This window comes from Bacillus sp. T33-2 (assembly GCF_002860205.1).
GTDB lineage: Bacteria > Bacillota > Bacilli > Bacillales > Cytobacillaceae > T33-2.
Window position 1 is genome coordinate 1 of the sequence record NZ_PGVB01000032.1, and the last position, 49,382, is coordinate 49,382.

The following is a 49,382-nucleotide window of genomic DNA, read 5'->3' on the forward strand; positions in this document are numbered from 1 at the left end:
TGCATAATTGATCATCTCCTTATTGGAAAGTATAACCAATTACACAAAACTTTTTACATTCTCATTTTCTATATCTGAAAAACCAAACAGCACCTCCTACTGCTAAACCAAGACCAGGAACAAGAATGCCTAACCATAATAGTAATCTGCTATCATCTGATTCCTGTGATTCGCTAGCCACCGCTTGTTCACTAGTCTTTGTTCCCTTCTTTTCTTTTTTGTCTAAGAAATTGTCGGAGGTTTCTTTATTCTCAATTTTCTCAGTTACAGCTTCCTCTTTGTTCTCTTCCTTTATTCCAGCTGATTCTTCAGCTGCAGTTTGGTTTTCCTCAGTTGTCTTGACTTCTGCTGTATTTGCCGCAGCATCATTTGTAGTTTTATTTGTTGCCGCTACGGACTGGCTTTGTTCTGTAGCTGGTTTAGCTTGTTTTGGTACAGGTGCAGGCGCAGATTGCTTCGGAACCGGAGCAACTTGCTTCGGTGCAGGCTGTGGTGCCGGAGCTGGTGTAGGTGCTGGAGCAGGTTGAGATGGTGCTGGCTGAGCCGGTGCTGGAGCCGTTTGTGCTGGCGCAGGCGCTGGCGGTGGTGTAGGTGCCGGAGCTGGCGTGCTATGTTTAACCGTATTTACAGTTAATTCAGCTTGAACATACTCACCCCTAGGAATACCCATTGTAAACTTTTGTCCACTATATGAGACTGCTCCAGATACCATTCCCAGTATGATGAAATTTCCTGCTTCCTCGGCATAAAACCCTCTGACATAACCATTACAAGGACCACTTGCTTGCGCAGGGTTCGACTGGGGATTTGCAAGGGAATCGATAGTCATCGTGCATTGTCCCATCTCCTGAGCCTGAATACCTTCACCACCCGAAAACAACATCCCAAAACCCATAACCACATATGATAATCTCTTAAAAAACTTTTTCATTGTTTCTTCCTCCTTGCAAAAACTTCTCCTCCCTAATTAATTCGGAAAATAATTGTAAATATTTAGTTTTTACCAATGTAATACTTAAAATTACCACATGCATTTCTAGGTCGAACGAATTACACGCTATGCTACAATCGTGTCTGAGGTGGTAATTTTGTTTGTTTCTCCAATGTTATTGCAACAATCGCAAGAACCATTCGATGACGATTCATATATAACAGAGCTCAAAGCTGACGGGTTCCGCTGCCTTTGGACAAAGTTTAATAATAAAGTACGAATATACACACGGCACAATAATGAGATAACATCTTTGTTCCCAGAACTGCATGATCTCCCGGTACCAGAGGGAACCGTGCTGGATGGCGAAGTCATCGTGACCGACAATGACGGGAAACCGGATTTCGAAGCTGTGATGGAACGGTTTAAGTCCAGGAAATCTCTTCATAAGATTACATTCTTTGTGTTCGATATTATCTGGTATAAAAATGAGCGAGTAACTCACCTGCCATTGATTGATCGGAAGGAAATCCTGACTAAAGTGATTCCGGAAGACACGGCATTGCTGGCCAAAGTTCAGTTTATGGAAGGCAATGGCATCGTTTATTTCGATTTAATAAAGCAGCATGATCTTGAAGGCATCGTACTGAAGCGAGCTGCATCCAAATACCAGGTCAATAAACGGTCACAGGATTGGCTTAAGGTCATCAATTACAAATACACCGACGCTTTTATTACCGGCATGAGAAAAGATGGCTTTGGGCTGTTATTGGGCGTTGAAGAGAATGGTAGGATTAAGCCGGCAGGCATTATGGAATTCATGGTCCCGGTCGCATGAAAGCAGTTTTATGGACAGTACCAAGACTTAATCCTCAAGGAAGACAAGAAGTTTATCTACCTGGATCCGAAGCTTAAATGTCGGGTGAAATTCAGGAATTACACAAAGGCAGGCTTAATGCGCACTCCTTCGTTTGTTAAATATGTATCATAATCGTCTATCCTAATGGATAGGCTTTTTTTACATTTGTCGTAAAGTGTCGAAACATTTTTTCAAAAAAATAAAGGATTAACAAAAATAGTCAAGAATTATTTCGTTATTATTATGATTACGTATATATTCAGAAACAATTAGAAAACACTGGAGTGACGGGTATGAAAGATAGCTTTTATTCAGATTTTGAACAACTCATTACATACTTAAATGAAAGTTCTAACCTGAATCTACTTGAACAAATAATCAATAGTTATTTAGGTGCTAATCAGGAATTATCAATTTCTAAATTTGTTAATTTTCAACTAGAATTAAGTCAAGTTGTTGGGCAACATATAGGGGTAATTTTTCACTATTTCAAAAATAACAACCAGATTGAATACACAGGACGATATAAAGAAGTATTTAGAAGGCTGGAAAACATAAAGAAACGGTTCGTTGTACATTTGACTTCTATGGAGGGAGCAATGACTACCCCCCATAGGTTAAAAGGAACCCTATTTTCAATAAACGATTTTTATCCACACGATTTATCGATCACCATGATGAAATTTGATAACTCGTATTTCACTTTGTTCCTCGACATAAATGCCGGCATGAACTTGGCTGCCCAATTGTTTGAAAACTTAACTAATAAGTTAGGTCAAGGCACCAACAATATCGATGCAAATCAATTTGATGAATTGGTTCGTAAGTTTGAAAAATTCTCCGTACTGATAAATGAAATATCTCAACAGAAAGAAAGTAAAAACAATTGAGTAAAATACTAAATGTAATACTTGTAGGTTTTACGTTTGTTTTATTTCTAATTGTGTTCCCACTGTTCTTATTTTACTCTTCGTTTCATGTATCTATTGCTCTTAATAATCCAGGTGCAATAGTTACTGATAATAACCATAGTGCAGTGTCGACAGATGGACAACAGATAAATAAAAATAACGCTACAGAAAAAAATATTTTGGATAAATTTTTAGAATCTCGAGTATCAGGTATTTTATTCGGTTCGCTGATCTCAACAACTGTAACGTTAATTTTATACTATTTAAACAGGAGAAACGCCAAGAGACAATTGATTTTTGACATAGCTTTGAAAAACTTATTGCCTGCGGTATATATGCCTATCCTTGGAGAATTAAGATTACATAAAGTCAAAAACAAAGATTTCAACTTTCATCACATTGAGCATGTCATTATAGAAAATGGAGCACTAATTAATTTTGCACCCAAAGATATTCGTAAAATACTAGACGAGCTCTTTATACTTTGTAAATCAATCAACTCCCCTGATGTTTACAAAAACAAAGAGACTGAGCTAAAACTAAAGATTGAAATTTTGGAAACTGAAATAATGAAAAGATTTGGGGCGTTAATTGGATGAGCGATCAAAAATCAAACATGGAGAAAATAGCAGACATTGTTCGAGCAATCAATGGGTATTCTCCGGAGGAGATAAGCAATGAGTTAGCCAATATTCAAACCAGGGTAGAAAATGTTATAATTTATAATAGGATAGACAAAGATGAACAAATAGCTAAAAAAGATCCGAATTCGTATAAAATAAAAGTTGTTGAGACCTTGCATGCAAAGGCAACAATTGAATATACTGAACTATATTCTGCTGAAGGGTCTGAGTATCAAACAAAAGCGTCATTATTTGGTCGATTATACGCTATGGACCAACAATTACGTGAATTAGAAAGAGGGATAAAAAAAGATGAGGATTAGACTAGAATTTCTTTTTAACATGAATCGTCTTTTTATTGATCAAGATTTGCCTAATCTTAATCATTATTTTGATGATATTGTGTACTCATCTAATGACCTTCTTGTTTATAAAGAAAGCGATTTAGTGATAATGATAAGCAAAGAAGGTGCAGTATCCATTGAAACTGAAATTTGTGATCCAATTGATTTAAACAACAAAATCAATCGCACCTTTAACGAGTATAAAAAATTAACGTTCATAAACGATAGGTTTAAATTAGATAACGATTTTGTGATTATTGTTCCAAAAGAAAGTACAAAAGAGCTTGTTGATGAGTTGGGAAGATTGCATTTCGATGTAAATATTACACAATCCAGGAATAATGATTTGCTTTCTGTTGAAAGAAGCATTATTAACTGAATCAGAAATCGACCCATTCAAATGTGAATGGGTTATTTTAATGCCTTAATGTTAACAAAACGTTCACAAGGATATTCCGAAATATAAAGTATTATTAAAAAGGAAAAGAAAAAAAAGGTCGTGAAATGATGAATGTCCCGTTTGGTTATGACTATACACACGAAGAAAAAGGTTTAGCTTTCAGAGTTTTCTATGTCGATCACCGATTAGGAAAGGTTAAAGTGTCGGTTAGGCATGGGAAGCGATTGATCATTGAGTACGGTAATACGGCTGACGAGGCAATTGAAAAGGCTAAACACACCATCAAGTATCCACAACTTAGATAAAGCCCCTCTCTAATGAGAAGGGCTTATTTTAAATTATATTCGGTATCCAACCTGAAAATATACCACATCGCTGGCGAAGTCCTTGTCACCGTCACTCGGGTATTTTACAACCCCTTGTATTTGATATCTACCAGAGTTTGCAAGGTCTTCCCGAGTAAGTAAAGTTTCACAAATTCCATTTGCAGGATCTACAATTCGAACGGCCTGTTTTACAAAACGTCTAGCGCCATTTTTTATAACAGCATCTACTATCGCACCGTTTAGGGGGACAATTGCCCCTTTATCACGAATAAGCAATTCGAGCACAGTTCCGTTATCACCAGCCTTAATCTCCGACATTTCACCGCCTCCTATACATCGAGATTTATTTTTTGACGCTGAGTAATGGCGAGGTTAATAGCGTCGCGTTGTTTAATCTCAAGTTCCTGCCGCTGTGATTGCGTAATGTTAAGCACGATTTGAATGACCTCGCGATACTCCGTCCATTCGTTCATCAGTTGCTGAAGCGTATCATAATCGGCTGATTGTGCGCTCGATATCGCCTGCTTCAGCGCATGCTTGACGGATGCCGTTCTCATGATAATTTGTTTCGTTGATACCGCGCTTGCTTCCGGTTTATAAAGTACCGTCCGCACGTCCGCGTTGATTGCCACGATTTCCTTATAGATGCGTTGAGTCAGTGGATATTCCGCCGAGGACTGTCGGTGAACCTGCACGCGCATGGCGAAGTGTTCAATACGTACGACACTTTCGTTGAAAATTTCGAGCAGGGTGTCGTATGGGATGCCGACGGATTTGTATAGGACTTGCTTTGCGTCAAAAGCCGCTTGTCGCGCTGCAGATGTTTTCTGCAATGTGCTGTAAGCCAATGACGTAGTATTATATAATCGCTGCTGTATGTCGAGCTGTACCTGCTGAATTGAATAAATCCGCTGAGTTGCGTCTGCTTGTGTGTTTCTCTGCGCGGTGATAGTCTGCCGCGTTGACCCTTGAACCGTTGTTTGCATATTGATTGCCTGTTTCGTACCGGCTTGCACCATCCTTGCCGCATAAACGGTTTGCTTTGTTGAGTAATTGGCGTTTACTGGCGTTCCGGTTGGCGTTGAATCCAGTCCGATGTTTGTTCCTTCTGCATAGTTTTGGGTAACCTCTGCATCCGTCAAAGGTCTGTCGTAAATTCGAGCCAAATAAAACTTGCCTTGAAACCCAGACCCCATTGTCAAATTCGGAGACAAAGCCATGGCGCTTGCTGTTAAGGCTGTCGCTTTGACGTTGTTAATATAGGCGTTCCACGCTGTTCCGTCATAGGTAACAACAATGTGCGTCAATGTATTCAAGGTAACGGTTGAGCCAGCTATTACATTTGCTCCTGTCCTTCTTACCCCTAAGCGACTAGACGACGATAATTCAACCGTGTTACTTGTATCAAAACCAATTAGTTTATCCCCTGTTTGGTGTACTTCAACGATCACCCAAATTTCAAAGGTTAATTGCGTTGATGGCAAAAGATAAAAACCGCCTGTAATTGTATCGTCTACACCATCGGTTGAAACCCTCTCGCTATCAACTATTGCACCATTTAGCGTAAGATTGTACAACCCTTGTTTTGCCGGGGCTATATTCTGCCAGGTTGTCCCGCTCAGTCCTTGCTTTGCGTTCCAGTATCCCTGCAACCCATTAGTGACGATTGCCATAAATCATCACCCCGTTTTGTATTCTTCATCAATCACGCACGGTGTTTTATGTTCCTCATCATGGTTACAATTATGGCGGTCAAGTTTGCCTTTGTGTTTGTCACAATGCCTCTTCATATCCGACCATAATTTTGTTTCATCGGATTCGCTGTTCACCCATGCTTCAAAATTAAACACCGATTCGCCTGTTGTTTCATCTATGCTTTCGGAAGTATCTAGTCTCCATAAAGTGTATTTATTTATGTCTTGCACGATTGCGTCTCTATCCTCTTGAGTTTTCGCCTTTATATTTCCTCGGATTGATTTTTTCATAATTACACCGCGAATTCCGTTCCAGTAACCGTTAGCTTAATGTCAGTCTTGTTTTGCGAATCAGCGACCGCCGGGGTCGTTACACGTACCCAAAATGGGTGTCCAGTTGTATCAGCGATATTACCCATATTCAATGCCGCACCAGAATCTCCGTATGCACCCGCCGAACCTGCATTGTCAGGAGCTAATTGCATCCACGCACTTTCATCCCCGCCGGTTGAATCTGTCGGGTCAACACTTACTGATTCATAGCGTTTCGCTTCGTCATCATTAAATAAAAAGACCCTCTGTTCAACTGAGCTTCCTGCAATGGGATGCTGTGTGTTAATAGGGTTCGATCCATCTGTTGAAACAATGTCTGTTAGTGCTGCATTTTTCGCTATTCGTAACATGTTCCCCACTCCTTATTTTATAAAAAAGAAACCCTCCACGAATGGGAGGGCTGCTTCATATTATCTCCATTCAGCAGCTTCTTCGCGGGTTAGTAGCTTATTATAGTGTCCTTTGCTGTCCAAAAATCCTTTTGTGTTTTTGAAATTCTGCATGCCCGTATCAAATGGACCGATCAGAAAGATTATTGAGCCGTCAGCGCCACGCTTAACATCGAAGCTGTCTCCTATTTTCATTAAGTAATCATGAACATCAAGTAAAGAAGGGCCGCCATATCCTCCTGTGTAAATGTATCTGATCACTTTTGTGGGCTGTGACTGTTGGTTTTGTTGCGGAGGAGCCACGTATTTTTTCTTTAGGCCATACTGATACACTAGCGCTGCAACTATGGCCAGCGCTATTTTTCTTTGTCCAACTGCAGAACGTATAAACTCTGTATTTTGCCTATGGGTCATAAACCCGAGCTCCGCTAAAACAGCTGTCATTTTCGTAAAGTAAACCATATCCCAATTCTCAAATTTAACGCCCCTGTTTTTAAATCCTGTGACAGCAACTAAGTTATTTTGCATTTTTTGAGCTAATGCCAGGGCCTCTTTTGGCTTACTGTCTGCTATCCACATTTCAACCCCACTAGCATCGTTCCAGCCTGTCCCATAAGCATTTAGATGATAATCTATATGGACATCAGCCCCCCAAGCATTAATGGCATTATAGCGCTCTTTTAATGGAATGTCTCTCTGACCAGTTGGATCATCAAACCGCCGCTGCTCAACTCCCTCATATTTAGCCAGTTCATCCATAACCATTAGCATAATAGGCACTGTCTGCTCCCATTCCTTTACACCATCTGGAGACTGTTTGCCTCTGGTTGTCCTAGCATGGCCAGCTGCGTGTGAAAATTTCATGAAATATCCTCTCCTTATTATTGTGGCTCCGTATAACGTTTGGCTCGAGCGCTATCTTCAAGTCCTTCAGTGGTTGGATCCTGAACGACACCGAGAGTAGCCAGCACACCAAAAATAGCATTGATAAGGGTCAGTACCCAGCCTTTGACTTCTTCTGTCAGTTGCCAATCCGTAAGTCCAGCAGCATGCGCACCAACTAAAAGAACCTCGGCCAAAACAAAAAGCTGTGACACAAATGCCGCAACCCACAGTTTGTTTGAAAATCGTACTTTCCAGTTGATCATTTACATTAGCCTCCAAACATTTTAATGATTTTGTCCCACTGAGAAATGACCAAGGACAGAATTCCCACAATCCCGGACCCACCTAATAAACCGATGAAAATATCTTTTCGGGTAGTGATTTTCAGCGTTTTTATCCCATACATTTGTTCAAGAAGTTTTGCATTAGTCTGATTCTGAGCAGTCAACATATCCTTGGTAGTGCTAAATTCTTTCAAAACAACGTTTTGGATTTCAACCTGCCCGCGCTCCATACTGTCAATCTTCTCAATAACTTTTCCGTAATTTTGTTCTAGTTGCGTGATCCTTAGTTCATGGTCTTCTATACGATGTGGCATGTCCATTTCCTCCAATCACGATCCCCCCTAAACTCCATATAAAAAGAGAACACTTAAGCCTGATAAGGTTCTCCTGTGATTTCTTCGTATTGTTCTGCTGTGATTTTTCCCTTTAGGACGAATTGCTTGATTCTCTCCGGGTCGTGATAAATATTCCAGTCATTATTAGCAAGTTTGAACCAATCCATTTATAACACTCCGTTCATCATTAGTGTGAAAATAAGGTCGGCTTGTTCTTTTTGAACGACACCTAATGCGCTTAACACTTCCGGCGGAGGCGCTATTTCTTCGAAAATATCCTCAAACTTAGAACCGACCACACTCTTTAGGCGGAATTGTTTTCCTTGTGATTGCTTCGTCCTTATCTCCTCGTAAGTCCCGTCGGTTAATTCAGCGTCTTGCGGACTTATCTCGTGTAAATCTATGTGGAGAAATTCGAAATCCCCGGCACCTTTGTCACGCAAATAGTACATCAAAATCCCTCCTTATATTCCGATAGCAAACCATACCACCGTTGCATTACCAGCAGACTCTGGTTTAACATAGGCAGTAAACGCGTGTTTTAAGGCGTTGCCGTTGTTCGCTTGACCATATGCGCCAGCAGAGGCGTACATGTCCGTAAATACATTAAAGCATTGCGCCGGGAATGTGACAGGAAAGTTAATCTGCCGACTTACCCATGAGTTTGCGGTTAATCCGGTTAAGTCTAAAAAGCCCCACTGTAGAATTAATCCGTTCGGCAATTTCGTCCATCCGCTTGATTTTAAATCGCCCGGATAAGCAGATTCCCACGTATATTTCCTTTCGTCAGTTTCCGTTCCTTGTACGATTGTTGGGACATTGGCATTCACTCTTATTTGCGCTAGAGCTATTTCCCAACGTGCCGAGTTTTGTGCAAGTGCAGGTGCGATAGGTGACGCAGCCGGAACACCTTGTAAAACTGCCAATTGAATATTGTTATTTGTCCAATCAAGGCGAAGGATTACTCTATCAATCCGAGGGTTAACGGAATCTGCAGCAGCAATCGGTAACACTACATATTCAGTTGATTCGTAGTAATGACCCTTTATCCAAGCGACACCCGGACTTACTTTTACCTGCATACCCGTTGCGTCTGCAAATACGTGCAGATCGTTTAATTCATTCTTAATTATGCCAGTGTTAAGCCAATGTTGCGCCATTTTTGACCATTGTTGTTCAGTTATGCTTGCTCCTGCACCACTATCAAACGGGAAAGATATTTGTGGCATTCGATCACCTTCTTTCAAGTTCTTTCAAGATTACTAATGCGTTTGGACAATTTACGCATCTTATCAAAAATGCCTAAGATGGAATTACTGACGGTATCAGGAGTGCCGATAACAGGACTGACGGTTTCGCCATTTGGTGTAATGCTTATCTTGACTCCCCTTACCACGTCTTGTATCACGGTCAATTTCTCCTGAATTTTCCTTACGCGCTCAACATCCACGGGAACGGTTTGATAAGCAGAAATAAAATAGTGGAGTGTTTCAACAGTCACCATTTCTCCAGGCTGTGTGAACACGACAGATACTTTATCCCCTAAGTTGTAATCATGGACGAACGCAAGTTGTGGCGTGTCTAGTGGGGTAAAGCTCAGGCTTCTCTTTTCTGCATTAGTGGCCAGTTCTTCAACCATGGACTGCTCAAGTTCCGGAATTTCCGTGGTATTCCTCTGGTCGATGAACTTTTCAAACCTACCATATTCCGCAATGCTGGCAGAATCACCACGTTCTAAAAGGATTCTCTCTGTGCCTTCTCCGCCGCCGCCGACAATTGTATAATTCACATCAGGAGCTTCTGTACCATATTCAAAGCTTGCAAGATTTCCAAGCAAAGGACTAAAAAAAGCAGACCTTGTTTTGTCTGCTGGTTGGTACACTTGAAATTGTAATTGTTTGCCTACTTGAACCACTCTGAAACCCAAGTCCCCTCCGGCTAATGCCAGACTTTGAAACAGCTCCAACAGAGTGTGGAAGCGTCCCCTGCCGGTTACCGATTTCCCCAATGCTTTATTAGGCTCCAGGGTAAGTGATCGCCTTTCCGGAAGTGCATTCGGTCCTATATTTACATCCACATATTGCTTCATGATTGTTTCAGCTGGGCCTGTTCTCACATCATAATCTTTAAGGGTAAAATTACCACTCGGTTCTGGATAAGCCAAATTCAAAAGATGAATCATGTCATCAGTTCCACTTACCGTAAGAGTGTCCTGTTTACTGTTCCATTTACGATATGGTTTTCGGACAGGGCCTGAAAAAATGGTCTGACCGTTCCTAGTGACTATGATCCCCGTGCGCTGTTTGATGAGCTCCCTCGCTGCACCCGTGTCTGTTGGAAGGTCCATAATCCATGCTCCTATTGCATTGAAACGAGGGATTAATTCAAGGTTGTTATAATCATTTATCTCTGCCACTCGATTCAAGTTCTGGTCACGAACGTAAATCTTATACATCTTATGGCCCCCAGTACCTGTTACGATAAGTCAGTTGTATATTTGTATCTGTCGTTGCGTTAGACATCTCAATCCGGATGCTGTTAGGACCCTCGCACAAAGCCCACAGGGATGAATCATCGCTCAATGTGTGAAACAGATTGGTGCCGTCCCCTTTTCTCACCGTTTTAACAAACGGTTTAGTGTCAATTATTATGGTTTCTCCGGTGCCAAGACGCGCCCCGATGGTTGCATCCAAACTCATTACTTCTCCGGTCGTCATGTTCCGTAAAATAATATTTTCTCCGGGACCTGTTATAATCCATTCCGGCCAAGTTTCCACATCACCTGCATTATCAATTGTTATATCAGCAAAAACTGTGGAAGATGCGAGTCTTAAGGGGAATATCGGGAAAAAAGCTGCTGGATTTTCATCGATTTTAATAGTTTGTACGATTGAGCTAGTGTCGTACCAGAAAGGGTCAAACGCTCGAAAAACAAGCAATAATTTTTGCCAGTATGTCCCTTTATTCCCACGTCCTTCAGTACCTTCTAAACCCTTGGAGTAACGGCAAAAAATCTCCCGTTGGGAACCGTCAGGAGCTATGGACCGAATTCGACCATCACCTTTTAATGGATTAAACCGCCTTAAAAAAAATCGGACTGTCTCCCTTAACTTTTGCGGCGATTCGCATTCAAGTAGTAAAGGCAGATCAAAATCTTTCGGTTGAATTTTAATATTCCTTAACCTGCTGCCTGCTTGAAATGGTACTTCATCCTCTACAAAAGAAACGGGTGGCATGTACCACCCTTGCTTTCCCTCTAGAATTTTAATGGAATCTCTATTTAGTGGATATTCAGCATTGTTTGCATCTATCCATGAAACTTTATCCCCCATAAAGCACCTCCATTCGGCGCCACTCCCTTATCATTGCGTTTGATGCTTCATTCGGGTCTACGGCGCCATGGAAATGGAAGGTTTGATTTACATCACCCCGACCTGCTGGTTTTGCTGCTGCAGCCGAATTTCCTCCAGTGTACATTAATTCCCTACCGCTTTCTCCAACAAGAGCTAATCCACCCGGTACGTATGTCGAACCACTTCCGAATGCCGGAATGTTCCACTTTCGTAAAATCGCTTGTGATTGGTGAGATCCTTGAAGGACAGCTTCTGTGTCTGCATTAGGAATTACTTTAGCACCTTTGGGTAAATTCATTATGCTTGGCTGATTTACAAGGGCTAATCCAGGCATTCCAGGAAAATACGTTAATTCCCGTCCCCGTTCGGCTAAAGCAGCTAGTCCAGCTGGTGTATCACGCGAACCAACGAAGAAACCTGGTATCCCGATATCTCCTAACCAATTCCCGAAACTAGATGCTGCTTTTTTAACAGTGACCCATACGCTTTTGTTAGCATCTTTCTCGGCATCCTTATGGATGGCATTCGCTTTTCCATAATCCGTAACATCAATTTCTTTTCTGACATCCAGACTTGCCTCATCAGTGATAATCTTTGCTTCATGATAACCGTCTCCAGAAAACTGGATATCTTTCACTTCAGAAGCAGAAAGGATCCGCGACATATCCCGCGATTTTTGGGTACCTTCTTCGATTTTTTGGTTAACTGACCCTTGCTCACCTTGAATGTTTTGAATTTCACCTTTTGTATCCCTGTATAGTCCGAGTGCGTGGCCTAGATTGTCAAGTTCTTCTTGTTGTTGTTGATTCAGACCGCCCTGCTCTTGTTTGATTCGGTTCAACTCAGTGATCCTGCTTTGGGTTTTGGCTATTGCCTGGTCCAGTTGCGCAATTCCTTCGGCACCCGTTGCATTGATGCCGGCATTCGCTAATTGGACATTGATCAACTCATTGAATAATTCCTGAGTCTTGACGATCTGCTCATTGCTTTTATCCAATGATTTCTGTTTTTCCTGAACTTCGCCGGCTATTCCTGAGACAATACTATTCTGACCGGCAAGTTCCACTCCCAACTGATCGATTCTCGACTGCGTTTTTTGTGCAAGTACATCTTCACCCGCGGCGAGCTGGTCCTGTTTTAATTTAGACAGCTCCCGGATATTAAACTCGATTCCTGCAGCCTCGATTTTTGCACTGTTTAATTCTCGTATTTTTCCGTTAAGGGCCTCAGTTGCCTCTATTTGAGCTTGAATATGATCATTTAACTGAGCATCGGCTTTAGTCTTTTGGACTTCCAATTCCAAAGCGATGTTATCCCTTAATGCTTGATTGGCACGGTGAAGGTCGTCTGTGTTTTCAAGAATAGCATTACCTTGCTCTGAAAACGCCCGGCCCGCTTCCGGAACCTTTTCAATCAACTTATCGTTTAGGCTGAGCATTTCTAAAAATTCATCGTTTGTCAGGCCTGACTTTTCTCTCAAGTAATCGGCTTGTTTTGTCAAGTTGGCTATTTCTTCAGCCGAAGTGGCTGTTTTTAAATCATCCTGAAGATCCTTGAAAAGAAGTAATTCCGCATTAGATAGCTGGTTTTTCTCTCTGAGGGCTTCGTATTTTCCGGTCAAATCTTCAAGAGATTTCTGCTGATCGATTAACGATTTAGCGTGTTCTAGATTTACTTCTTTAGATTCGTCCGTTTGTTTAGATAAACCCGCAATCGCTGCGGCTGCTAAACCTGCACCGATCACAAGGCCGACTGGACCTGTTAACGCGGCAACTAATCCACCGGATCCTGCAAGCACCGCTGTTAGAGCTCCAAAGCCGGAAATTGCGGTGCCAGCAACTGCAAGGGTTATACCCAACGCAGCTGTCACACCAGTCAGGCCAGCTGCGACTAAGGCGGCATTTGCAATATTTTGCTGCATCTCTGGCGAGAGTTTATTGAACCCATTGGTCATATCCTGGACTTTTGCTACAACCTTATCAATCATAGGCAGCAAGTTATTACCAAATGAAATGGCGGCCGTCTCGACTGACCCTTTTAAAAGCTCTATTCGCCCCTTTACGTTGTCCAGTTTGGTAGCGGCCACATCAGCAGATTTGATTTTAGTCATAGCATCAGCCATAGTGGTGATGCCGTTTGCGCCCTCTTTATAGAGAATATTTGCGGCACGGATTGCGTCCGTACCAAACATCGTCTTCAAGGCCATTTGACGCTGTTCGTCGGATAGTTTTGCCAACTTAGTTTTGAGTAACTCCGAGATATCCGCCAATGACTTTATGGAGCCATTTGCATCGTAGAATTGACTTGTCCCTTTTTCGGTCAGCAAGCCCAATTCTTTCATCTGGGCCGTGGCTTCTTTTGTGGAAGGCGATAAATTCAGGAGCATGGTCTTTAACGATGTACCCGCATCGGACCCTTTTACAGTTGTTTTTACAGGCTCTTTATCCTGTATCTCCAAGTTTCCTTGGAGTATCGGACTATATCTTCACCCTCGACTAAACGTTAGGGCGGAACGCACTCGTGGGTCTCCATCATCCGGTCTGGATGGTATGACCTAGTCTCTACACCTTCCTCGCATTCCTGCAAGGCTTGGCTCGGGATTGGCATATTTGCATAAAATTAAACTTTTTTATGCAAACTTAGCTTTCCCCGAATTCACGTCCTATTTTATGCTGCAAGTTTCCTTACAACCGGGCTAAAAGTTAACCCATTCTGGGCAAAGGAAGCAAGTGCGGTGGTTGTATCTTTAAAAGATAATCCTACACCGCTGGCGACGGCCGAGACCATCGAAAGGCCAAACTTCATTTCTGAAACGGAAGTTGCTGAAGCATTGGCAGCCCCGGCCAGGAGATCCGCGGCCTGCATAACCGAAAGGTTGTCTTTTTTAAATGCGTTGAGCGCAGTAGAAGCAACTTCCGCGGCATCAGCCAACTCCAATTCGCCGGCAACTGCCAATGAGAGAGCTCCATCAAGACCGCCATTAATGATATCCGTGACGGTCACACCGGCTTTTATCAGTTCCTCGATGCCTTGGGCGGCTTCTAAACTCGAAAACTTAGTCTCCGCGCCCATCTTTTTAGCCAAATCTGTTAATGATGCTCCAAATTCATTCACTTCATCCGGTGACATCACCGATTTAACAGAGGACATCTGCGACTCAAAATCCATGGCTTTTTTTGCAGTAAGACCAAGGCCAGCACCTACTGCAAGGAACGCCATCCCAAAAGATTGAGTGATTTCTGATCCGGCAGATTGCATTTTCCCGCCGACATCTTGCATTCTTTCGCCTGTATCAACAACATTTTGCCTCAATCGTCTCCACGCGTTGGATTGTTCCTGAATTTCTTCAGTAGTATCCTGCAAGCGCCTCTCGGTTTGCCGTAGTTCTGATGTGGCCTGGTTCAAACGGATCGCTAATTCCTGTGTAGCTTGAGCATCAGCACCCACAGCATTAGCTGACTCACGATGTAAACGAGTAAATTCATCTACTCTCTGCTGCTGTAACCGTATAGTGTCATTCAAGTGATCAGCACGCTGCTGAAGTTGGTCAGTCGTATTTCCGAAATCACGAATACCAGCAGTGGCGGCATCAAAAGTAGAATCCAAGAGTCTGATTTGTCGGTTAATAGAATCGACGTTTGCGTTGACTTCCCTTTCCAACTGGTTAAAGGCGTTACCTTGCTGCTGTATTTGCTGGTTAGTCTGCCTAATCTGGGATTCGGTATTTCTCATTGCCGCAGTGGCCTGATTAAGCCTTATAGCGAGTTCCTGCGTTTCCTGGGCATCGTCACCTTTTTCCCGAGCAGCCTCCTGATGCAACCTGGTTAACTCATCAACCTGACGTCTCTGCAATTGCATGGTCTGAGTCAAATGGTCTGCTCTCTGCTGCAGCTGAGCAGTGGTGCTGCCAAAATTCTCAACGCCTGCCGTGGCCGCACGGAAAGAAGTATCCAACACCCTGATTTGCCTGGAAATGTTGTCAACACTGGCGTTAACCTGTGTCCTCAGCTGATTGAATGCATTGCCTTGTTCTTGAATCTCATTTGTGGTCGCCTGAAGCTGTACCTCTGTGTTTCTCATGGCCGCTGTTGCCTGGTTTAAACGGACAGCTAATTCTTGAGTCTCTTGAGCATCTGCACCTTTCTGCTGGGCAGCCTCTCGGTGTAGATGGGTCAGTTCAGCTACCCGTTGTTGGTGGAGAATCAAGGATCGGGATAGGTGATCTTCTCTTTGCTGAAGGTCCTGAACAGAATTTCCGAAGTTTCTTATTCCTGCAGTGGCCGCGGAAAAGCTTGAATCCAGCACACGCATTTGTCGGGATATAGTTGCAACGCTGGCATTGACCTCAGTACTGAGTGTAGCAAAGCTGTCAGTTTGCTGACTGATCTGGGAATTTACCCTGTTGAGCTGCTGCTCAGTACCCCTCATGGCCGCCACGGCTTTATTGTAAGCGGTGGCGAGTTTCATGGTTTCTGCAGCATCTGCGCCTTTTGTCTGCTTACTTTGTTCATACTTCTGGCGAAGTTCTTCCACCTTGCGACGGTGGGTGTCCATTGTGCGGGAAAGCACGTCAGCACGGGACCGTAAGGTTTCCAAACTGTTATCAAATTTAGCGGACCCAGCTGAAATGGCCTTAAATTCTGAATCCAATGCTCGCAAACGCTGATTTATATTTTTTAACCCCTGGGTCATGTTTGCATCTGTCAGACCAAGGGAAATTCTTAACGCTCCTACTTCTGCCAATTAGTCTCACCTCCCTATAACCACGGGACATCATCGGCATAAATGATCGTTTCTTCTTTGAAAAGGTCAAATAAAAAAAAGATGTCCGACTCATCGATTTGATTGAGCGTCCATCCTTTTTGCATCAGTGTTTTATAAGTTTTCTTTACAATCTTGAACATTTCAGGAAACGTTACTTTTTTTCGTTTCCCGCGTCACCATTTTCATCTTCATCCTGATTTTCATCCTGATCAGGCGAGAACAGGCCATCAATGGTGAGCATCACTTTATCATGGGGGATGCCTGCCCAAAATTGATCAAGGTTAAATTGGTTTCCGAATGCCATTGGAACAAGTGCGGCAAATTTATCTAGTTCTTCGACGGTTAATCGGGTTGGATCCTTAGTTTTTGCCTTCAATTCAATGAAATTTCGCCATATTAGTCCGCTAACGAATGGAGTAACGAATTTCTTTTCTTCGCCATCGATAAAAAGTGTAATTGTTTTCACTGGAATTCCTCCTTAAATTCAAAAAAAAGAGACGGAAAAACTTCCGTCTCTTACGCTATTGGTGCAGGTGTATAAACTTGGGTAAACCAATTTTGAGCAACCGTGCTGGCTGTCCCACTGTCGTGAGTAAAGCGGGCACGCCACTTGCCGTCATCCCTAGCGACAAACTTTCCACTAATCGCAGGATTTTGGAATTCAACTTGGCCGCCCTTTGTATTGTGAGTAGAGGCTGGCGGCTGGAATTTGCCCTTATAGTACCAGTAGTACCGGAAACCACCACCGTCTAGCGGCAAACGGAATCCTAGAGCGCCATATGGAGCAACGTTGTCGACAGAATCTTCAATGACTCCTTCAGCATTTTTTGTCGTGCCCATTAGCAAATCATAATCAGCATCAGACAAATCTGATGTTGTTATCTGAATATCGATATCACCGAGGGCATTCGCGACAGCAACCGCACGGTCATCCGCATACATTGTGGTGATTGTGAAATTTGGTGTAACCGTTGCGGTAATTGCTTCACTCAACTTTGCTGGTGCTTCGTATGTTCCATCAGCTTTAAACTTTGCAAAATATAAATCTCGCAAACCGATAGCATAAGCTTTTCCATCCATCTATTTTTCATCTCCTCTTATTGAACAAAATTAAAGCGGAGCACCTTGTGATAAATCTTCGTGTCCGCTTCAAAAAACTCGGTTTCCATCGTTCTGGTAAAACCGGCTTCTATTAATTTTTCTTTCACTTGCTTTGCAAGTGTGGTGTAATCGCCCTTGCTCCAGATATCCACCTGGATGGAATGGCGTGATTTAAGTTCAGAATCATCGCCGTGCAAGGCACCGTTTTGATTGAATTCAAAAAACGTAATATAAGTGGTTGCTGTCCCGGTGTACGTTTGAAAAGCCACTGGAACACTCAGCGGCTTTAAGGTATTGATGATAAGAGAGTTTAGACTCATAGCCCAAGTTCCCTCTTTACCACATCAGCCATCTTTTCTTCGACCGCATCCTTATTGTTTTCAAAGGCAGGGCCCATAAATGGTTGAGCGGTGGCTTTGCTTGTCCCAAATTCCAGAAAATGACCATAGAATGCGGTACCTTGCTGATCAGGTCCAACATGGATCACTCCATCTTTTACATCAGAAACAATAATATTGGCTTTCAACTTCCCAGTCCGGACAGGAACGGTCTCCTGGACTTTCTCTTTCATAATTTCGGCACCCTCTTGCAGGGCCTTCTCTAAAAGCTGGTTATCCACCGCTTTGCCCATCTGGTCTATTTGCCGCATTAGCTGATCCATGCCCTCGAGCTTAAAAGACATCAGACCACTTCCCTTCCGACAATCAAAAGGAGTCGATTTTCTTCGTTTTCGTTGATCATGGACACAATTTCGAAGTCTCTCTCTTTGAAAACAATCCTCATATCGCTATTCAAATCGGGTTTGTAACGGATAATAAAAGTGAGAGTGTTTTTGGCCATGGTGGTTGCCGCTTCATAAAACTCGTAATTGGAGGTTTTATCCCCCAGCGTTTCGGTGGCTGCCCACACGGTCATAACATCTTTCCAATTAGAGCTGTCATCGACGGGAAAGCCATTCTCATTAGTGGATCCTTCTTCAAGCTTCTGTATAGTGATTCTGTGCCTGAAATCAGCTAGATTAATCTTCTTCCGGCGCGCCATCTTCCCCATCCGCTTCTTTCAACAGGGATTCAATGTGTTTTTTGACGCCTTTCCGGTTTTCCCCGGCTTCCTCTAGTTTAAGAAGTTCCTCCAGCTGCTCGATTGAATGGCTGTCAGAAGTTATGGCGGCAGCAACTTCGGCAACATTTTGGTCAAGAACGCTGGCCACTGAATTTTCAACCTCATCACCAAGATAGCCACCTTTCCGAAGCTCATCAGCACGTTCCTGGCTGTCTGTTTCATAAAGCGAATCCACTTCGTATATCTCATGTGTATTTTTATCTTCAAAATGTTCTTTCACGATATATTTCATGAAAAACAGCTCCTTTTAATAGGTTTTTAGTTTTAAAATAATGGATTGATAAGCTGCATTTAGCTTGTCTATCTTGATACTTGGGTCCCGATTTTCGTAATGAAGGGCTACAAAAAGCATTACAGCCAGGTCATATCTTTCATCCGGGGTTTCTGCTATTGGGTCCATTACACCCGAGTCCCTTAAATCCTTCTTGGCAGCTTCAACTAAAAGAGCGAGGATACTATCATCCTCGCTCCCATCGATTCTCAAATAACTCTTTAATAGAGTCATGTCCATAATCAGCACCGCCCATTAGGATGAGGCAATAATTCCAACCTTACGTAGCGCTGCAAGTATCTCATTTTGTTTTGTGGCAATTTGTGCAGCAGTTGCAGTGGCCGGGTCGCCATGATTGGCAATTGCTTGCGATTGCACGCCATCTTTGGTGATTTTTCCTCCAGGTGTGAGATTTATCTCGTTAACGTACATGATAGTTCACCGCCCTAATTTTATTAAACGACTGGAGTTACTTGTGCAATACGGAACGCTGATTTTAATAGAATTTGGTGATCCAGATACGCTGTCAGCACAAAATCTTCAATACCGGTGCGTACATTTTTGTCCCTTTCATAAGTAACAGGGAGGTCGTAGTTGAAGTGTGAATACCTGAAATCACCCACAATTGGATCAACCGCAGCATCAGAAAATTCAACTGGCTTACCCAATACCTGTTCCGGTTGTGCGCTATACAGTGGTTGATTACCATTGGCTAAAGTTTCAATAATGTCGGAATAATCCGTGTAGCGCATCATGATTTTTGCGTTATCACGATAATCTTCATGTAAATCCGCAATGGCAGCCTTAATCGCTTTATATTTATTTTCTGCGTTCACAACCTTGATAGCATTCTGAGCGGAATAAAAAGACATGTGCTCTTCTCCAGCTTTCGGAGTTGTGGTGAAAGCAACTTTCTTCTCCTTTGCAGCAAGACCGCTTTCTAAAGCCCTTTCTACTGTTTCAACCAGGTTTGTATCCGTGCCACGAATGATTGTTTCAGACACAGGGGCAAACACTTTAAATTTATGACGGCCAAACTTAGCAACATCGCCAGTAGCCTTTAGTTCCTTTGCTGTTTCTGTATCTGCGATGAAGTCATCGTCATCTAATGTGAAGGAGATTTTTGGAATTTCAAGGTTCACTTCATTTGTAAAAGTTGAGATTTCGCGCAAAGGGTTTTTGACAAACGGCTCATGAAGAAGCTGATTTACCATTGTTGTGGGTAGTAACTTTTCTCCACCAGTATTGTTACGGTCACCGAGAGCAGCACGCGCATCTTCTGACATAGGACGGTTTTGCATAGTCGCACGAATCATCTCCGCTTTAGCAGCGATAATTTTGGCTTTTGGGTCCTCAACACCGTTTAAAATGCCGTTTTTTTGCTTGTTTTCGAATTCCTGGCGTTGTTTGGCTTCCAACTCGTCATGCTGTGTTTTAAGAATGTTAAAACGTTCTTGCAGATCGACCTTCTTGGCTTTTAAGTCCTGGACTTCTGAAATCGGTGTATTCGGATCGCCAGCCTTGGCAACGATATCACTTTCTGCTTTAGCAAGCTGATCCCCAACAGTTTTTAGGCTCATTTTCAATTCGTATAAAGTCATCGATTTAATCCCCCTAAGATTAAGTTTGTAGTTTCAAGATTTGATCTGGCTTCTTCAATCAGCTTTTTTCTCAATTCTTGCTCATTTTTGCTGTTTTTCGGGTCATTTTTTGGCTTTTCCGACCCGTTTTCAGCGATTTCCAGTAGATTCTTCGGTGTATTTTTAAATTTGGAGAGAATGTCCTTATTAGCGCAGGCAGCAATTTCTATGGATTCTTCGATAACATCACAAAGTCCATAATTAAAACATTCTTGAGCCGTCAACCAGGTTTCCTTGTCTAACAAGTCGATGAGCGTGTCGCGGTCAAGCTTGTCGCCAGCTTTTGACAGATACGTCGTGATCATACTTTCGCGCATTTTATCCAGATCATCTGCTATTTTTCTTAGCTCATTTGCATTCCCCCAGGTGTAAGTCCATGGATTGTGGATCATCATCATTGCATTTTGGGGCATAAAAATAGTGTCACCGCTCATGGCGATCACACTGGCAATCGATGCTCCTAAGCCATCGATATAAACATTCTTTTTTGCTTTGTGCCTTTTTAAAATGCTATAAATTGCACTTCCTTGATGGACAGAACCCCCGGGTGAATTAATGTAAAGCTTGAGCTCATCAATTTCTCCAAGAGCATCCAATTCATCTTTAAAGCTTTTTGCATTGTGGTCTTCGGGAAACTCTTCCCAGCGATACGTTACAATATCGCCGTAAATGTACAATTCCCCGACATTTGGCTCTGCCGCAGCTTTAAATTCCCATTTTATCGTCAATTTTCACCACCTCCTTTCAAGTTTTGTTGGCTACCTTCACTTGTTGAGGTGGCTTTTCGTTCTGCTGGATCCATATCAACCGGATACAGGTCACCGCTTATCCAAAGTTTTGCCGCGTTACCGCCAATAGGTGGCAAGTCCTCCCATTCTCTAACTTCATCAGGACTATAAATACTGGATCGCACGCCTTTGAAATATGCTTCCATTTGGGTAGCTGTATCAGCGCGCAGGAGAGCTTTCAGGTTGAATTTATAGTAATATCCAGCCCTTCGTTCCTCTTTCGTAAGCATTTTTCGATTAAATTCCTGTTCGTACTGCCTGACGACCGGAAGCAGCGTTCCTTTGACGAACTCCAGGGATAACTGCTCCATACTAGAAAAGCTCGCGCCCTCTGTTTCACCTAACATATAAGCCGGCATATTGTACACACTAGCAACACGGGTGCGGGTAATCCTTTCAACCTCAAAAACTTTCGTATTGATGAATTCTTGTTCCAACTGATCAATATCAACACCGGGTTCTTGGAATAGAATGCCTCCATTTTCCTTGTAAAAGGTCCTGAAATTCTCCACGACCTCTTTTTTCTTTTCCGGGCTGACATTAGCTCCGTATTTCAAAATGAAAGATGCTTTCGCCCCATCCATTTGCTCCAGACTAAACTTCCGAACTTCACCATCAAATTCGATTGTATTTTGCAAAACATCAATCGGGCTGATCCCTTTCCATCCGAAACCGTGGATGTGCTTAAAATGGAGAATATCCATGTTGTGGACGTAGTATGTTTGCTTTGTCCCCCGGATTTCATACCATAATTCCATGTTTTTATCGTCAAAAATGGGGCTTACTCGGGCTGGATCGATGATATGCAGCGATTCAACCTTAAAGTTATAACCATAAATTTTAATAGCATAGCTGTTACCCGCCGTATCCCTGAGCACTTCCAAATTCCTGATAAAGTCAAAGGCCGTCATGTTCGGATTTGGAGAGTTTGCCAGTAAATCCGATTCGTCTGTATTAACTGGCGAGAAATCCTTGTACAGCTTCAGAGGCAGACTCGCCATAGCGTTTGAAAGCCTGGAAACAGCTGAAAAAATGGTCTCGTTTGTCGCTAAAGTGTTGTTTCCTTTGCCCATGAAAATGTTTCTCGGAATAAACCATTTACTAAAGTCAAAACCGGGGCCCACATATGGATTGGTCACCGCAGCATAATATATATTTTTCACCCGTTGCCATAATCCAACTTTCAATGTATCACCCCCTAACCCAACAATTCTTTTAAGCTAATCACTTCGATATTTCCGTCACCCGGTGGTTGAGCCAACTGCTGCATGACATGTACATGGGAATTGAGCAGGGCAGCAAAACCGTCTATCTTCCGGTACCGGCTTTGTTTTGCCGGCAGCCAGTTACGATTTCGATCCTCAACCAGTTTGACGTTGTTGATGTACCAGCGTAATAATTTGTTTTTGTTAAAAATCACTTTACCATCCAGGAATAACTCTTTTAAATCCTTCAAAGGACCACTGAGCGTAAGGGCTCCCTGCCGGACAACTTCCATAGCAAAACCATAGGACTCTAATTCTTTTACCAGCCGGAATGCTTTTGCTGGGTCATAGGCAATTTTCTCGATGCTGAATCTTTTGGACTGTTCGACAAACCAGTCGTAAACATCATCATGTTTCACATAATCACCCTTGACGATCGTGAGAAGGCCGGCTTCCTCAAATTCCTTATAATTGATCCCCTCATTATCGGCTTTCACCTTTTTCTCAGGGATCCAGGAATGAGACAGCACAAATACCTCTCCCGTTTCCGGCAGAGGGAATTCAAGTGATGCGCTTGTAAAGTCCTCAGTTTCCGATAAGTCAAAGCCGCCGATACAATTTCGGCCTTCAAGTGTGGAAATGTCCAGACATTTCTCATTTCGCTTTATTACCTCGAAATCCAGGAATGATTGCTCGTCCGACTGGACAAAAATATTCAGACGTTTGGTGATGAAGTCGTTTCTTTCGGCCGGGATATGTTTCCGGGATTCCCATTCTTCAATCAGTGTTTCAAGTTTTAAAGTAACACCCAAGTTCGGATTCGCCTTAATCCAGTTTTCCGGATTTTCAATGTCGTCTCCAGGATCCAATTCGGCCATAAAATAAAAGACGCGCTCATCACTGATGACACCCTCCAGCACATCAGACGCCTTATCGTAATAATCGATTAGAGGACCATCCAGCTGGTAACCGGCTGTTGTTATATATAAAAGGAGTGGCTGCTGCCGGGCTCCTGTACTATTCTTGATAACGTTGATCAGCTTATAGTTTTTGTATTCGTGGATTTCGTCGAACACACCGAAGCTACAGTTTTTACCGTCCATCTTCTTACTGTCTGTGGCCAACGGCAAAATTTTCGACATGGTCCGGCCATAACGGATTTCATGGAGCGTTTCATCGAAGTGCCGGTTAAGCAGGGGAGAAGATTTAACCATCGCTTTGCATTCATCAAAAACTTCCCTGGCCTGCTCTTTAGAATTGGCCAGCTGGTAGACCCGTGCCCCATTTTCCCCGTCCTTCGAACCCATATACAGGGATAATCCGGAAACAAGCGTTGATTTCCCGTTTTTTCGACCAACAAAAATAAGGCCCTCCTTGAAGCGCCTTAGTCCTGTCTTTTTATGAACCCATCCGAATAATGATCCTACTATGAAGTGCTGCCATGGCTGCAGTTCCAATTTATCGAAATCGCCCTGCGATGGTTTGCAAAAGCGTTGAATATAATCAACAGGACGATAGCCTTTTTCCTCGTCGAACACCCATGGAAATTTATCCGTTCCTTGCCTCTCCAGGTCATTCAGGTGGCGCTGGCAGGCGAGATATACTTTCTTTGAAGCTATGATGATATGTGAGGTAACACCAACCGCATAATCAGTTGTTAATAACTCAGAAGTTTTCAAAAGGATCACCCGAACCACCGTCAGGGTCGGTTTCAACTACACTGGACACTTTTCTATCCGAGGCAGGGGTAAGCTTTAATTCCGCCTGAAGCTTGCGTTGCTGTTCGACTATCTTCAGGATCTTGTCGACCGATTTGTTTTCACGGAACATTTCCTGTGAACCGTTTTTAAACAGCTCGACAGACCCACGTACCCTGATATCTTCAATTGCATCCTGCTTCAACTGCTCCAATAAAACCATGTTATCGACCAGCATAATTGTTCGTTCACTCAAGTTGCTGTCGATTCTAAGCTCCTCAACGATAATTTGAAACAGCTTCTTGGCCTCGCGATTTTTTATGTTTTTTTTCGGCTTGAACATGGCACCCCCCCCTCATATAGAAAATTGGTCCGCGTCGAAAAGTGTGGGGCCCTCCTCCGGTCCAATTTTTTAAAAAAATTTAAAATTTTGGCCAGGGGGGCTTAGACCAGTTCGAGCGCTTCGAGTTTTCGCTGGTAAAACTCTTGACAGCTGTCGAACACTGTCGACGGGATTCGACGCTCTTGCAAGTTGATTCGATTGATGCAGACTTCGCGGTCCGTGTCGACGAGCAGGAACTTGGCGCCGGCCATCTCAAGGTGGAACCATTCCTCATCTGTAAGCTTGGTCCTTATGACAAACAACCTATTGAACTTGTACCGTTTAGTCCGGATGTTCTTGACAGTATCCTTTAGCATATCGTTGATGATCGGCACAGCCTTGTCAGCATTGCCTGTCCTATCGTGACCGTCCTTGAATGTCATCGCCGTTATGAATCTATCTAAATCAAACACCAGGTCAAGCGGTTCGAATATGGACTGGACGAATGTAGTCTTGCCTGATGCTGGATAACCAAGTACGGTATAGATCCCACGCTCTAGCTTTACGAATCCTTTCTCTGGGTGCTTACGGTTATGGCAAGAGTGGCACAGACTTTCCAGGTTATCAGGATCCAGTGCCATGTCCCAATCATTAAGCAGCTCAACAATGTGGTGAACCAGGTCAGCTGGTGTTACCTTCTTGTTCCTGTAGCATTCTTGGCACAGGTAATGGTCACGCCTGAGCACTACATCCCTGCACTTCTCCCAGGCTGTGCTCTTATAGAAAGCACGGGCTTCCTGGTTGCGTTTGTATTTGTCATAGTGTTGCTGGTTATTCATTTTCCTAACCATTTCATTACTGTATGTTTTATGAGTACAGCAATAAGTCTCGGATACTGATACAATTTAAATAAGTATTCCTTATGCGCTGCCTTCCACATAATGAATGGCCAGCCGTACCATTTTATTGATAAAGACATGTGAACAGCTAAACCTCTATTCGCTGGATTCATTAAGTAGTAACAAGGAAGCCAAGACATGTCACAACAACTCCTTTGTATTTTTTTTTGATATTTCATGAAGGAAAATGTAACTATCTGTCAAACTATAATAAACAGAAGGGGGTGCTATAATGTTTAGTAACTATGAAGAACTACAAAAATATCTTCTTGGCTATAAATCAGGTCAACAAGTTGAACATTTATTGTCGTCACTATCGGATTATACTGATATAGAGGGTTTTATAGTTAAGGATAGCGATATGGATAACAACCCTGCGACAATAGATTTAATAATGGTTACGACAAAGGTGTTGGTCGAAGCAACTGTGGTGATTGACAATAAACTCGCAGCAAATAATAACTTTACACTCAAAACCAGAAAGCTAAAGGACATCCTATCTAAAGAAGTAAGTTTGTCAAACCACGGTAATCTTGACAATCCGGTATTTAAAACACTTACTTATGCCTTTCAATTTAAGGATGGGTACGTATTAACTTTGAGTAATGCGACAAAGTATACAGACAAGGAATCTTTAGTTCAGCTAGCGCAATACATCCTTCATTCATAAAAATGAATAACCATATAAGGGATGCAATTATGCATCTCTTTTTTCATCTTCTCCTCACAGCGCCATACCTCCTGACATACGTGTCACGATTCAATCCCATGATCTCTTCCCAATCCTTTCGGGTAAGACCGTGTTCATTTTTCCAAGCGCTTGGAGTTTTATTGCCGGCTGCTTTCAATTGGTTAAGCTTCTGTTTTTGTTCTCTGGTTAAGTGATCAACTAATTTCATCTCCTACTCCCCCAAATAAAAAAGCACCTGATTTAATCAAGTGCCCGACATATATCTTTATTTCTTTTCTTTTCTTTTCTTTTGTGTACTTATTGCAGTATGAATGTAAACATTAACTTACTAAATGTGTGCCATAACAATGGTTTATGTATTCAACAATAAAAAAAGCACCCCTAAGGATGCTTACTTTAATAGCCTGATGGAACATATTCTTTTACGGGTAGACCTTTGCTCTTGAACCGATCAATCATTCTTGATTGTGAAGGTGACTGTAATTCATAGTCTACTGGTTCAACTTCTACAGCAATTCCGGTCTCTTTAAAATTTTTAACCGGCGAATCATCATCCTGCAATATTGTAATTATGTTTCTTACAAGGAAAAATGAAACACCGTCCTCTTCCCGCAATTGAACATATTCATTTGGTTGTGGAGCCCTATTTCCTGTTACCTCTGCAACAAACTCAGCTTCTCCGCCACCAGGAGGAACAACTACTATTTCAAATTTAAACATTGACACCACTCCTTTCAATTTTTATATTACTTCTATATAACACGAAGAAATCCCTTCCGCAAAAAAAATATGATAGCTGCCACTTTCTGCGGTTGGCAGAAAACCGTCCCGATCCACTCCTTTGGCGGCTGGGATCACCGTTTCCCGGAGGTACAGTCAAGATAGGGTATGAGCTATGGTCAGTCGATGGCATAACGATCTGCCTTAACCAGGAGTGGAGTGTTCAATATATAGAGTAAGCAATAAAAAAGGAATTGATGAGTGTCCCCCTCAATCAATTCCCGATGATATAAATTTAACAGGTAATTATTCAAAAATCATAAATAAAAGTTATGTTATTTTTAGTTTTTCATTCGTTTATTTTATCATCTGCTTTCTACTAATTTTAAGCACTCATTGTAAACGGGAACATGAATCAACACCGACAATAACTCATAACGGATGAGGTAGCCACTTTCAAAATGTTTAAAATGTACACGTCTTTAGAGCCACTTAAACAGTGCTTTTTTTCTTCCAGTACTTCACAAACAACTAATTCCCAGTTTTCTGTTAAAATTATTTTGAGGTGAATATTGTTGTTTGTATCTCCTATGCTATTGCATAAATCTGATCATCCATTCGACGATGATGATTTTATTACTGAACTGAAACTTGATGGGATCCGTTTAATCCTTTCCAAGTTTGATAATAAGATAAAACTCTACACCAGGCACAATAACGACGTAACAACCAAGTTCCCAGAACTGCTTAATATTGATATTCCAGACGGCACGGTGCTCGATGGTGAGATTATCGTTACCGATCCGGAAGGCAAGCCAGACTTCGAGGCCATGATGAACAGGTTCCAATCAAGCAAATCGGTACATAAAATCCAGTTTTGTGTGTTCGATATCATTTACTATAAGGGTAAGACAGTAACTTTGCCTCTTCTGGATAGAAAGCAGCTACTTGAATCAGTTGTGACTCCTACCAGCGAGATCGTTCTTGTCCAGTGGCTACAGGGTAACGGCGTAGCCTATTTTGACCTAGTAAAGCAGAATGACCTCGAGGGGATTGTGTTGAAGCGAGCTGCATCCAAATACCAGGTCAACAAACGCTCACAGGACTGGCTGAAGGTCATCAATTACAAGTACGCTGATGCTTTCATTACCGGCCTGCGAAAAGCCTGTTATTGGGCGTTGAGGAGAATGACCGTGTCAAGCCGGCAGGTATTATGGAGTTTATGGTCCCGGATGCTCGGAAACAATTTTACAGACAGTACCGGGACTTCATCCTTGAGGAAGACAAGAAATTTGTTTACCTGGACCCTAAAATAAAATGCCGGGTGAAATTTAGGAATTATACGAAGGATGGGAAGTTAAGGATTCCTTCCTTTGTTAAATATATCTCATGAAGTCTAGCATTTTGGTAGACTTTTTTTTATTGCTTGAAAAATATTGTACAATGGTTATAACTTATAAAACCGATTAACATGCGAATAATTAAAGGGGTGATGGCGTTATGGAGGAAAAAAGTAGGGCGCAACATATTTACGAATTATCAAAAGAATTGTTGGATGATATTGAATTAAGTAGAACATCAGCAGATAGCTTACTTTTAAAAACAACTAGATTAGCTAGGTATGTAGGCTCTGATGAGGTAAAGAAATGGCTTCAATTTGAATTAAGTGGCTACAACAATTCAAATCCAGTTTCGTTAAGGTATATGAGTAAAACAGGGAGATGGACAAATTTTAAGGAAAAGAAAGGCTACTGGGGACCCTTAGCACAGATACAGTCTATGATAGATGCCCAGAAATTAAAATTACAATCAATGTCTATACCTAATACAAGTGGTCAGTGGGCCCATGTTGCCACTAATAATACGATTAGCAGTATGAATACAGCTTCAAATGTCATTTCAACACTTAGTGGCATAACGACTCGTGTATTAGCACTCATACATCAATTTGTTTCTGATGTGTATTATGAAAAAACATTCGATAAATTATCCGAAAGTGTCTTTGAATCATATAAAAATGGTACTGATTTACTGATAGCTAAATATAGCAGTGATGTTATCCAACAAATACCTTCTGTAATGGATAGGTTATCCGAGGGAGATCCCGAAGCGACTAGCCAAGCATTAACAACATGTCGCAGGATCATCGATTCTTTTGCAAACGCAATTTTTCCACCCTCCGATGAGATGTTTGAAATTGACGGGAACCAGATATCCCTAAAAGCAGATAAAACATTAAATAGAATTAATGCATACATTCATCAGAATTGCCAAAGTGGATCTAGAAGAAAGAGATTTAGACAAAACCTCGGAAATTTGTATGATAGGGTGTCTACAGGTGTTCATTCTGAAGTAGATGTGAATGAGGCACGAGCTTTATTTCTAAATACATATCTGATCATTGGAGAGATATTAAATTTAACAAAAAATTAAAGTAAAACAACAAAAAGAGCCCTTATTTTTGGGCTCTTTCCATTTCTCTCTGTTTTCGTTTATGGGAATTGACGCGTCTCAGCAACCGTTTTGTGCAGCTGCGCCAATTCCTCTTCTGTAGGCTTTCGGTTAGGGACAACAAGCTTTATCCTTCCATGCTTTCCAGGTATCTCAACAATGCGGCTGTCTTCCACCTGCCTCCCCTCCATGTGTCCATTATATGTGCTCATGTCTTGTCCAATTCTGCTGTTTTTGTCACAGCGATGTTTAAGTTAAGCGCAAGGCGGTAAAACGCTCTCCACCGTATTTTTCCGTAATACGTATGGCTGATCGGCGGCTGGAATTTATGACAGTAGACGGCGAAATCCGTTAAGTATTCTGCATCTTGGCACATGTATCTTTCCTCTATCAGAAACTGCTCCATCTTCGGCAGCCTGGATACAGCCCGTTCTATGCGTTCGCAGTAGCTTTTCCTTTGCTGCTGAATGTCGGTGTTGAATATTGCGATATCCCCAGTCTGGTCGCTGGTCTGATTGGTGGGCCCGTGGTAACGGACTTCGGTGCTGGCCGTAATAGATGCTTCTCTTTCCTCAAACGTAAGATATTTAAAAAGCCGGTATCTTTCCAAGGCTGATTCCACAGCCTCCTGTGTTGCCTTTCTGTCCAGTTCCGGAAGCTCAAAACTCATTCTCTATAACCCCCTATAGGGTCCCCGGGATGGGCCCGGGGAATTTACTAGTTATTCGTGCTCTGTCGTTTGATTGGTTTTAGATTCAACAACCTCAAGTCTCATTATTGCCATCTTGTTTATTGAAACTCTGGTACCTTCACTTTCAAAACTAAGAAACATAGAATCTGTGTTATTAAAAGATTCCTCAAGCTTTTTTGCTTCTGACGTTTCGATATTATTTAAATTTATTTCTTGACCATTCATCATGATTAGCACAATATTAATCAAACCAATCGCTCCATTCTGTTCGAGTAGTTGCCCCTATTCCAACTCATCATCTTCGTCCAAGAAAGGATCCTCGTCATCTTCATCTTCCGGATGATCCTCGAATGGAAGATTTTCTCCCTCAACATCATCCAGGGACATCTGATCCGGGCTGACTGAAGCGGTGCCGTCTTTATCGACCTTGTACTCAACACCCGTATGTGGATCATTGAATTCTTCGATGCTCATTTGAGATTCGACAATGTGGAGAGTGACGTCCGAGCCTGCCATCTTATAAAACTTGAAGGATTGCTCTGCAGACGTGTCGCCTTTTACGATAAATTCAAGAACGGTCTTTTTGCTGTCCTTGGTTGTTTTATTAAACTCGCAAGTTAGCTTTTGATCCACACCTTCAATTTGCAGCTCGACTACTTCCCGGGTGAGCTGGCTGATCTCCGGCTTTTTCTCGTCATCACCTTTCACATAGAATTGGATCAGCTCTTTCTTGCTATCCTTTGTCTGTTTGTTGAAATGTGCTTTAACAGTTAATTGCATGATTTCTTCTCTCCCTGTAATAGTTCAATTTGTTTTTTGCATCGATCTAGTTCACTTTTTAATCTCCAGTTCTCCTGTAACAGAATGAATACATCACGTTGAAGCAGTTCGACTTGAGGAGTTTCATTAGCTGGTACCTTTGTGATATCCATCAGTAGCCACTCTCCAGTCTATGATGATTAATAGCGTTTTTGGCCATGTACGCCTGCTCGATCTGCTCCCAAGTAAACCCAAGCATTTCGCCTAAATTCAAATAAGCCCCAAATAATTGTCCATAATAATCATCGTGTCTCATCATAGCAGCATGGTAGAAAATAAGTGTGAACGTATCTGTTATGTTTTCTTCCTTTTGCACTAACTTTTCTTGTGTTATATCTTTTATCAATACTTCTAAATCCCAGTAGAATTCATCAGAAAGGACAATCCCCAAATCTATCACACAATGCAATCCGTCCACATATTCTTCAAGGAGAGGGTTTGTTTCTATAGGAGCACATTGACCATGTGGGTCCTTATCAATTAACCTTGTCCTCGGCTTCTGATCCTTACTCCAAAACTTAAACCCTCGCCATTCGTTGGCGCATTCCCCGACCTCAACCAGCAACGCCAGCACCCTTTTATTAAACCGATCCTCACCTGGCTCGGGAGGGTGCTCCTTTTCAATGTGCTCCATAAGGTCTCTTTGCATATTAAATAGTTTTGCTAAGTCCACGCTATCCCTCCTAAAACCATTTGTTGTCCGGACTATCAACATCCCTGTCACGAAAATCTGCCATGACCAGTTCCTGCCTTAAGCTGTAGTAATCCATATCGTGAATGCTCGTCCCGTGTTTATCATGAGTTATGCCTTTTTCCAGAAGCTTTGAAATGAACATTTGCTTAGTCATCTCTTTCGAGACATGTTTTAGTCTGGAGCCGATGATTGCCACTCAGGTAACCTCCACGCCTACGATAGCTAAGGCGGCTTTGCAAATGGCGAGAGGGGCAGTTTTTTCATGTACAGTTCTATATGGATTTAACCCCTGATGCCTATCGGACTGAACCCAAATATCAACATGGCAAGCATCTAACTCAGGGCAAACATTGAAGAATAGTCCCATGTCTTTCATCTTCTCCACCACTAACCAGGCATCTTTAATTTCCGTTGAAGGAAAAAACGGTTGCCATACATCGTCCCACCCCATAACCTTTTCAGCAACCAACCGATCTATTTCCTTGTTCTCCATCCCTTTCCCCTCCACTATTTAGTTGTCCGTAAGCCTTCCAGAAATTCAATCCGTTTATTGGCTATTTCAAGCTTCTGCAGCAACTCGACATTTTCTTGCAAGGTTTTGTTGAGCAACGAGCGGCGCTGGCTGAATTTAAGTTCAAGGTTTTGACTTCTGAACATAAGATTGTCTTTCTGCAACTGTTCAACCTTGCTCACAAGGCCCTTGACTGACTCAATCATTCGCTCGGTCCTCATGTGTTCACCCAGGATGCTGCATACCCGGTCAAGCAATTCTTTGTTTTCTATATTCATCACTCGGGCCTCCTTTGCAACTTGGCTTTCCAGCAGGTGCTGAAAGTATTTTGAACAAATATCTTGCGATTGTAGCTGTCCCGATCAAAAATCTTTCCGTCCCGGGAAAACTCAGTGAGGGGAAAAGTGACGACAAATCCCCTCTTCTCCAAGTCCTTGATTGCCTGTTCTGCTTCATGTTTGTGCTGCCGGTGGATGATGACCGGCTTCATGACTTTTGTTCCATGACCCGTTTGATCACCTCAGCCTGGTACTTTGGCAAGAATCTAACTGTAGTTGCATGCATCCATATTTCACGGGCAATCCGAGCCAGTATGTAGGCATCAACGATGTTGTCGCTCGAATGGGCGAATTTAAAATGCTCAAGTACAGCGATCTTTACGGCTTTTTTCTTTTCGGGGCCCTTAAGTCTTCTTTTGTTGCCGACTTCTCCAGTAAATCCGGTGACATTTACAAATTTTTTCACTGCATTTGGAGCCACTTCATGGTATGGCAATTTCCTCTTAAACAATTCATTCCGGATGCCGTGATGCAGTCCCCCGGCAAACATGGCCCTCTCGGTGTCAAAGGGAAAACCCTCGATGCAGATAATGTCTCCTGGCTTAACATGGGCAATAATGTCCTGGATGAGAGTAACCATCCTGCGCGGATCCTCGTCACCTACACCAGTGAGTTCTTTTTGTCTTAGCACCTGACCGTTTTGATCGAGTGCCACAAAGCCTGTCTTACTTGACGGGTCTATCCCTACAAACCTTGTCATTCTCCATTTTCCTCCTCTGCAGTTCCCTGGCTGCTTCATATCTGTCTTTCATCCTCGTTCCTTCATCCTTGGCAATTTGATAGAGTTGCTGTTTGGTAGCTTTTGAAATGTCCATGCGCACTCCCCACTCAAAAATTCTTTAACGGCAGCCGAGACGTTAATTCCATGAACCAGACCTTGTCATTTGTCGCGAGGGCCAAGTCAATCAGGGAAGAAATATCATGTTCATGCAAATCAATCGGGTAAGGTAATACGGCACCGATTCCTAACCATGCGCCGGTATGTCCTGTGACACATCTGCCCTCCGGGGTTTTGGTGATTTTCACAAGGCATGTCCCGTCGTCTGGATCAATCTTTTTGATTAAACCAATGCATCCTTTGTGATAACGGCTCTCTACAACTTTGACCCAATCGTATTCTTTAAGGACCTCAGATTGCATTACTGCTCACTCTCCCCGTATTTTCGTTTACCAACGATTACGTTTGTGCCTGTCGACTAATTCGATATATTTAAGTAACACATAGATGCCGATAGTGCCCAATGAGACACCGACTATTAATTCCACTATCAACAACTCCCCCAGTTAAAAAGTTCATTAAATAGTCGAAAAAACTGATAGTTTGATTGTTTTATCAAAATTAGAGTTTTTCGGACATTTTGTTGATTAATCCCCGGACTGCATTTTTGTATTTTTCCTGGTTAGTTGGATTCTGAATTTCTGATAGGGAACCGAGTAGATCACCAAAATTCTTTACCAGCTGTTCGAAACAGACCGAAAACTTGATGACAGCCTTATCTTTCTGCTGGCCAACCTTTTTACGCAACTCTTCAAGTTCGGCCTCCACTGCTTCTGGAATTCTTTCAACAATTTCTGGAACGTCAATCGGTTTCTCCTTCAACTGACGCTCCAGTTCCTTAATCTTGTTGTGAGAGTCAAAAAGCTCGTTTTCCGTTTTATCAAGATTTTTCTGAAGACGATCAATCTTTTCTTGGTTGCCGGCGGCCTTGGCTGTCTCGAGCTCTGATTTAAGACGATCAACAATTATAGTGTGATCCTTAGTCTGCGATTCTAAGTTGGTGTATTCTTTGGCCAGTTTTTCTCGGGCTGCTTTCTCCTCTTTTGCTTTTTTCTCGCTTGCCTTAAGTTTTTTTTCAAGCTCTTGTTTTTCTTTGATGGCCTGTTTTAATTCTCGGGTGGACATATTTTCAACGTCATTCTCTTTTATAAAATCTTCTCGTTCTTCTTCAGGTACACCCAGGAGGACAACGGCCTGCGTATAGCTCAATTTCCCAAGCGCTTGGGATTTTGCTTGGCTGCCAAACAGAGACAGCTGGCTATCACCATACTCTTCAAAAATCTTCATCAGATTGTTAGCCGTGCTTTGAGAATAATCAACCGATTCTTCCAGCCACTTGCCCCATTCACCGTGAGGAACCATCTCTTTTGCCTCGACCAATCGGCGCCCGATTTCGATGCTGTTGAATAGGAACATCTTGCGAGTCTGTTCTTTTATGCTATTAATCTCGGTAGCAATCAGCACAGGGGTTCTTTCTATCAAATCATTCATACGGCAACCTCCTGTCGGTTAATGGTTTTTGATGCCGGTTTCTTTTTCTTGAGCTTCTCAGCTGTGAAGGCATCGACAAATGCCCGGACTTCTGCTGTCATATCTTTATTTCTAAGCCCGCGGCATTGCGTAACAATATTGTCTTTCACATACAGTTCCAGGGTGTAAAAAGAAGTTTTTGGTTGGTCGGCCCGGCGGATAAACATAATCACGATTTCTCCTTTTGCATAGCGATCTGCATACCTTCCAACACAATGGTCAAGAGCTTTTCCTTCATCAAACATTTCAATACTTGAAATAGCAGGCCGGATAAACAGCCCCTCGAATTCGAAACAGTATTTTTGCAGGCGAGGCTGCTGATTGGCTATCTTCTGATTAATCACTTCATCCTTTTTGACTTTGACGGCCCGAGTGGTTTTGCTGTGGGCCTTGTTCAAGTCATTCGGAAGCAGGACCGTTTCCGAAGCTAAATCCATCCCAAGTTCCTTGCACTCTTCCAAATAGTCTTTCCAGGTTCCGATCGTTCCTGTTATGGAAGAATTTCGTTTTGGATCTTTCCTCATTTGGCTATTTACATACCGCACAATCCGGTCAAGCGGCAAGAAATTCTGAATATATTCAAGTTTTTCAAAATAGTAGGTGCCATTTAGTAAATGGTCGCATTTGTCCGCTGTTTCCCATGATATCGGAACACCCTGTTTTCGGAACCATTTGTAGGTATGCAGAACAACAGGCTCCATCTCGACTCCGGACTTCTTCCATTCCTTAATTTCCTTCTTTGAAAGACCGAGGATTCTCTCCATGTTCTTGCCTCGAAGATTGATCGAGCGATAAAGGTTTTTGCCTTCAACCATAGCCCTTACCAACTCAGCCATCCCCATTTTCCACAGATATTCAATGAAAGGGTACTTAGAAAATGTGGTGAAGAAGTAAATCAAATCCAAGTTTTTTTCAGAGAACATCCCCCAATCTGCATAAGAAAAAGGTGTTCCTTGTACGGCTTTTTGTATGCTTGCTATTGACTGGGAGCTGTTCCTCGTGTAAGAGTTCTTCCCGATCATCGACCAGGCTTGTTTGGCGAAGCTCCACCCCTCGTCGTACCGTATGACCCTGGTATTAAATGCCCCAGTGAAGTGGTGGTTCCGGTACATCATGAGCGGCTTTCCGATTTCAAAGACATATCGCACAACAGGAGTGTAATAAGCAACGCCTTTCATGTCCGCCCGGTAATCGAATGAGACGTTATAACCGGTGGCAGTTATTGCATCAGGTTTGCATTGCGACTTTTCATACCAGATGACATAACCTGTATCAAGCATCTTCCCTCGTGGCCGCCCGGCGTGCTTAACAAAAACAAGCGACTTGCATTTTTCACATTGCCAGTTATCATTGTGTTTCAGTGTTTGTTTAGACGTGATCACATAATCCTTTCGGCAATGCGTGCAATAACCTCTCTGAATGGTCGATGCCAACCTGCGAACAAACAAATATCGGCTGTGGAGAAGGTTATCGTCACGAACAAACGCTTTAAAATCCTCATTGATTTCATTGGAGAAATGCGCTTTGAAATCTTCATAACTTTTAATCTGCGCCATACTAACACCTCACAAAAAGTCATCCAGTGATACGTCAAAATCGGTTGCCGGGCTTGCAGCTGGCTTAGGCTCAATAATTACCGTTGCTGTTGCGCCCATCACGACAGGCTTACCATCAATTCCGAAATATTTCAGTACGATAGCGAAACCTTCGGCATCGGTGAGGACGGCCACATTGCCGACTTTTTTCTTCTGTGCAGCTGTCCGCATCGCTTCCAGGCTTTTTGCGATGGTTTTGTCCGCTACCAGGATCTTCTCGGCATGGTCCGGATTCTGTTCCAAGTGCTGTAGTAGAAATTGGCCAACGACCTGGATATAAGGATTGTTGGCATTGCCAGATATTTCATTTTTGATTTTTTCGATTGCTTGTGTTTGCATTCTCTCAACCTCCTAAACTTACATCCTGCTGTAACTTCAAAAATGCCAGCTGGCGAATCGGGCCAATCTCTTGCTGCAACGTTTTATATTGTTCCAACAAGTTCTCATACAGGTGGTTTCTTTCATTCAAAGCTTCAGACAGCCTGTTCACTTGGTTGTTTAACGTAAGGATTTCCTTTGCAGCATTTTCTTTGGCTGCTGAAACCTCGTCGAAAAGTTCCTGGCAGGACTGCAATTCTTCTCGCACAGCCACAAGTTCCTTTTCAAGGCTTTCGTAGTCAGCCTGGTCCACAGGCTGTAATTCGGCTCTTTCAGCACGCTGCTGCCAGTAAGATACTTTGTTGTTAAGCTCCTCGATGGTCTTGTCCTTTTGTTGGCATTCATCCTGAGCGGCTTTAAGCTTACCCTTAAACCCTTCTACTAGCTGTTCTAATTGCGCTGGCTTTTCCGGCGGTACAGCTTCTTTCTCCCTCAGGAGCTCCTTATTTTCTTTCGGTGCCTGCACATCTTTATTTTTTCCCTGGAGTATATCCATCTTCCATGCCTTAATCCGTTTGTATAGAGTGGCCGGGCTCATTTTCATTTCCTTTGCAATTTCTTCATTGCTTTTGCCTTCAGCTTTCAACCGTAGGAAATCGTCATAGGTAAACAATTTAATCCCTCCATGTTCTCCGTTTCGATATTTTTGTAATTCCTCCGGCGACAGATAAGAGACTTTTACGCTGTTATCCCACTTTTCAACATTGCCACCTGTCCCGAACCGTGGCGGTCCTGAATGGCGTGGGTGAATTTTAGATGGTGCCATGATCTACACCTCACGGACTAATCATTTATCACTTGGCCAGAGTGTGAGTATTCAAGCAACGTGGCTTCACAATCTTGATAAGGACAAATTTCAACTTCCTGATCCGATTCCACGACTACTGCCCGGCCACATCCTTCGCATGAGTAAACATCTACTTGCAAATTCAACTGGTTAGCCTCCTTTATTTTTCGGCAATTCCTGAAAATGCTGCTTCCAATTCATAAACAGCAGATTAAACTCATTCACTCCGATATCACGGCCCTTGGCGAAAGTTTGTTTAATTATCTTCCCCTGGGATGTCGTCTCGCCTTCGCTCCAAAGAAACTCAACCACATCGGCATCCTGTTCAATGGAACTGGACTCTTTTAAATCAGACAGCTGCGGCCTACCCCGTTTTTCTGAATCCCGAGTCATCTGGGAAAGCATCATAAAGCAGCAGTTCAGCTCCATCGCAATTTGTTTTGCCTGCCCTGTAACCCGTCCAATAGCCAATGCTCTGGTATCCCCTTTAGTTTGCGGAATGTTCATTATTTGCAGGTAATCCACTACTATCATCGCAATGTTGCCGTGCTTCCTTTTGAACTGTTTGGCAGTGGCTCTTATCTCATCAATAGTGATTCCTGAACTGTCCTGCATGTAAATAGGCAAGTACTCATACTGTTTATAGGCCGTATTCACAAGGGACCATTCTTTTTCGTTTAAGTTCTTGGTCTTGATTTTTTGAAAAGCAATCCCAGTTTCGGAAGAGATCATTCGGTCTTTCAGGGAATTCCTTTTCATTTCCTGGCTCCAGACCAGGACAACCCCCTCATGTTGTTTAGCGACACCTCGTATCCTTTGTAGGGCCAATGCTGTTTTACCGACTGAGGGGCGGCCTGCTGATATAAAGAGCCAGCCTCTCCATAAACCATGGGCCCATTTGTCAAATTCCTCAAAACCAGTTTTGATAAATTCTGCAGGTGTTTTAAGGTGTTCAAAATACTCCTTTTTGGTCTCAGTGAAATTGAGCATTTTCGAATTGTCTTGGGGCCTCATTTCTTCCACAAGGGACTCGATATAAGAGAAGTATTCCTCGTCGCTTTCGTAGTCGTCGCGGTTCATACCGGCAATAATGTCGCCCATGTTTCTAGTCCTGCGCCCAATTGCCTTAGACCTAACCATCCTGGCATAGTATCCAGCATTGGCAGCTGTCGGACAGGCTTCTACAAGTTTCATCAGGTACGAAACGCCACCAATGTTTTCAATGCGGCCGAATTTCATGAACGCGTCTGTCACTGTAACAGGGTCTATGGGTTCGCCTTTCTTATCTAGGTGCCTCATAACCTTGTAAATTTGTTGATGACGAGGTATGGAAAAATCACGTTCCTCAAGAAAGTTGATATCATCAAGTACGTTAGGCTCCAAAAACACGGCACCCAGGACAGACATTTCTGCAGCTAAATCATTTTCCCCAATCAAATGTTTCAGGATCTTTCCCCTCCTGTATCCAACGCTGGAAATCTATTTCTTTATCTCTCGGGTCAGAAGGTTTTTGTTTATTAACCTTGGACTTTTGGTTCACATAGTTTTCAAAATTCTTTTGAGCAAATAAAGTGGATGGCCTCAAATACTCATTCATTGCTGGGTCTTCAAGCCATTGCTCGCACTTCACATCAATCACATGTTTAAAGTGATGTAGGGTTCGTCCTTCGCTGATGCGACCGTTAATCAGCTTGCGGTTTGCCTCAGATTTATGAGAGAAATTCTTACCTGCTTTTTGGTTTAGGTATCCGATGATCTCCTCATAAACCGGTATATCTTTATTTCTTTTACTTTCTTTTCTTTTTATTTCTTTTGTTGTATTTTTGTCCTCATCATCTGGGTTATTGTCATCATTAACCGAGTTGTTCCTGTCATTATCGATTTTCACTAAATAATGCTCTGGAGGGATAACGATGTCCTTCCTCCTTGATACAGCCAGCAGGTATCTCTTCTGGAACCCTTCAGATGTGAGGATGCCGTATTTTTCAAACAATGTCTTATCAAAGAAATCCCACTTGATACACTCCTGGACAACATCGTTCACAAACTCCATTTCCTGATTCACTTTCATTGAAAAGATGTATTGCTCTTTCTCCGTCCAGTGGCAGCAGTACCCTTTCTTGTATATCTCCATCATTAAACGAATGAGGATGCCAAACCCTGCCATGCCGTACTTTGCAACAACGACCACCACTTTTTCGTCTTGATCGATGTCTGTATCTAGTGGGAAATACTCCAATCCTTGCTTGGTTGGTCTTGCCATACACCTCACCCGTTCTGTTGTGCTTTCCCCGTCCTGTGATATTCAGTGGTCAATAAGAGAGTGTTGCTTAATGCAGTTACAAAGAAATCAAGCTTATCCAGTTCTTTAATTTTGTTTGCCAACTGGCCTTGAAGTGCCCGTGCTAACTCCTGGGCACGTTCCTTTTCTTCACGTTCCTTGTTAAGCCTCGCAAGATAATATTTTTCAGTGGCTTTCCATTGACTTTCGGTATATATTTTTTCTTCCTGCTGTTCATCAACTGCATCAGCGGAAGAGAACACTTTAATCAATTGAATTTGCATATTCAAACCACCTCAATTCGATAATGTTTATCTGCCTTAAAACCCTTCCGGGCCAATGCCCTCATAACCGTCATCCGGGCCAGCGCAGGCATGTTATTTTTGCTTGATAAGTGGGTAAGATATATCTGCTCTCTCGTGCCGGTAACAAGCTGAGAAAGGGCCTGTGCGGTCTGCTCATTGCTAAGGTGTCCGATGTGGGACAGGACCCGTGCTTTTACGCTGGGCGGATAATCGGATGCCTCTACCATTGCCGGCTCATGGTTGCTTTCTATGATGTAAACGGTTGAGTATTCCATGGCCGTAAGCATATCTGGATCCACTTGGCCGGTGTCCAGGCAGACAGAGCATTTATTGCCCTGGTAATCGCTGATCACGTATCCTACCGGGTCGTATGCATCGTGGTGAGTTTTAAAGGACTCAATGTAAAACTCTGTCAAGTTGATGCCGGTTCCCGACTTAAATGGTCTTTGCAACTCATTGTCCACACAGTTGATTGAGCGCCATTCCCCTTCCCCGGCAAAGACCGGGATTTTGTACTTATTAGCCAACGGCACACCTTTAATATGATCAGCATGTGCATGTGTCACTAGGATGGCTGCTATGGAGTCAGGACGGATCCCGACCTCCAGCAGCCTTTTTTCTATTTTGGTCTTGGCCACGCCTGCATCTACTAGAATGGTAGATTCTCCAGACCGGAGGGCTATACAGTTACCTCCGGAACCAGATGCTAAGATATCGACTTTCATGGCTTACTCCAAGGAGTCATCATCGTCTGAATGGGCTTCCTGCAATTCGATGTGCATGTCCAGCAATTCATTCAATCCGATAACATCGGCAAGTGCAGGTTTGTCACCGATATTAGGAGCGTTTTTAGCGATGTACTCTTGCATCGCCTTCTTTGTTGTAACACCAAGCTTTTTAAACTTAGCTTTCATTTCAGCTTTTGCAGCTTCAAGTTTTTCTGCTTCTGGATCCACTGGATCAGGCTGTGGCTGGTCAATCACTTCCTGGTTAGGTGTAATGTCTTTACGCTCCCGAGGGTTATATTCAGGAACGCCATCGGCACCTTTACCTTCAGAAACTTCCTCATCGTCAAAGTTCAGGTCAAAGGCTGCTTTTAGGGCTCTTCGGACCATGTGCTTTTTGAACATGTCATTGAAGTAATTCGTCCACATTGTTTTTTGCATCCCGATTTGAGAGCGTTTAAAGTGTTCAACCTCATCGACTTCCATTGTTACCGTAAAAGGCTTTAACCCTTTCTTATAAGCAAATGCATATCCACCAATTACTTTTCCTCTTGGGAACCCGAATGAATGTTCATCAATCACCATGTAGTAACGACCATCTTCATCTTTTTCCTGATGCATTTTGAACTGATCATTTTCGTGAACCAGCTGCACGTCATATCCAAGGTAACCATCTGTTTCTTTGGCTTTTCGGACATAAAAGTCAACGCCGAATTGAATGGTTAATTGGTTTTGTCGAACTGTTGGGTAAATTTCATTTAAGATTGGATTGGCGCCAGCACTTTTTGAGATAGCCATAAATAATTTGAACTGGGACTCATTGCAATCCTTGCCGATGGTTTCTCGAATTGTTACAACATCCTGCTGAGTTAGTTCACCGAAGGCTAAACCTTGGTAAACAGCGAGTTGATTATTAGCCATTAATTATTCCCCCTAGGTTTTTCAAGCATTTTTAAATCTACAAGCTGATCGATGGCATTTTTTAAGTCCAGCGCTTCAGTGATTGAAAGCCGTACATGCGGCATGTCTCCACCACCGAATGGGAAGACCATATCAATTTGGGATGAGTCGCGTTCGAACATCCTCAACAAAATGCAATCATTCGCTTGTTTTTCCGGAAAAATTTTGTTGTTAATTAGAATTACTTTGATTGGCAACTTTACCCCTCCTTCGTCCCGTACAGGGAATCTACCAAACATTTAAGCTGGCAATATAGGTCTGAGCCCTTCTGCCAAACATGGTCTCCCTTGTATATGGGATTTTCACAGTTTGAGTTGGTGCAGATGGATATAGGTTTTTCATCTTCAGCGCAGCTGCGGCACCAATATTCCCCCAGCGATTCACCTGTTACATAATCATTGTTTTCAAATTCTTTGCGGGTAATTTGTTTATCACACATGACGCAATTTATTTGGAAGTCAGCCATGTAAGCAACTCTCCTTTCAGCCAACCGTCTGAAATGTAAACCCACAAACTTCCGACAGATACCGTTCCATATTGCTTTTTAAGATAATCTCCTGCCCGTCGATCACAACATCATCGCCGACAAGGATCTCATCACCAAAGTAATCGATGCCAAAGTGTTCCGGCTGGGCGACCATATTGGCAAAGTCAGTGCGGTTTGCTCTGGTGACTGCTGGATGTTCAAGGTCCATACGATTACCTCCGTTTCCTGCGCCGTGATTTCCGACCACCATTTTTGTACTTGTGCCAGGTCGGCCTTAAAAATGTTTTGTGATACCAGGTGTTGTATTCAGGATTGGGCGCGAATGTGCGGTAGTCGAATCCATTACCTTTAAAAAGCTGTAGCAATTCGTTGATCAAAGTTCATTCCCTCCCTAAACAGGTATTTTTCTGGTGGTGCCGGTGTATCTGTGGACAAGGTGATATTGTCCGTCGGTAACTTTGTAAACAAGCCAGTTCTCGAAATTCAGGCCAACAGCTTTCATCGCTATCTTCTGGCGTTTGGTTGGGCGGCGTCCGTGTTTCATTAACTCAACCCTTAACCTTTTTAAGTAATTCTTCGACCCCGATTTCTTTTAGTAGCTTTTCGCCAATGCTGTCTTTGAGGCTGTCGGTGATAAATTTCTTCATTTCTTGGTTAACCTTGGTTACGATTTGGTTGGACATTTCCTTTGTTTGCTTTTCAATCTGGTTCTTCACAAAGTACTCGACCCGAGTGTAATTTGCTGAATAGGAAGAAGCTTCGCCTCTGTCATTGACCTTTTCCGTTAACCAGTTGTCACATTGATTTTTAATCAATGACTTAATGCTCACGTCCTTTTTGGTGACGTCTCCCCAGCGGTCAGTTAGGGTTACCGTTCCACTTAGAAATTCATTGTAAGTAGCATCGACTAATTCACTTACTCTTTCCTGGACCTGATTTTCGGCATCGCGTTTTACAGATGAAATCACGTCATCGGAAATTCTCTTAACCACACCTGAAATTATTTGTCGCTTAATTGCCTCGTCGATGGACTCATCTTCTTCAAGCCAATCGATATCTACAGTCACATTGAGTTTCATTCCGCAGCTTCCCCCTCAATCTTCAATTCCTGCCCGGCAACCACCCGGGAAATGATTAACTGACCGTTTGGCTCTTTGAAAGATGTAATACTTTCGCTATTATCAATAAAGGTTGGCACGATCAATTCACTCTGTTGGGAAAGGACGTCCCGTAATTCTAAACCGGCCCTTATAGATTCGGAGAGTGAAAGCTTGCTGTATGGTTTGCCATCCATTTCGATTTCAAAGTCCGGCTTAATCTCGCCATCCCCTTTGTTTTGTTTAAACAGACGGACCGACAATGTGGTAAACAGGGCTTGTACTTTTTCTGCCTGCAGTTCGGCTTCCTTGGCACGATATGCCTTAATGCAATCCAGAATGAAGATGGATGAGTTTAAATCCTGCAGTATGGCTGCCTCATCTGCCTCGGCTGTTTTAACTGCTGTTTCAAGTTTTTTGTATTGGTCGTAAGTATGAATAGCCTGGCGCAACGGCTGGCCAGAGGAGTGAATCTCCCGGATTTTTTCTCTTATATCAGATACTTCGATGTAATCCAGTTCGGCAAGCCTAGCCTGGAGTTCCTTACGCTTGGTGACCAGTTCATTGTGACTGGCCTTATATTGCTCGATTCGTTTTTCTTTATCAGCTGTCACAGCTTCAACAGCGTCATCATCCAGCGGCCTTTTGCAGGTACGGCAAGTATCTTCGATTTCCTCATTTTTAAGAGCCGGCCATCGTTCTTTAGACATTTCAATCTGATTTTGGAGATTGCGGATCTGCGACTGAACAGAATTAAAATCTTGATTTTTCTCAAATGCTGAATCCAATTGCTTTTCAAGGTCACGGACCTGCATATCGATGTGGGTCAATTCAGCTTTTACAGATTCGATGTCAATCTGTTGCTCGGATAACTGCTCTAGTTGCTCTTGCAAGGTCTTCGTGCGGCTCTGAGCGGCAATATATTTTTTTTCTTTGGTGTTTTTGTTCTCTTTATGGATCTTCTCCAGGTCATCAAGCGAGTGTTTCTTAAGGTACTTTTCAAGTGTCTCGCCCTGCGCTTCAGGAAGGCTGTTTAAGACCTCTTTTCTCGCCGGGGCAGTCACGTATTGCAGCAGCATCGCACGCTGTTTTTCCCAGTGGAGAGTGAAGAAATAGGACGGATTATACAGCGACAGGAACGTGTCCTTATCAAAGAGTGACTTAACAAGTTCTTCAAATTCTTTTGCCTTGGAAGGGACCTCGTTTATGTAATACTGAGCCTTCCCTTTCTTAAGCCCCCTGCCAAGCAAAAGCTGCTTTGCATCCACGGATAACAAAAGTTGTACTATCGTTTCATCTGCTGCATAAGTTATAGGTGTAGGGTCGAGCTTGCCCCCAAGCGAGTCGGTACCGTACAATATCCATGAGATGGATTCCAGAATGCTGGATTTCCCTTTCGCGTTGTCGCCGGTGATCTTTGTTACCTCGCCAAAGTTAACTGAAAGATCCCGGTGGCTTTTATAGTTTTGTAGATTTAAAGAAATGAATTTTATTAGCACGAACAACCCTCCTTATAATTCAGCAAGTTCTTGTTCCAAATGTCGTATTTCTGCAAGTGTGACATTTACAAATGCGTTATTAATTGCAGCAACAACTTCTGTGGTATAGTTATTTTCAGCCAGCTCATTGTATTTCATTTCAAGCCGAATGGTTTTGTGCCGCGTATATAGATCCATAACTCCTCGAGCGCGTTTCACCTGTTCCACTTGATCCAAAAGCCTTTCAATCCTGTTTACAATTCCCCTGGCTTTTGTCGCACGTTCCTCCATATATTCCAACGTTTTGCGATCCACTTTCTCATCCCCTTTCCTTAATAAACCCAATGGCTTTACTAACGATTTGGAACACTGCCGGATTATCAGTTGTCTGATGAAGATGCTGCAACTGCTCAAGGACCTCTTTCTTTTCCTCGTCCTTGCCGTAAGGTTTAATGTACAGGCCACCCTCGTCATCTGCGAACATCTCCATTGGCTGATTAGGAGCCCAGCCATTCGCCCTTCTAATTTCAATAGGAACAACCACCCGACCCAGGTCATCCATCCTTCTTACAATTCCTAATGCTTTCACTTGCCTCTCCTCCACCTTTTTTATTCCATAACACCTAAGCGCCATGAGACATAAGTCAGGATCCCTATGAGTAAGAAGAATCCTATTCCAAACACCGCAACTCCCGTATGTATCACCTCCTTAAAATATTCCAAAAACTGTTCCTCAAATTTCGCCATGTGGCTAAAAGAGAGAGCCTTGGTAGGCTTTAGTGCTTTGAATGCCTTATCTTCCTCAATGATTTAACTGTTGTTGACAACCTTTTAAATTCGGAACTGATGCGGTCGCTTTCATTTCGTAGGAACAAGCCTAACTCAGAATCCAGTTTTCCAAATGGTAATGCGCAGTATTGATTAACCAGATACGTCTGAATAGCTAGTAGTTTATCCTGTTTGCTGGTTAGTTCTTCATAAGCACCGTCCAAATCCAACTCTTCAAATGACCAGGGCATTTCAATCGTTTGATGAATGATTTCCATGACTTCCCTCCTTACTATCATTCTCCTTATCTGCCAATCTCTTAGCTGCAAGGATCCGCGGCACCGATGTCTTTAGAAAAAAGGTGAGGATTTTTTTCTTTGTCTCCTCAGATGGTTGGTTCATGTCTCCAGCTCCCTTTATTTTTGATAACTTTTGCAAGCGTCATCGATAAAAAAAATATCATCAAATTCACTTTCCAACGCATCGGTTATTTTTTTTGCCACCTTACCACTGGGAAATCGTTCGCCGTTGAGAATCAAATTAAAGTAAGATGGCGATATCTCAATTGTCTCTGCCAGAGACCTTTGCGAAAAACCTTTGACTAAAAGTAGCTTTTTAAATTCCTCAGGATTTTTTAAGTTTATTTTCACTCTTTCATCACCTCCTTGATTTACCTCCCTTGCTTGATTTTGTTATCTTTGTAGTTATCTTACCAGCCTATGATAACTATTGCAAGCAAAAAATAAATAAAAAATAAAAAAAAGATAACATTAGTTAACAAATAGGTTTCTTTTTTAGGTATAATGAAGCATGAGGTGAATGGAATGTCCTTGGAAATTGAGTTTGGAAAATATATTAAAAGCTTAAGAAAAGAACAAAACCTTACAATTAGGCAACTAGAGGATAAATCCGGAGTGTCGAATGCATACCTATCGCAAATAGAAAATGGTAAGCGCGGCCTCCCATCACCAGACATCATCAAGAAGATACATGAACCATTAGGTGTTGGATATGATGAGCTTATGGAAAAGGCAGGATACATCTCTCCTGATCTTCGAGCGGAACTTATTCCAGAGACAATTAAAACGATGGAATCTGTCGAAGCTCTTAATGAGTTGATATCCAATGCTGCAGAAATATTCATTAGTTCCGTCACCTCTGATAATGGATTACTAAAATCCGATTACAAAAACTTTATCGTTCAAGAGGCAAAAACGAACTATCCTGAATGCAACGACGGAGAACTAAACGAATTGCTGAAAAATCCGGCTGTTCTAAGTAAGTGGTTCGACTACCTAACCCTTGATGAGAAGATCAGCTTCCTTAATATGTTGATCAAGGATTTCGTTGACCGGGATTTGGATCCGTCAGAAATATTCCAGAACTATTCAGCAGCCAACTCCAACAAAGTGCCGGTCATGACTGTTCCTGTACTCGGAAGCATTGCAGCTGGCCAACCCATTTTAGCAGAAGAACACATCGAAGAATGGACTGAAATCCCTAACATGTGGAATCTGAAATTTGGTGAAGCAATAGTGCTGAAAGTCAAAGGCGATTCAATGATCGGCAGCAGGATTTATGATGGCGACAAAGTGGTTGTTAAATTGCAGCAAGAGGTAGAAAACGGGGAAATTGCAGTTGTAAATGTAAACGGTAATGAAGCCACGCTAAAAAGAGTTAAGAAAACAGAAAATGGCCAGGTGATCCTTTATCCGGATAATCCACGCTATGAACCAACTTTCGTATCCCATGAAAATGCGCGGATTATCGGAAAAGTGATTCAAGTAATGTTTGAGCCAACAAAACTTTAATTCGCTATTTTTGGTTTTTTTGACTGAGGTGCATTATGTTTTTTTGATGCCTTTAATAATAGTTGCAGAATAGCTTTGGCTGTTTCTGGCTTTAATTTTTTCATGGTTGCATCCCCTTATCTTTATTATAAAGGCGGTTGACAGAGTGGCTTACCAAATCGGAAAGTGCCTACTTTCTGAAAGGTTGCGCCAAGCTGGTATGACCCAAGCACAATTAGCGGAACGACTTGGGGTTACACGACAACAAGTGTCAAAGTGGGTCAGAGGTCAACAACGGATGACGTTGGAATCTGCTAAAAACGTTTCTGTCATTCTGGATTGTTACATCGAGGATCTATTTGAATGGATACCAGCTGCAACTAGAAAGTAGCGCAAGGCGGAATAGGTTTTATACCTTTTCCACGATATGGTGTCAGCCGTTCGGTTTACAAAAGTTTAATTACTAAAGATTGTACAATATTTATTAAAATAACTGTCGAACTTTCGTTCTTATTATTTCGACAAAATCCAACAGGAGGAGAATATGAGAGCAGCCATATACATTCGTGTATCAACGGAAGAGCAAGCTAAAGAAGGGTATTCCATATCAGCCCAAAAGCAAAAGCTAAAGGCTTATTGCCTTGCCCAGGATTGGACCGTTGCCGGCTTTTATGTCGATGAGGGACTGTCGGCCAAGGACATGAATCGTCCAGAACTCCAGCGAGTGCTTAATGATATCAAAGACAGTAAGATTGATTGCGTTCTGGTTTATCGATTGGACAGGTTGACCCGTTCCGTCCTGGATCTCTATAAAATGCTTCAAACTTTTGAAAAGTATGGATGCAAATTCAAATCTGCGACAGAGGTATTCGAAACGACCACTGCCCTTGGAAGGATGTTCATCACAATTGTTGCTGCTATGGCCCAGTGGGAAAGAGAAAATACAGCTGAACGTGTACGATTTGGGATGACCGAGAAAGCCCGGCAAGGCAAATGGGCTATTTCCCTTCCTCCTTTCGGGTATGACCGTGATGGAGATAACCTGAAAATAAATGAAAAGGAAGCTTCGATTGTAAAAGAAATCTTCAACAGTTACTTAAAAGGCGTAGGAATGAACAAACTCGCTCTCAATTTAAATATGAGAGGAAGATTGACGAAAAAAGGAGCACCTTGGCAAACAAGTACCATTAAATATGTGCTTTCAAACCCAGTCTATATAGGCACCATGCGATGGAATTACAGGGTGAACACCGACCAGTATTTTGAGGTTGAAAATGCTGTACCTGCCATCATACAACCTGAAATATTCGAACAAGTAAACAAAATCATAGAAACACGGAGCACGAACCATCCAAGGGCTGCTACCAGCGAATTCATCTTCAGTGGCGTCGCCAGGTGCGCCCGGTGCGGATCTCCACTTGCCGGCACATATGGCTATTCAAAACGTGGTGATAAAATCCATCGTCCTCGTTCCTACTATTGCACATTGCAAAGGAAAGGATCCTGCGATATGCCAAATGTCTCTGAGCGATTCATAGAGACACATTTCCTGGATGTCATAAGTAAATGGGACCTGAAGCAGGTTGAATTCAAACCTGTACCGGTAGAAGATAACTCTCTGCAAGAACGGGAGACACTGGAAAAGGAATTGTCGGCAATAGCAAAACGCCGCAAGAAATGGCAATATCTTTGGGCTGAAGAAGAGATGTCGCTTGAGGATTACAGAGAACGCATGAATGAGGAAACGGAAAAAGAAAAACTGCTCAGAGAGCAGCTTAATGACTTTCCATCTGTTGAACAGCACCAAACTAATGAAACAGAATTGATGTCCATACTATATAATGCACGATTGAACTGGGAACACTTTACTGCAATCGAAAAGAAGAACTTTCTTGCGATGGTGGTCAAAAATCTTAAGATTGAAAAAGATGCAAATAGGCCTGGCAAATTGGACAGCGTGACCATAACAGAGCTGGAGTTTTATTGATTCCTTTGGCATATCTATGCATTGTTCTATAATGTTGACAAGATG

Annotated in this window: 74 protein-coding genes and 1 pseudogene; 11 read left to right on the forward strand and 64 right to left on the reverse strand. The window is 42.6% G+C overall.

What is annotated here, in order from left to right; translation table 11 throughout:
• Positions 1-61: 61 nt before the first annotated feature.
• Complete coding sequence (locus tag CVD19_RS24950) at positions 62-931, reverse strand: hypothetical protein (protein WP_101584623.1); 870 nt, start codon at positions 929-931, stop codon at positions 62-64.
• 157 nt (positions 932-1,088) lie between these two features.
• On the opposite strand from CVD19_RS24950, the gene CVD19_RS19330 reads away from it, so the two are divergent.
• The 5 genes from CVD19_RS19330 (at position 1,089) to CVD19_RS19350 (ending at position 4,047) form a co-directional block, all read left to right on the forward strand.
• Positions 1,089-1,769, forward strand: a complete 681-nt coding sequence (locus CVD19_RS19330) for an ATP-dependent DNA ligase (RefSeq protein WP_257985199.1) — start codon at positions 1,089-1,091, stop codon at positions 1,767-1,769.
• A gap of 314 nt (positions 1,770-2,083) precedes the next feature.
• Positions 2,084-2,680 carry a hypothetical protein gene (locus tag CVD19_RS19335; RefSeq protein ID WP_101584625.1) on the forward strand — a complete coding sequence of 199 codons (597 nt, stop codon included), beginning with the start codon at positions 2,084-2,086 and terminating at the stop codon, positions 2,678-2,680.
• The gene (locus CVD19_RS19340) at positions 2,677-3,300 is read left to right on the forward strand and encodes a hypothetical protein (protein ID WP_101584628.1); all 624 of its coding nucleotides are present in this window, start codon (positions 2,677-2,679) and stop codon (positions 3,298-3,300) included. Before CVD19_RS19335 ends, CVD19_RS19340 begins: the two co-directional genes overlap by 4 nt.
• The gene (locus tag CVD19_RS19345) at positions 3,297-3,647 is read left to right on the forward strand and encodes a hypothetical protein (protein WP_101584630.1); all 351 of its coding nucleotides are present in this window, start codon (positions 3,297-3,299) and stop codon (positions 3,645-3,647) included. Before CVD19_RS19340 ends, CVD19_RS19345 begins: the two co-directional genes overlap by 4 nt.
• Entirely contained in the window at positions 3,637-4,047 is a 411-nt protein-coding gene (locus CVD19_RS19350; protein WP_101584633.1) for a hypothetical protein, read from the forward strand. Before CVD19_RS19345 ends, CVD19_RS19350 begins: the two co-directional genes overlap by 11 nt.
• A gap of 359 nt (positions 4,048-4,406) precedes the next feature.
• On the opposite strand, the gene CVD19_RS19360 is transcribed toward CVD19_RS19350, so the two are convergent.
• The 28 genes from CVD19_RS19360 to CVD19_RS19495 all read right to left on the reverse strand — a co-directional run bounded on the left by CVD19_RS19360 (position 4,407) and on the right by CVD19_RS19495 (position 25,416).
• Positions 4,407-4,712 (reverse strand): hypothetical protein, encoded by a 306-nt coding sequence (locus CVD19_RS19360; RefSeq protein WP_101584639.1) that lies wholly within the window; start codon positions 4,710-4,712, stop codon positions 4,407-4,409.
• Between the two features lie 11 nt (positions 4,713-4,723).
• Positions 4,724-6,067 (reverse strand): LamG domain-containing protein, encoded by a 1,344-nt coding sequence (locus CVD19_RS19365; protein WP_101584641.1) that lies wholly within the window; start codon positions 6,065-6,067, stop codon positions 4,724-4,726.
• Between the two features lie 6 nt (positions 6,068-6,073).
• Complete coding sequence (locus CVD19_RS19370) at positions 6,074-6,379, reverse strand: hypothetical protein (protein ID WP_101584644.1); 306 nt, start codon at positions 6,377-6,379, stop codon at positions 6,074-6,076.
• Positions 6,380-6,381: 2 nt separating this feature from the next.
• Positions 6,382-6,771: a hypothetical protein gene (locus CVD19_RS19375; RefSeq protein WP_101584646.1), complete on the reverse strand. Its 390-nt coding sequence runs from the start codon at positions 6,769-6,771 to the stop codon at positions 6,382-6,384.
• 60 nt (positions 6,772-6,831) lie between these two features.
• Positions 6,832-7,674: an N-acetylmuramoyl-L-alanine amidase family protein gene (locus CVD19_RS19380; protein ID WP_101584649.1), complete on the reverse strand. Its 843-nt coding sequence runs from the start codon at positions 7,672-7,674 to the stop codon at positions 6,832-6,834.
• Positions 7,675-7,691: 17 nt separating this feature from the next.
• Complete coding sequence (locus CVD19_RS19385) at positions 7,692-7,958, reverse strand: phage holin (RefSeq protein WP_101584651.1); 267 nt, start codon at positions 7,956-7,958, stop codon at positions 7,692-7,694.
• Between the two features lie 5 nt (positions 7,959-7,963).
• Positions 7,964-8,308, reverse strand: coding sequence for a hypothetical protein (locus CVD19_RS19390; protein ID WP_101584653.1), 345 nt, complete (start codon positions 8,306-8,308; stop codon positions 7,964-7,966).
• Between the two features lie 38 nt (positions 8,309-8,346).
• Entirely contained in the window at positions 8,347-8,481 is a 135-nt protein-coding gene (locus CVD19_RS19395) for an XkdX family protein (RefSeq protein WP_101584655.1), read from the reverse strand.
• Positions 8,482-8,766 carry a hypothetical protein gene (locus tag CVD19_RS19400; RefSeq protein ID WP_101584657.1) on the reverse strand — a complete coding sequence of 95 codons (285 nt, stop codon included), beginning with the start codon at positions 8,764-8,766 and terminating at the stop codon, positions 8,482-8,484. It lies immediately after the preceding gene.
• A gap of 12 nt (positions 8,767-8,778) precedes the next feature.
• Positions 8,779-9,543 carry a gp53-like domain-containing protein gene (locus CVD19_RS19405; RefSeq protein WP_101584660.1) on the reverse strand — a complete coding sequence of 255 codons (765 nt, stop codon included), beginning with the start codon at positions 9,541-9,543 and terminating at the stop codon, positions 8,779-8,781.
• Positions 9,544-9,557: 14 nt separating this feature from the next.
• A complete protein-coding gene (locus CVD19_RS19410; protein ID WP_101584662.1) occupies positions 9,558-10,769 on the reverse strand; it encodes a siphovirus ReqiPepy6 Gp37-like family protein in 1,212 nt (403 codons plus the stop codon).
• Position 10,770: 1 nt separating this feature from the next.
• Entirely contained in the window at positions 10,771-11,646 is an 876-nt protein-coding gene (locus CVD19_RS19415; protein ID WP_101584665.1) for a phage distal tail protein, read from the reverse strand.
• Positions 11,636-14,125 carry a phage tail tape measure protein gene (locus CVD19_RS19420; protein WP_101584667.1) on the reverse strand — a complete coding sequence of 830 codons (2,490 nt, stop codon included), beginning with the start codon at positions 14,123-14,125 and terminating at the stop codon, positions 11,636-11,638. The genes CVD19_RS19415 and CVD19_RS19420 overlap by 11 nt, the downstream gene beginning before the upstream one ends.
• Before the next feature lie 209 nt (positions 14,126-14,334).
• Complete coding sequence (locus CVD19_RS25595) at positions 14,335-16,410, reverse strand: phage tail tape measure protein (RefSeq protein ID WP_257985200.1); 2,076 nt, start codon at positions 16,408-16,410, stop codon at positions 14,335-14,337.
• Positions 16,411-16,582: 172 nt separating this feature from the next.
• Positions 16,583-16,897, reverse strand: coding sequence for a phage tail assembly chaperone G (gpG, locus tag CVD19_RS19430; protein ID WP_101584670.1), 315 nt, complete (start codon positions 16,895-16,897; stop codon positions 16,583-16,585).
• Positions 16,898-16,947: 50 nt separating this feature from the next.
• Positions 16,948-17,511: a major tail protein gene (locus CVD19_RS19435; RefSeq protein ID WP_101584673.1), complete on the reverse strand. Its 564-nt coding sequence runs from the start codon at positions 17,509-17,511 to the stop codon at positions 16,948-16,950.
• Positions 17,512-17,528: 17 nt separating this feature from the next.
• Positions 17,529-17,852, reverse strand: a complete 324-nt coding sequence (gp17, locus tag CVD19_RS19440; RefSeq protein WP_101584675.1) for a tail completion protein gp17 — start codon at positions 17,850-17,852, stop codon at positions 17,529-17,531.
• Entirely contained in the window at positions 17,849-18,214 is a 366-nt protein-coding gene (locus CVD19_RS19445) for an HK97-gp10 family putative phage morphogenesis protein (protein ID WP_101584677.1), read from the reverse strand. The genes gp17 and CVD19_RS19445 overlap by 4 nt, the downstream gene beginning before the upstream one ends.
• Positions 18,214-18,573 carry a phage head closure protein gene (locus CVD19_RS19450; RefSeq protein ID WP_257985201.1) on the reverse strand — a complete coding sequence of 120 codons (360 nt, stop codon included), beginning with the start codon at positions 18,571-18,573 and terminating at the stop codon, positions 18,214-18,216. The genes CVD19_RS19445 and CVD19_RS19450 overlap by 1 nt, the downstream gene beginning before the upstream one ends.
• Positions 18,551-18,886: a hypothetical protein gene (locus CVD19_RS19455; RefSeq protein ID WP_101584680.1), complete on the reverse strand. Its 336-nt coding sequence runs from the start codon at positions 18,884-18,886 to the stop codon at positions 18,551-18,553. Before CVD19_RS19455 ends, CVD19_RS19450 begins: the two co-directional genes overlap by 23 nt.
• Positions 18,887-18,901: 15 nt before the next feature.
• Positions 18,902-19,165 carry a head-tail connector protein gene (locus CVD19_RS19460; RefSeq protein WP_101584682.1) on the reverse strand — a complete coding sequence of 88 codons (264 nt, stop codon included), beginning with the start codon at positions 19,163-19,165 and terminating at the stop codon, positions 18,902-18,904.
• Between the two features lie 15 nt (positions 19,166-19,180).
• Entirely contained in the window at positions 19,181-19,357 is a 177-nt protein-coding gene (locus CVD19_RS19465; RefSeq protein ID WP_257985202.1) for a hypothetical protein, read from the reverse strand.
• A 23-nt stretch (positions 19,358-19,380) separates the two neighbouring features.
• Positions 19,381-20,526, reverse strand: a complete 1,146-nt coding sequence (locus CVD19_RS19470) for a phage major capsid protein (RefSeq protein WP_101584687.1) — start codon at positions 20,524-20,526, stop codon at positions 19,381-19,383.
• Positions 20,523-21,293, reverse strand: coding sequence for a head maturation protease, ClpP-related (locus CVD19_RS19475; protein ID WP_101584689.1), 771 nt, complete (start codon positions 21,291-21,293; stop codon positions 20,523-20,525). The genes CVD19_RS19470 and CVD19_RS19475 overlap by 4 nt, the downstream gene beginning before the upstream one ends.
• The gene (locus tag CVD19_RS19480) at positions 21,290-22,540 is read right to left on the reverse strand and encodes a phage portal protein (protein WP_441296230.1); all 1,251 of its coding nucleotides are present in this window, start codon (positions 22,538-22,540) and stop codon (positions 21,290-21,292) included. Before CVD19_RS19480 ends, CVD19_RS19475 begins: the two co-directional genes overlap by 4 nt.
• Positions 22,541-22,551: 11 nt before the next feature.
• Complete coding sequence (locus CVD19_RS19485; RefSeq protein WP_374702907.1) at positions 22,552-24,246, reverse strand: terminase large subunit; 1,695 nt, start codon at positions 24,244-24,246, stop codon at positions 22,552-22,554.
• Positions 24,224-24,598, reverse strand: coding sequence for a P27 family phage terminase small subunit (locus CVD19_RS19490; RefSeq protein WP_101584692.1), 375 nt, complete (start codon positions 24,596-24,598; stop codon positions 24,224-24,226). Before CVD19_RS19490 ends, CVD19_RS19485 begins: the two co-directional genes overlap by 23 nt.
• Positions 24,599-24,699: 101 nt before the next feature.
• On the reverse strand, positions 24,700-25,416 hold the full coding sequence (locus tag CVD19_RS19495; protein WP_101584694.1) for an HNH endonuclease: 717 nt from the start codon (positions 25,414-25,416) through the stop codon (positions 24,700-24,702).
• A 292-nt stretch (positions 25,417-25,708) separates the two neighbouring features.
• Between CVD19_RS19495 and CVD19_RS19505 the strand changes: the two genes are divergently transcribed.
• Positions 25,709-26,146 carry a hypothetical protein gene (locus CVD19_RS19505; RefSeq protein WP_101584698.1) on the forward strand — a complete coding sequence of 146 codons (438 nt, stop codon included), beginning with the start codon at positions 25,709-25,711 and terminating at the stop codon, positions 26,144-26,146.
• Positions 26,147-26,189: 43 nt separating this feature from the next.
• On the opposite strand, the gene CVD19_RS19510 is transcribed toward CVD19_RS19505, so the two are convergent.
• A complete protein-coding gene (locus CVD19_RS19510; protein WP_101584700.1) occupies positions 26,190-26,375 on the reverse strand; it encodes a hypothetical protein in 186 nt (61 codons plus the stop codon).
• Between the two features lie 188 nt (positions 26,376-26,563).
• Positions 26,564-26,887 (reverse strand): hypothetical protein, encoded by a 324-nt coding sequence (locus CVD19_RS19515; RefSeq protein WP_101584703.1) that lies wholly within the window; start codon positions 26,885-26,887, stop codon positions 26,564-26,566.
• A gap of 575 nt (positions 26,888-27,462) precedes the next feature.
• Here CVD19_RS19515 and CVD19_RS19525 point away from each other — a divergent pair.
• Positions 27,463-28,280, forward strand: a pseudogene (locus tag CVD19_RS19525) (ATP-dependent DNA ligase).
• Between the two features lie 107 nt (positions 28,281-28,387).
• Positions 28,388-29,320 carry an AbiTii domain-containing protein gene (locus CVD19_RS19530; protein ID WP_101584711.1) on the forward strand — a complete coding sequence of 311 codons (933 nt, stop codon included), beginning with the start codon at positions 28,388-28,390 and terminating at the stop codon, positions 29,318-29,320.
• Positions 29,321-29,379: 59 nt separating this feature from the next.
• Here the strand turns inward: CVD19_RS19530 and CVD19_RS25600 are convergent, their stop codons facing one another.
• From CVD19_RS25600 to CVD19_RS19670, 33 genes are all read right to left on the reverse strand, one after another.
• A complete protein-coding gene (locus CVD19_RS25600) occupies positions 29,380-29,514 on the reverse strand; it encodes a hypothetical protein (RefSeq protein ID WP_257985204.1) in 135 nt (44 codons plus the stop codon).
• 32 nt (positions 29,515-29,546) lie between these two features.
• Positions 29,547-30,008 (reverse strand): ArpU family phage packaging/lysis transcriptional regulator, encoded by a 462-nt coding sequence (locus CVD19_RS19535; protein WP_101584713.1) that lies wholly within the window; start codon positions 30,006-30,008, stop codon positions 29,547-29,549.
• 51 nt (positions 30,009-30,059) lie between these two features.
• A complete protein-coding gene (locus CVD19_RS19540; RefSeq protein ID WP_101584715.1) occupies positions 30,060-30,278 on the reverse strand; it encodes a hypothetical protein in 219 nt (72 codons plus the stop codon).
• A gap of 33 nt (positions 30,279-30,311) precedes the next feature.
• Positions 30,312-30,809 (reverse strand): hypothetical protein, encoded by a 498-nt coding sequence (locus tag CVD19_RS19545; RefSeq protein WP_101584718.1) that lies wholly within the window; start codon positions 30,807-30,809, stop codon positions 30,312-30,314.
• 151 nt (positions 30,810-30,960) lie between these two features.
• Entirely contained in the window at positions 30,961-31,521 is a 561-nt protein-coding gene (locus CVD19_RS19550; RefSeq protein ID WP_101584719.1) for a dUTP diphosphatase, read from the reverse strand.
• Positions 31,522-31,531: 10 nt separating this feature from the next.
• A complete protein-coding gene (locus CVD19_RS19555) occupies positions 31,532-31,738 on the reverse strand; it encodes a hypothetical protein (RefSeq protein WP_101584721.1) in 207 nt (68 codons plus the stop codon).
• The gene (locus CVD19_RS19560) at positions 31,739-32,035 is read right to left on the reverse strand and encodes a BC1872 family protein (RefSeq protein WP_101584723.1); all 297 of its coding nucleotides are present in this window, start codon (positions 32,033-32,035) and stop codon (positions 31,739-31,741) included.
• A gap of 14 nt (positions 32,036-32,049) precedes the next feature.
• On the reverse strand, positions 32,050-32,331 hold the full coding sequence (locus CVD19_RS19565) for a hypothetical protein (protein WP_101584725.1): 282 nt from the start codon (positions 32,329-32,331) through the stop codon (positions 32,050-32,052).
• On the reverse strand, positions 32,331-32,543 hold the full coding sequence (locus tag CVD19_RS19570) for a hypothetical protein (RefSeq protein ID WP_101584727.1): 213 nt from the start codon (positions 32,541-32,543) through the stop codon (positions 32,331-32,333). The genes CVD19_RS19565 and CVD19_RS19570 overlap by 1 nt, the downstream gene beginning before the upstream one ends.
• Positions 32,540-33,091 (reverse strand): hypothetical protein, encoded by a 552-nt coding sequence (locus tag CVD19_RS19575; protein ID WP_101584729.1) that lies wholly within the window; start codon positions 33,089-33,091, stop codon positions 32,540-32,542. Before CVD19_RS19575 ends, CVD19_RS19570 begins: the two co-directional genes overlap by 4 nt.
• Complete coding sequence (locus CVD19_RS24955; protein WP_180953709.1) at positions 33,057-33,206, reverse strand: hypothetical protein; 150 nt, start codon at positions 33,204-33,206, stop codon at positions 33,057-33,059. Before CVD19_RS24955 ends, CVD19_RS19575 begins: the two co-directional genes overlap by 35 nt.
• 13 nt (positions 33,207-33,219) lie before the next feature.
• The gene (locus tag CVD19_RS19580; RefSeq protein ID WP_101584732.1) at positions 33,220-33,531 is read right to left on the reverse strand and encodes an IDEAL domain-containing protein; all 312 of its coding nucleotides are present in this window, start codon (positions 33,529-33,531) and stop codon (positions 33,220-33,222) included.
• 199 nt (positions 33,532-33,730) lie between these two features.
• Complete coding sequence (locus CVD19_RS19585) at positions 33,731-34,660, reverse strand: DUF3102 domain-containing protein (protein WP_101584735.1); 930 nt, start codon at positions 34,658-34,660, stop codon at positions 33,731-33,733.
• Complete coding sequence (locus CVD19_RS19590) at positions 34,657-36,255, reverse strand: PcfJ domain-containing protein (RefSeq protein ID WP_101584738.1); 1,599 nt, start codon at positions 36,253-36,255, stop codon at positions 34,657-34,659. The genes CVD19_RS19585 and CVD19_RS19590 overlap by 4 nt, the downstream gene beginning before the upstream one ends.
• A gap of 9 nt (positions 36,256-36,264) precedes the next feature.
• Positions 36,265-36,633, reverse strand: coding sequence for a hypothetical protein (locus tag CVD19_RS19595; RefSeq protein ID WP_101584740.1), 369 nt, complete (start codon positions 36,631-36,633; stop codon positions 36,265-36,267).
• 4 nt (positions 36,634-36,637) lie between these two features.
• Complete coding sequence (locus CVD19_RS19600; protein WP_101584742.1) at positions 36,638-37,438, reverse strand: helix-turn-helix domain-containing protein; 801 nt, start codon at positions 37,436-37,438, stop codon at positions 36,638-36,640.
• Between the two features lie 17 nt (positions 37,439-37,455).
• Complete coding sequence (locus CVD19_RS24960; protein ID WP_180953710.1) at positions 37,456-37,605, reverse strand: hypothetical protein; 150 nt, start codon at positions 37,603-37,605, stop codon at positions 37,456-37,458.
• Positions 37,606-37,609: 4 nt separating this feature from the next.
• Positions 37,610-38,848 carry a replicative DNA helicase gene (locus CVD19_RS19605; protein ID WP_257985206.1) on the reverse strand — a complete coding sequence of 413 codons (1,239 nt, stop codon included), beginning with the start codon at positions 38,846-38,848 and terminating at the stop codon, positions 37,610-37,612.
• A 31-nt stretch (positions 38,849-38,879) separates the two neighbouring features.
• Positions 38,880-39,722 (reverse strand): Lin1244/Lin1753 domain-containing protein, encoded by an 843-nt coding sequence (locus CVD19_RS19610; RefSeq protein WP_257985205.1) that lies wholly within the window; start codon positions 39,720-39,722, stop codon positions 38,880-38,882.
• Between the two features lie 5 nt (positions 39,723-39,727).
• On the reverse strand, positions 39,728-40,024 hold the full coding sequence (locus CVD19_RS19615) for a hypothetical protein (protein WP_101584747.1): 297 nt from the start codon (positions 40,022-40,024) through the stop codon (positions 39,728-39,730).
• Between the two features lie 2 nt (positions 40,025-40,026).
• Positions 40,027-40,770, reverse strand: a complete 744-nt coding sequence (locus CVD19_RS19620) for an MBL fold metallo-hydrolase (protein WP_101584749.1) — start codon at positions 40,768-40,770, stop codon at positions 40,027-40,029.
• A 3-nt stretch (positions 40,771-40,773) separates the two neighbouring features.
• Positions 40,774-41,691: a RecT family recombinase gene (locus tag CVD19_RS19625; protein WP_101584752.1), complete on the reverse strand. Its 918-nt coding sequence runs from the start codon at positions 41,689-41,691 to the stop codon at positions 40,774-40,776.
• The gene (locus tag CVD19_RS19630) at positions 41,691-41,927 is read right to left on the reverse strand and encodes a hypothetical protein (protein ID WP_101584755.1); all 237 of its coding nucleotides are present in this window, start codon (positions 41,925-41,927) and stop codon (positions 41,691-41,693) included. Before CVD19_RS19630 ends, CVD19_RS19625 begins: the two co-directional genes overlap by 1 nt.
• 2 nt (positions 41,928-41,929) lie before the next feature.
• A complete protein-coding gene (locus tag CVD19_RS19635; RefSeq protein WP_101584759.1) occupies positions 41,930-42,196 on the reverse strand; it encodes a hypothetical protein in 267 nt (88 codons plus the stop codon).
• 16 nt (positions 42,197-42,212) lie between these two features.
• On the reverse strand, positions 42,213-42,425 hold the full coding sequence (locus CVD19_RS19640; protein ID WP_101584761.1) for a YqaI family protein: 213 nt from the start codon (positions 42,423-42,425) through the stop codon (positions 42,213-42,215).
• A 183-nt stretch (positions 42,426-42,608) separates the two neighbouring features.
• The gene (locus CVD19_RS24970) at positions 42,609-42,761 is read right to left on the reverse strand and encodes a DUF6906 family protein (protein WP_180953711.1); all 153 of its coding nucleotides are present in this window, start codon (positions 42,759-42,761) and stop codon (positions 42,609-42,611) included.
• A 4-nt stretch (positions 42,762-42,765) separates the two neighbouring features.
• Positions 42,766-43,296, reverse strand: coding sequence for a hypothetical protein (locus CVD19_RS19645; RefSeq protein ID WP_101584764.1), 531 nt, complete (start codon positions 43,294-43,296; stop codon positions 42,766-42,768).
• On the reverse strand, positions 43,293-44,813 hold the full coding sequence (locus tag CVD19_RS19650) for an AAA family ATPase (protein WP_101584766.1): 1,521 nt from the start codon (positions 44,811-44,813) through the stop codon (positions 43,293-43,295). The genes CVD19_RS19645 and CVD19_RS19650 overlap by 4 nt, the downstream gene beginning before the upstream one ends.
• A 12-nt stretch (positions 44,814-44,825) precedes the next feature.
• Positions 44,826-45,107 (reverse strand): hypothetical protein, encoded by a 282-nt coding sequence (locus CVD19_RS19655; RefSeq protein ID WP_101584768.1) that lies wholly within the window; start codon positions 45,105-45,107, stop codon positions 44,826-44,828.
• 4 nt (positions 45,108-45,111) lie between these two features.
• Positions 45,112-45,381 carry an AbrB/MazE/SpoVT family DNA-binding domain-containing protein gene (locus CVD19_RS19660; protein ID WP_180953712.1) on the reverse strand — a complete coding sequence of 90 codons (270 nt, stop codon included), beginning with the start codon at positions 45,379-45,381 and terminating at the stop codon, positions 45,112-45,114.
• A gap of 187 nt (positions 45,382-45,568) precedes the next feature.
• Complete coding sequence (locus CVD19_RS19665; protein ID WP_101584771.1) at positions 45,569-45,838, reverse strand: hypothetical protein; 270 nt, start codon at positions 45,836-45,838, stop codon at positions 45,569-45,571.
• Positions 45,813-45,962, reverse strand: coding sequence for a hypothetical protein (locus CVD19_RS24975; RefSeq protein WP_180953713.1), 150 nt, complete (start codon positions 45,960-45,962; stop codon positions 45,813-45,815). The genes CVD19_RS19665 and CVD19_RS24975 overlap by 26 nt, the downstream gene beginning before the upstream one ends.
• A gap of 14 nt (positions 45,963-45,976) precedes the next feature.
• Positions 45,977-46,210 carry a helix-turn-helix transcriptional regulator gene (locus CVD19_RS19670; RefSeq protein ID WP_101584773.1) on the reverse strand — a complete coding sequence of 78 codons (234 nt, stop codon included), beginning with the start codon at positions 46,208-46,210 and terminating at the stop codon, positions 45,977-45,979.
• 174 nt (positions 46,211-46,384) lie between these two features.
• Here CVD19_RS19670 and CVD19_RS19675 point away from each other — a divergent pair, with 174 nt between their 5' ends.
• The 3 genes from CVD19_RS19675 (at position 46,385) to CVD19_RS19685 (ending at position 49,337) form a co-directional block, all read left to right on the forward strand.
• Positions 46,385-47,371: a helix-turn-helix domain-containing protein gene (locus CVD19_RS19675; RefSeq protein ID WP_180953714.1), complete on the forward strand. Its 987-nt coding sequence runs from the start codon at positions 46,385-46,387 to the stop codon at positions 47,369-47,371.
• Positions 47,372-47,516: 145 nt separating this feature from the next.
• On the forward strand, positions 47,517-47,741 hold the full coding sequence (locus tag CVD19_RS19680) for a helix-turn-helix transcriptional regulator (RefSeq protein WP_101584779.1): 225 nt from the start codon (positions 47,517-47,519) through the stop codon (positions 47,739-47,741).
• A gap of 153 nt (positions 47,742-47,894) precedes the next feature.
• The gene (locus tag CVD19_RS19685; RefSeq protein WP_101584781.1) at positions 47,895-49,337 is read left to right on the forward strand and encodes a recombinase family protein; all 1,443 of its coding nucleotides are present in this window, start codon (positions 47,895-47,897) and stop codon (positions 49,335-49,337) included.
• Positions 49,338-49,382 lie beyond the last annotated feature (45 nt).

Excerpts from the sequence above, each read along its gene's own strand:
- CVD19_RS24950 (WP_101584623.1), bottom strand. The coding sequence starts at position 931 with ATGAAAAAGTTTTTTAAGAGATTATCATATGTGGTTATGGGTTTTGGG.
- CVD19_RS19335 (WP_101584625.1), top strand. The coding sequence starts at position 2,084 with ATGAAAGATAGCTTTTATTCAGATTTTGAACAACTCATTACATACTTA.
- CVD19_RS19345 (WP_101584630.1), top strand. The coding sequence starts at position 3,297 with ATGAGCGATCAAAAATCAAACATGGAGAAAATAGCAGACATTGTTCGA.
- CVD19_RS19350 (WP_101584633.1), top strand. The coding sequence starts at position 3,637 with ATGAGGATTAGACTAGAATTTCTTTTTAACATGAATCGTCTTTTTATT.
- CVD19_RS19360 (WP_101584639.1), bottom strand. The coding sequence starts at position 4,712 with ATGTCGGAGATTAAGGCTGGTGATAACGGAACTGTGCTCGAATTGCTT.
- CVD19_RS19365 (WP_101584641.1), bottom strand. The coding sequence starts at position 6,067 with ATGGCAATCGTCACTAATGGGTTGCAGGGATACTGGAACGCAAAGCAA.
- CVD19_RS19370 (WP_101584644.1), bottom strand. The coding sequence starts at position 6,379 with ATGAAAAAATCAATCCGAGGAAATATAAAGGCGAAAACTCAAGAGGAT.
- CVD19_RS19375 (WP_101584646.1), bottom strand. The coding sequence starts at position 6,771 with ATGTTACGAATAGCGAAAAATGCAGCACTAACAGACATTGTTTCAACA.
- CVD19_RS19380 (WP_101584649.1), bottom strand. The coding sequence starts at position 7,674 with ATGAAATTTTCACACGCAGCTGGCCATGCTAGGACAACCAGAGGCAAA.
- CVD19_RS19385 (WP_101584651.1), bottom strand. The coding sequence starts at position 7,958 with ATGATCAACTGGAAAGTACGATTTTCAAACAAACTGTGGGTTGCGGCA.
- CVD19_RS19395 (WP_101584655.1), bottom strand. The coding sequence starts at position 8,481 with ATGGATTGGTTCAAACTTGCTAATAATGACTGGAATATTTATCACGAC.
- CVD19_RS19400 (WP_101584657.1), bottom strand. The coding sequence starts at position 8,766 with ATGTACTATTTGCGTGACAAAGGTGCCGGGGATTTCGAATTTCTCCAC.
- CVD19_RS19405 (WP_101584660.1), bottom strand. The coding sequence starts at position 9,543 with ATGCCACAAATATCTTTCCCGTTTGATAGTGGTGCAGGAGCAAGCATA.
- CVD19_RS19410 (WP_101584662.1), bottom strand. The coding sequence starts at position 10,769 with ATGTATAAGATTTACGTTCGTGACCAGAACTTGAATCGAGTGGCAGAG.
- CVD19_RS19415 (WP_101584665.1), bottom strand. The coding sequence starts at position 11,646 with ATGGGGGATAAAGTTTCATGGATAGATGCAAACAATGCTGAATATCCA.
- CVD19_RS19435 (WP_101584673.1), bottom strand. The coding sequence starts at position 17,511 with ATGGATGGAAAAGCTTATGCTATCGGTTTGCGAGATTTATATTTTGCA.
- gp17 (WP_101584675.1), bottom strand. The coding sequence starts at position 17,852 with ATGAGTCTAAACTCTCTTATCATCAATACCTTAAAGCCGCTGAGTGTT.
- CVD19_RS19445 (WP_101584677.1), bottom strand. The coding sequence starts at position 18,214 with ATGTCTTTTAAGCTCGAGGGCATGGATCAGCTAATGCGGCAAATAGAC.
- CVD19_RS19450 (WP_257985201.1), bottom strand. The coding sequence starts at position 18,573 with ATGGCGCGCCGGAAGAAGATTAATCTAGCTGATTTCAGGCACAGAATC.
- CVD19_RS19455 (WP_101584680.1), bottom strand. The coding sequence starts at position 18,886 with ATGAAATATATCGTGAAAGAACATTTTGAAGATAAAAATACACATGAG.
- CVD19_RS19460 (WP_101584682.1), bottom strand. The coding sequence starts at position 19,165 with ATGGACATGACTCTATTAAAGAGTTATTTGAGAATCGATGGGAGCGAG.
- CVD19_RS19465 (WP_257985202.1), bottom strand. The coding sequence starts at position 19,357 with ATGTACGTTAACGAGATAAATCTCACACCTGGAGGAAAAATCACCAAA.
- CVD19_RS19470 (WP_101584687.1), bottom strand. The coding sequence starts at position 20,526 with ATGACTTTATACGAATTGAAAATGAGCCTAAAAACTGTTGGGGATCAG.
- CVD19_RS19490 (WP_101584692.1), bottom strand. The coding sequence starts at position 24,598 with ATGTTCAAGCCGAAAAAAAACATAAAAAATCGCGAGGCCAAGAAGCTG.
- CVD19_RS19495 (WP_101584694.1), bottom strand. The coding sequence starts at position 25,416 with ATGAATAACCAGCAACACTATGACAAATACAAACGCAACCAGGAAGCC.
- CVD19_RS19505 (WP_101584698.1), top strand. The coding sequence starts at position 25,709 with ATGTTTAGTAACTATGAAGAACTACAAAAATATCTTCTTGGCTATAAA.
- CVD19_RS19510 (WP_101584700.1), bottom strand. The coding sequence starts at position 26,375 with ATGAAATTAGTTGATCACTTAACCAGAGAACAAAAACAGAAGCTTAAC.
- CVD19_RS19515 (WP_101584703.1), bottom strand. The coding sequence starts at position 26,887 with ATGTTTAAATTTGAAATAGTAGTTGTTCCTCCTGGTGGCGGAGAAGCT.
- CVD19_RS19530 (WP_101584711.1), top strand. The coding sequence starts at position 28,388 with ATGGAGGAAAAAAGTAGGGCGCAACATATTTACGAATTATCAAAAGAA.
- CVD19_RS19535 (WP_101584713.1), bottom strand. The coding sequence starts at position 30,008 with ATGAGTTTTGAGCTTCCGGAACTGGACAGAAAGGCAACACAGGAGGCT.
- CVD19_RS19545 (WP_101584718.1), bottom strand. The coding sequence starts at position 30,809 with ATGCAATTAACTGTTAAAGCACATTTCAACAAACAGACAAAGGATAGC.
- CVD19_RS19560 (WP_101584723.1), bottom strand. The coding sequence starts at position 32,035 with ATGGAGAACAAGGAAATAGATCGGTTGGTTGCTGAAAAGGTTATGGGG.
- CVD19_RS19565 (WP_101584725.1), bottom strand. The coding sequence starts at position 32,331 with ATGAATATAGAAAACAAAGAATTGCTTGACCGGGTATGCAGCATCCTG.
- CVD19_RS19570 (WP_101584727.1), bottom strand. The coding sequence starts at position 32,543 with ATGAAGCCGGTCATCATCCACCGGCAGCACAAACATGAAGCAGAACAG.
- CVD19_RS19575 (WP_101584729.1), bottom strand. The coding sequence starts at position 33,091 with ATGACAAGGTTTGTAGGGATAGACCCGTCAAGTAAGACAGGCTTTGTG.
- CVD19_RS24955 (WP_180953709.1), bottom strand. The coding sequence starts at position 33,206 with ATGGACATTTCAAAAGCTACCAAACAGCAACTCTATCAAATTGCCAAG.
- CVD19_RS19580 (WP_101584732.1), bottom strand. The coding sequence starts at position 33,531 with ATGCAATCTGAGGTCCTTAAAGAATACGATTGGGTCAAAGTTGTAGAG.
- CVD19_RS19585 (WP_101584735.1), bottom strand. The coding sequence starts at position 34,660 with ATGAATGATTTGATAGAAAGAACCCCTGTGCTGATTGCTACCGAGATT.
- CVD19_RS19590 (WP_101584738.1), bottom strand. The coding sequence starts at position 36,255 with ATGGCGCAGATTAAAAGTTATGAAGATTTCAAAGCGCATTTCTCCAAT.
- CVD19_RS19595 (WP_101584740.1), bottom strand. The coding sequence starts at position 36,633 with ATGCAAACACAAGCAATCGAAAAAATCAAAAATGAAATATCTGGCAAT.
- CVD19_RS19600 (WP_101584742.1), bottom strand. The coding sequence starts at position 37,438 with ATGGCACCATCTAAAATTCACCCACGCCATTCAGGACCGCCACGGTTC.
- CVD19_RS19610 (WP_257985205.1), bottom strand. The coding sequence starts at position 39,722 with ATGGCAAGACCAACCAAGCAAGGATTGGAGTATTTCCCACTAGATACA.
- CVD19_RS19615 (WP_101584747.1), bottom strand. The coding sequence starts at position 40,024 with ATGCAAATTCAATTGATTAAAGTGTTCTCTTCCGCTGATGCAGTTGAT.
- CVD19_RS19620 (WP_101584749.1), bottom strand. The coding sequence starts at position 40,770 with ATGAAAGTCGATATCTTAGCATCTGGTTCCGGAGGTAACTGTATAGCC.
- CVD19_RS19625 (WP_101584752.1), bottom strand. The coding sequence starts at position 41,691 with ATGGCTAATAATCAACTCGCTGTTTACCAAGGTTTAGCCTTCGGTGAA.
- CVD19_RS19635 (WP_101584759.1), bottom strand. The coding sequence starts at position 42,196 with ATGGCTGACTTCCAAATAAATTGCGTCATGTGTGATAAACAAATTACC.
- CVD19_RS19640 (WP_101584761.1), bottom strand. The coding sequence starts at position 42,425 with ATGGACCTTGAACATCCAGCAGTCACCAGAGCAAACCGCACTGACTTT.
- CVD19_RS24970 (WP_180953711.1), bottom strand. The coding sequence starts at position 42,761 with ATGAAACACGGACGCCGCCCAACCAAACGCCAGAAGATAGCGATGAAA.
- CVD19_RS19645 (WP_101584764.1), bottom strand. The coding sequence starts at position 43,296 with ATGAAACTCAATGTGACTGTAGATATCGATTGGCTTGAAGAAGATGAG.
- CVD19_RS19665 (WP_101584771.1), bottom strand. The coding sequence starts at position 45,838 with ATGGAAATCATTCATCAAACGATTGAAATGCCCTGGTCATTTGAAGAG.
- CVD19_RS24975 (WP_180953713.1), bottom strand. The coding sequence starts at position 45,962 with ATGAACCAACCATCTGAGGAGACAAAGAAAAAAATCCTCACCTTTTTT.
- CVD19_RS19675 (WP_180953714.1), top strand. The coding sequence starts at position 46,385 with ATGTCCTTGGAAATTGAGTTTGGAAAATATATTAAAAGCTTAAGAAAA.
- CVD19_RS19685 (WP_101584781.1), top strand. The coding sequence starts at position 47,895 with ATGAGAGCAGCCATATACATTCGTGTATCAACGGAAGAGCAAGCTAAA.